Raw genomic sequence first — 57,671 nt, 5'->3', positions numbered from 1 at the left:
GGTCAATTTGATCACTATGTTGATGATAGTGATTTTTCAAAAAGTCGCGGAACATTTCGCCACCGTCAATGTTTGGATCTTTTGATTTAAAGCCTGTCATTAAAAATACAGAAGGAATGCCCTCTTTTACAAAGCTGTAGTGGTCACTGCGTGTAAACAGTGCTTGTTCTGGCATAGGATCAGGGCTTAAGCTGATATCGATTTTCTTAGCAGCTGATTCTACAATTGGGCCTAAACTAGAATGCGTTGAACCAAAGGCAATTACATCAGCAAACGGGTACAAAATTAATGGCATATCTAAGTTAACATTCGCCACCATCTGCATTGCAGGTACCGTTGGGTTTTGTGCGTAGTAAGACGAGCCTAACAAGCCTTTTTCTTCACCTGTTACCACAACAAAAAGTACTGAACGTTTTGGCGCAGGTTGTGACGTTAACAAACGTGCTGTTTCTAATAAAATTGATACACCCGATGCGTTATCAAGCGCGCCGTTATTGATGTTATCAACTTCTTCACCTTCTTCATGGTCACCATGATGTGAATTAACACCAATATGGTCTAAATGCGCGCTGAAAACAACATACTCATTTTTAAGCTCAGGGTCACTACCTTCTAACGTTGCCACAACGTTTGGACTTGTGATCTCTTCATGACGAGATTTCTTTGCAATTTCAACCGTTGTTTTTAAAGGGAAACCTTTAATTTTTTCTTTATTAGTGTCTTTAGCAAACACTTGCTCTAATGATAACTCAGCACCTTCAAACAATGGTGCAGCCGCTTTATCACTGATGTAGGCACTTCCCTTAATTTGTGGATATGTACCATTAGGCTTGCCATCTTTACCTAACCAACTCATACGAGGTGAACTTGCATATTTAGCAGTAACACTAAAAGGACGTACTTCGTCACGTTTTGGTGTATGCAGGGTAATAAGACCAACAGCGCCATTATCTACGGCATGACGCATCTTCTCGCTGCCAGAACCAATATGTGCACCTTCTTCTGATGGTAAATCATCTGGACGCCCTGTTAAAACAACCACGATTTTGCCATCAACATCAATGTCAGCATAGTCGTTATAACCAAAGTCTGGCGCTACCACTCCATAACCAACAAATACTAACTCTGCTTTAACAAAAGATTCGTTTTCAAGTGCAGAGCCAGATGTAATAAATTCGTCCTGAAATTTAAGTTCAACTGGGCCATTTGCTGTTTCAACTTTTAACGTTGCCGAGCCTTCTTCTAAAAAGGTACGACGAAAAGTAACTTGTTGTTGATAACTACCGTGATCACCTTGAGGTGATAAACCTAACTGCTTGAAATTAGAAATCACATAGTTTGCTGCAATTTGATAGCCTTCACTGCCAGTATCACGACCCATCAGTGTGTCATCAGCTAAAAACTCAACATGCGCTTTAATGCGCTCAGCATTAACTTGTTCTGGTTGGTAAACAGCAGTTTCTGCTGTTTTTGTTTCTTGCTGACCACAACCAGCAAGCACGGCAAGCGACAAAAGACTTGCTGAGGTTAAACGTAAAAATTTCATAAGATTCTCTTAGGACTATTTATCATTATAATAAGTGATAGCACCAACCTTCGTTGATGAAGCGTTTACTATATCGACTGGCGCTTAAAAACGCCAGTGTAGAAGAGCGTAGATTTTTGTCACTTGGTCTACAAATGCGCCAATTTATTTGGCTTTGACATCAATAGGCACACCAAGGTCACGTTTTACATGTTCCATCACTACATAGGTATGTGTTTGTGATACACCAGGCAGTTCAACAATTACCCCAAGCAAATCTCGATAAGCCTCCATGTTTTGGTAACGTAACTTCAACAAATAATCAAAACCACCGGCCACCATATGACATTCTGCTACTTCTTTGATTTTTACCACTTCTCTTTTGAAGTTCTCAAACACTTCCGCTTTAGTGCGATCAAGGGTTACTTGTAAAAAAGCATTAAGCCCGTAGTTAAGCTTATTACCGTTTAAAAATGCACCATAGCGCTCTATGTAACCGTCAGCTTCGAGTTTCCTTACTCGTTCTAAACAAGGGCTAGCACTTAAATTAACTTTTTTTGCCAATTCACTGTTCGAAATTCGACCATCTTTTTGCAAAGTGTCTAAAATAGTTAAATCAATACGATCTAGGGTGCGTGTTTTAACATTACTCATATCAACAGTATCTTTTATGTCATTTTTAAATTTATGCCATAGATTATTCTGTAATTACTGAAAATACGCAAACACATTCTGTTGTCTGTTGGCTAAAATGCGCCCCTAAAAATTATTAATGTTAATGTAGGTGTTCCTATGCTTTTTAATGGTTCGTTAAAAACTGACAGTAGCATTCGTCAAACGATTCGCGACAACTATCGTGCAAATGAAAATGACGTATTAGCTAACTTATTGCCTATTGCAGAAATTAGCGTTGATGCTAAATCTCGCGCGTGGGAATATGCTCGCCAACTTGTGGTTAATATCCGTAAAGACCAAGTGGGTAAAGGCGGTGTAGATGCCCTATTAAATGAGTTTTCACTTTCAACAGAAGAAGGTGTGGTATTGATGTGTTTGGCTGAAGCCTTATTGCGTGTACCAGACAAATCAACTGCTGATAGCCTAATCCGCGATAAATTAGCGGATGGTGATTGGAGTTCACACATTGGTAACTCTGACTCTTTATTTGTTAATGCTTCTTCTTGGGGTCTATTGCTTACTGGTAAGTTAGTCAATTACTCAGACGAAAAGAAAAAAGCACAATTTGGTTTATTGAAAAAAACCGTAGGTCGCTTAGGTGAACCAGTAATTCGCAAAGCTGTGCGTTATGCCATGAAAATCATGGGCACACAGTTTGTTATGGGCCACACCATCGAAGGCGCTATCAAGCGTGCTATAGATACCGAAGCTAAAGGCTATACCTATTCATACGATATGTTAGGTGAAGGTGCACGCACCATGAAAGATGCTGACCGTTATTTTGACGCCTACATGAAAGCGATTGATGCTATCGGTTATGCCGCCAAAGGCAAAGGTCCACAAAAAAGCCCTGGTATTTCAATTAAATTATCAGCGATTCACCCTCGTTATGAATTTTCGCATCGCGACCGCGTAATCGAAGAATTAATTCCTCGCCTTAAAAAGCTAGCACTTGCTGCCAAGGCTTACGACATTGGTTTTACGGTTGACGCAGAAGAAGCCGACCGCTTAGATATCTCATTAGATATCATAGAAGCGGTATTTGCTGACAAAGATTTAGACGGTTGGAACGGTTTTGGTATCGCAGTACAGGCTTACCAAAAGCGTGGTATTCACGTCATTGAATGGGTACGTCAGTTAACACAAAAAGTGGGCCGTCAAATGATGGTGCGCTTAGTAAAAGGCGCCTACTGGGATAGCGAAATTAAAGAAGCACAGGCAGAAGGTTACAATGACTTCCCAGTGTTTTCTCGCAAGCCTTCTACTGATGTATCGTACCAAGCGTGTGCGAAGAAGTTATTAGAGTATCGCGACACTATTTATCCACAATTTGCGACACATAATGCTTATACTGTTGCCACTATCCTTGAGATGGCCGAAGGTGACGCAGGTTATGAATTCCAGCGCCTTCACGGCATGGGTGAGTCTTTATACGATCAAGTGGTAAATGGCAAGAAAGTACCTTGTCGCGTTTATGCACCAGTAGGTGAACACTCAGATCTATTAGCCTATTTAGTACGTCGTTTATTAGAAAACGGTGCTAACTCATCATTTGTAAATAATATTGTTGATGACAATATTCCTGTTGAGTCGCTATTAGCAGATCCGGTTGAAACCGTTCGTAGCTGGCAAGACAAGTACAACCCACAAATTCCTCAGTCTCTTGATATCTATCAAGAAGAGCATGGTGTTGGCCGTTTAAACTCTAAAGGTATCGATTTAACTGACGTTGATGACGTTAGCGAAATGCGTGATAACCTTAACGCTTGGGTTGAAAAAGCCAAACAAGCAACACCAATTGAAGGTGGCGAAGCGGTAACTAACCCTGCTAACAACAAAGAAGTTATTGGTTACATCAAACATGCTGATGAACAAGAGATGCAAGCTATTGTTGAGCGCGCTCACAAAGCATTTGACTCTTGGTCAACAACATCTGTTGAAGCTCGCGCTGAGATCTTATTAAAAACTGCTGACGCTCTAGAAGCACATCGCGATGAATTAATTGCTATGTGTACTAAAGAAGCGGGTAAAACTGTACCTGATGGTGTAGCAGAAGTCCGTGAAGCAGTAGATTTTTGTCGTTACTACGCAGCAAGAGCAAAAGAGTTATTAGCTGACGATAACTTAACATCACGTGGTGTTGTGTTATGTATCAGCCCGTGGAACTTCCCATTAGCTATTTTCTTAGGCCAAGTATCTGCTGCTATTGTTGTAGGTAATACTGTTGTTGCAAAACCTGCTGAGCAAACCAGCTTAGTTGCTCTTCGCACTATTGAATTAATGATTGAATCAGGTTTACCTGAAGATGTTGTTATTCCAGTCATTGCGCGTGGTAGCAAAGTAGGTCAAACCATAGTACCTGATGAGCGTGTACAAGCGATCATGTTTACTGGTTCAACTGAAACAGGTAGCTGGATCTCACAAAAACTAGCAGAGCGTTCTGGCGACCCAGTGCCACTTATTGCTGAAACTGGTGGCCAAAACTGTATGGTAGTTGACTCAACTGCCTTACCAGAGCAAGTGGTTGATGACGTTGTATCTTCAGGCTTCCAAAGTGCTGGTCAACGCTGTTCTGCACTACGTGTTTTATTCTTGCAAGAAGAAGTAGCTGACAAGATCATCAACATGATCAAAGGTGCTATGCAGGAACTACATATTGGTGACCCAGCATTTTTAACAACAGACGTTGGTCCAGTAATCGATAAAAAAGCGTTAAATGCACTTAACGAACACGTTGATTACTTAAAATCTCGCGGTACATTACACTATGCTTGTAAAGCACCTGAATTAGCTGAAGGCATTGGTGAAGATGAACACAACTTCTTTGTTCCTCGTTTATACGAAATCAAAGATTTATCAGTACTTGAGAAAGAAGTATTTGGTCCATGTGTTCACGTTATTCGCTACAAGGCGTCTCAACTTGAAAATGTAATTGATCAAATCAATGGCACAGGTTTTGGTCTAACCATGGGTATTCACACACGTATTGAAGAAAAAGCTCAATACTTAGCGGCACGCTCACGCGCGGGTAACGTTTATGTTAACCGTAATATGATCGGCGCTGTTGTTGGTGTACAACCATTTGGTGGTCGCGGTTTATCTGGTACAGGCCCTAAAGCCGGTGGCCCAATGTACTTAACTCGCTTAGTGAAAGAAAAAACCACGACAGCAAATGTTGAGATGACTGCAGAGACTAAAGCTGCTTTTGAAGCTGAAGTAACTCAATGTGCAACGGCTGTTAGTGCAGTAAACACGCAATTAACTGCTGCTAAGCAAATCGAAGTTGAATGGGGCTTTGTTCCTGTTAACAATAAGATTTCAATCTTACGTCAGTTATTGGCAAAAATTGCTTCAAACAAAGTAGTTTTAACTCAGGAAACCAATGTTTCTGAAACATTAACTGCAGCTCGTGAGCAATTGTTATTCATTGAAAAAGTGTTAAGTAAGGCGAAAGTATTACCTGGCCCTACAGGTGAATCAAATACCTTGTATTTAGAATCACGTGGCACATTAGCGGCATTACGCTGTAAAGATACACCATTTAATTTCTGGTTAATCTCAGTAATTTCGGCATTAGCAGCTGGTAACAGTGTTATCGCAATTGTTGATAATGAATACTACGCTGAAGCACAAGCAATTGCAGGATTGTTAGCAGAAGCTGGTTTACCACACGGTGTATTCCAAGCGGTTAAACTTGGTCACTTACCAAGCGTTCTTGAACATGCTTCATTGGCAGGTGCTATTGTTGATAATTCAAGTCCGTTTAAGCAATTAGTGGGTGAAACTATCGCTGCACGCAAGGGTGCCATTTTACCGCTAATCACTGCGTACTCGAATAAAGGTTTGTTCCATCGCATGGTCACTGAAAAAACAGTAACTATTGATACAACAGCCGCAGGTGGTAACGCATCGTTAATGACCATGGAATCTAACGTCGGTTAATTAACGAACACATCTCGCATTCAAAAAGCCAGTCCATTGTGACTGGCTTTTTCATTTTGTTACAACTTTCAACGATCAACAAGCCTTTAAAACCTTGAGTTCATGGATTTACTACACCACAGTATGTTTGCACTCACACACCATATAACATCCTAAATATAATATATTTTACTAGTAAATATTTTGACTAGCGTAAAATCGCCATCATTACAGACAAGCCGCCTCTTTATCTATGTAAGTCCCTCGATAAAAAGCATGCGCAATTTATTGATAATTGTTATTATTCGCCTTTCCATTATCTACCTATATGATTGATATCAAGAAGTTAAAATTAGCTATTGCGCTATCGAAGGTAATTTTTGATGCAATCACTTAGCAATTACAAACAAATTTACAAAAGGACTAACTGTTTTGATGTTTCAAATAATTGCGCTGATAACCTCAATTTGTGGTGTGCTAACCTTTTATCTATGTCATAAAAATCAACGTATATTTGCCCGCCCTCTACCCCAAAAAATGAAGGTTCTTGCATATACCAACGTGATTTTGGCCTTAATTGCATGGCAACAAATACAATCCCCTATTTCAGCAGTTTTTATCTGGCTTATGACTTTAATGCTAATTTTTATCGCTATTCCTTTCTTTACCCTATTTAAAAATGCTGGAGCAAAATCATGAGCCGATTAACCGCTGAACAGAAAATTCAACCCCATTGGTGGCGTAAAACTTTGATTGGTGTTGTTCTGGGTTTGTCATTCGCCTATTCAATTATCGCCATCTTTGCTTGGTATGGCCCTGGGGGAATCGATGCTCCAGTAAAAGTACAATTAAACATGTGGTTAGTGGGTTTAATTTGGTTACTCTGCCTGCCTTTTGTTTACCTGTTCAAAACCGCTGGGCAAGCTTTTAAATATTTATTGATCGCCAACATGGTTGGCTATGCAGTTTTCTTTGCTTTAAGGACATGGGCATGAAAGTAAGAAGTGATATTTTAAGAACCTATCAAACACTACACACGTGGACAGGTATTTGTGCGGGTTTGGTGTTATTTATTGGTTTTTATGCAGGCTCGTTAACCATGTTTAAACCTGCTATTGAGGCATGGGCTACACCACCAACACATCAACTAACGCAAATTGAGCCGCAACGTTATGATGCATTAATTCAACAAGCGTATGCATATTCCGATAAAGCCAAACGAAGCTTGACGGTCAATTTCGAGCAAGACCAATCTCCTATCACTTGGTATGAACAAGGTGGCAGTCGTGGTATCAATCTGGGTAATACATTAACTCATGCCACGCTTGATAAAAATGACCAACTGCAGTTACAAACAACTCCGCGTAGTGAATTAGGCACTTTGATTGATCAGCTGCATAGAACGGCGGGCATAGCAGGCAAACTTGGTGACGAAGACCTTGGTGTGCAAATTCTAGGGATTGCCGCAGCGCTATATTTTATTGCTATTGTCTCTGGCGTGATCTTTTTACTGCCCACTTTAGTAAAAACCTTATTTGCTTTGCGAACAAACAAAGGTGCAAGTCGTTTTTGGCTCGACTCACATAACTTAGTAGGGGTATTAAGTTTACCGTTTCATTTTATCATCGCATGGAGCGTGGTCATTTTTGCATTCCACCACCCACTGTATGATGGCTTGCAAGCTATTTACGGTGATAAGCCTTTATTTGCCGAAGATCCTGCAGAAAGCAATAAGCAAATTTATAACATTGAACAACTGCCTTCGATTGACACCTATCGTGAAAAAGTCGCGGAACTTGCACCAGGTTATCAACTTAAATCGATCGAATTTTCAAGATTAACCTCTGACGCCCCTACTGCTGCTTTAGAAGTTGTTACTGACAACCAACTGATGCGCGGTGGCTTTAGTGATTTTATTTATATTCACGCATTTACCATGGACATTGCATACACTTCTATCATGCCGCCAGGGGAAAATAGCTACAACACCATAGTGAAATCATTTTTTGCCTTACATTTTGGCAATTATGCTGGAAACACAGGCCGTTGGATTTATTTTCTACTCGGTTTAATGGGAGCATTTTTGTTTTATACGGGTAACTTACTGTGGCTTGAAAAACGTCGACAAAAATCTCCCCAACAAACACGCTCTAGCAAATTTATGGCGGCATTAACGGTAGCTGTTTGTTTAGGTTCAATTGCCGGGGTAGCAATTACCTTGTTTGCCAATAAGTGGCTATACATCATGGGAACCTCGATAAACCATGGTTACCTATGGTGTTACTATTTAGTGTTTTTTGCTACGATTATTTATAGCTTTAGCCGAGGTGCTGCAATTGCGGCAATTCACTTGCAACAGTTAATAAGCTTTGCATGTGCAGGCATTGTCATGACCACGGTTGTAACCGCATTAGTGCCACAGTGGCATATTTGGTCAACTTTTGACACTTCAACACTTATTGTAGATTTTGTTGCTGTTGTTTTTGCCATTATTTTTTATGTCGCCGCACAAAAAACAAAACACAGGGCATTAAATGGTGAAGAAAACAGTGTTTGGTATATTGGAAAAACACCAGTTGCTCAACCAGCATTAAATTTAGCAGAATCTAAATAACCATAACTTGCTGCTCTTAGTCATATTTACTTATGAGCAGCAAGTTCAAAACTATCGTACAATCGCCATGGTTTTGATCATCGCCCATACTTCTTTGCCCTGAGTTAACGAGAGCATTTGAACAGATTTTTTTGTCACTTGCGCAATAATAGTACTTTCACCAATCGCTAATTTAACCAGTATAGTTGTTGGCTCTTGGGCGGTTTGAATATCAACAATCCGGGCAGAAATTTTATTCTGAACACTGGTATCTATAGGGCAAGATAATGACAGCGCGACATCTTTAGCTAAGATCTGCACTCTAACATCTTCAGGGTTGATGATACTTTGTTTTGGCAACCAAAAATATCCGCCCACAAAAGTCAATTTTGCCAGTTGCCACTTATCATCGTACTCAGTGATTTTTCCTGAAATAATTGTTCCTTTGGCAATATGCTCAGGCAAATTTAATTGAGAAAAAACCTGGGTTAGCTCCCCTTCAACAACCACTTTCCCATCTTGCAATACAACGGCATGATCAGCCAAACGAGCGACTTCTTGCATTGAGTGACTAACATACAATATAGGCATATTAAGTTCGCTGTGAAGTCGCTCAAGGTAAGGCAAAATTTCAGCCTTTTTAGCATCATCCAACGAGGCCAGAGGTTCATCCATTAATAATAATTTAGGTTTAATCAACAAAGCTCTAGCGATAGCAACACGTTGTGCCTCTCCACCAGATAATTGTGCTGGATACTGAGATAAAATACTCGATATACCTAATAAATCAATGATCTGAGTTATGTACTGCGCATCAACCTTTTCATCAGCACGCTTGATTGCATAATCTAAATTTTGCTGCGCCGTTAAATGAGAAAAAAGATTGGCTTCTTGAAATACATAACCCAATTGCCGCTTATAAGTTGGTACAAAGCTGTCACCACTTTGCCAGCATACATGCCCGAGATGAACTTCACTGCCTGCAACTTGCTCCAACCCAGCAATAATTCGTAACAAGGTGGTTTTACCTGAACCAGATTGGCCAAAAATAGCCGTTATACCTTTTGCTGGCAGTTCAAGATCAAGGTTCAAAGCAAAACCCGCCCTGTTAAGCTGACATGTCACCTTTATCGCTGGTGTATTATGATTATTTTTGTTTGTCATGATGGAACACTAGGTTAGAAAAACGACCTTGAAAGCTGTATAGCGACAATAAAACAACAAAAGAAAAGGCTATCATTAAAAAAGATAACTTATGTGCTTGAGCATAATCTAGTGCTTCCACATGTTCGTAGATTTGCACACTAACCACCTGAGTTTCCCCTGGAATGTTACCACCTATCATCAGTACAACACCAAATTCGCCAACAGTATGAGCAAAACCAAGAATCATCGCAGAAATAAACCCAGGTTTGGCTAACGGCAAGACAACCGTAAAAAATTGATCCAGCGGGCTTGCCCTGAGAGTTGCGGCTGCTTCAAGTGGCCTACGGCCAATCGCTTCCATTGCATTTTGAATAGGTTGCACAACAAAGGGCAAAGAATAAAACATAGAAGCAATAACCAGTCCCCAGAAACTAAAGGCTAAGGTGCCTATGCCCAACCAATTGGTCAATTGTCCAATAAAGCCCGAAGGCCCCATGGCAATTAACACGTAAAATCCAATCACTGTAGGTGGTAATACTAACGGCAGCGCTACAACAGCACCTATCACTCCTTTAAACCTTGATTGTGTATTGGCCAACCACCAAGCAATGGGAGTACCAATTAACATCAAGAGTACAGTTACTGTGGTTGCTAATTTAATAGTAAGTCCAATAGCTCCCCAATCATGGGCACTTAACGCCAACAAACTCAATCCTCCGCCGGCAGTTTATAACCAAAACTCGCTACAATATTTTGGCTGTTTGGTGTTTTAAAATAATCAAATAATTGTTTGGCGACATGGTAGTGAGAAGACGATTGAATCAGTAACATATCTTGCTGAATAGCAGGGTAAAGCGTATCAGGAACCAACCAACCACTTTCTCCATCGGGTAATTGTGACTTGGCGATTAGACCTAAATCGGCATTGCCTGTAGCAACAAATTGAAATGCTTGATTGATATTTTCACCAATCACCATTTGGCTTGGTTTAAATTGATAATTTTTTAAAAAATGCTGCGCCGCTAAGCCATATGGCGCAAGTTTAGGGTTGGCTACTGCTATTTTATTAAACTGAGCATTAGCTAAACGCTGTTGCTCTTTTCCCTTAAACGCAGGATTAGCAGACCACAAGACCAACTGCCCCACAGCATAAGTTGCTACATCATCTTGTGATGCATAGCCTTCTTTTATCAGCTTTTTTGGTTTGTCTTGATCAGCAGATAAAAACAAAGAAAACGGCGCGCCATGTTTAATTTGTGCATAAAGTTTACCTGATGAACCAAAAGAGGCTTTCACTTGGTGCCCAGTTTCTTGCTCAAACTGATGAATAATCTTATTGGCAGGTTTAATAAAATTCGAGGCGATAGCAACATAAATCGTTTCAGCGGTTACGGTATTTGAAACAAAAGCCAGTAAAAAGCAAATAAGTGCAGTAAAGTTATTCAAACCTAATAAAGTTTTAATATGAACATGTGCACTACATATTGCCTAGCGTTGCTGTGATACTCAAGCAAAAATAGCATTAAACAAGGTGAGTTTGCTCTCACCTTGTTTAAGTTTGATCATGGGCAACTAATACTCTTGGCATCTTCTGGTGCTTTAGCAAGTTTGATATCACTTATACTCAGCGACCAATCACCAACAGCCGTTAATTGAAATGGTACAACAATTTGATCAAATTTAACGAGTTGATTGGCAAAACACGATAATGGAACAGCTACATTTTGCCATGTATTAACCTCCATTTTTTGCAAGGCTGGTAGTAAATCGACACTGCCACGACATGAGCCTGCTGTATCGCCAATACTTTCACAACTCATATTAACTGCCAGTTTTTGTGGACGTTTGTCAGAGAGTTTTACGGCAAATGTTAAAGAAAAGTCAGACTCTAGATAGGAGCTTAAATCTTCCCTAAAGCCATTACCTGTCATAAGCTGCACACCAGAAGTTTTCATCTCGTTAGCGCTAAGTTTAACGGCATCTTCTTGGACAAAACGATCAATCGTCCTGAAGTTAAGATTTGCTAATTGCTCTGTACTTGAGTTAATTGTTTGAACTTGGTTGTTTAACAGCAGCTGCATTTGCCAAGGTGCAGGTACTTGGCCATTAAACAAAACAAGTGCCTGTGCATCACTATGATGAGTTGTAGCCACCTCATTTAAATGGTCAGACAATATATTTGTATCACCATACCTTAGGCCAAAACCATACGGCAGCAGTGGTGAATAGTCTTTATCAAAACGGTTTACCATTTGGTCAGCAGTTTTTGGCCATGAAAATGATAACTTGCCAACAAAGTCATGTTGCACCATTCCATTGGCATCGGTTAACAACACATCAGCTATTGCTTTGCCCTCAGAGCCTGGCAACCAAGCGGCAACAAAGGCGTCACTGGCGTTGAGTTCAGGGTTTACCCACATAGGGCGGCCGCTGATAAAAACAGATACCACGGGAATGCCGTCAGCTTTAAGTTTTGTTAATAACGCTAAATCAGTTTTTTTACTGCGTTGATATGCTAAGTTTGCTCTATCGCCATGCCCTTCAGCATATGGCTCCTCGCCAAAAACGACAATGGCTACATCAGGTTTTGTAGAATATTTTCCTTGTTCATTAAATTCCACTTGTCCACCAGCAGCAGTAATTTGACTTTTCAATCCGTCCAGAATTGAGCTCCCACCCGGAAAATCAGTGTTGGCGTTATTGGTTCCTTGCCAAGTGATTGTCCAGCCGCCGGATTGTTTGCCTATGTTATGTGCTGCATCACCAGCCACCAGAATGTGTTTTTTTGGTGACAAAGGGAGAATATTGTTTTTATTTTTCAATAAAACCAAAGACTCTCTAACTGCTTGCCGAGCAATTTTTCTGTGTGCTTCGGCACCAATGAGTTCCGTTTTTCCCGAAAATAAACGTTTTGCAGGGCTAGGTTTATCAAAAAGTCCTGCACGAAACTTCACTCTTAAAATACGTCGAACTGCATCATCGATCCGTGCCTGTGAAATGATGCCTTGATTAACCTGCTTAATGGTATTTTGCATTAAACCTTTCCATGCATCTGTAGGCACCATATACATATCTAATCCGGCATTTACTGCCTGGGGACAGTTATCGTTAGTACAGCCAGCAATTTGACCGTGGCCATTCCAGTCGCCAACAACAAAACCATCGAAGCCCATACGATTTTTCAATACGTCAGTGAGCAAATACTTACTGCCATGAATCTTCTCACCGTGCCAGCTGTTAAAAGATGCCATAACCGATTGGGCACCAGCACTTAGCCCGCCAACGTAACCCTGAGCATGAACATCAAACAGTGTTTGTTCACTGTCGATGTTATCTCCTTGATCATCACCAGCGACGGTACCACCATCACCAATAAAATGCTTCACTGTGCTAATGACACGATTATCAGCTAAGAAGTCTTTGCCGGCATGCCCTTGCAACCCTTTAACTATGGCATTGGCATATTTTTTTACGATTTCAGGATCTTCTGAATACCCTTCGTAGGTGCGCCCCCATCTATCATCTCTTACCGTCGCCACTGTTGGAGCAAATACCCAATCTATACCAGTAACCATCACTTCTGTTGCAGTCACCTGAGCAATTTGTTCGATTAACGTCGGGTTGTTTGCAGCACCAAGGCCAATATTGTGTGGAAAAAGAGTTGCTCCGATCACATTGTTATGGCCATGAACTGCGTCTGTGCCCCACATAGTCGGGATAGAAATTCCATCTAAACTATCGTCGATAGACGCTTGATACATGTCCTCAGCTAGCTTTATCCAATCGGCCGGCGTCGAATGTTTATTGTTGTTTGGAAAAGAACCACCACCATTTAAATACGAGCCAAAACCATAACGTCGCATGTCTTCAACAGTAATGTCTCTAATTTCTGGTTGCATCATTTGAGCAACCTTTTGTTCAAGGGTCATTGACGCTATTAATTTATCTATACGCCTTTCAATATCAGTATTTTTTGGTACTTCCGATTTTATAACTGGCCAAATTTGAGCGGTATTATTGAGTTTTTCATTGCCATTGGTTACCAGTGTTTTACACGCAGCTAAACAAGACAAAGGAACAGCCAACAACAGTAATTTGTTTGCTAGTTTCATAAGGCCTCCTTAGTAGAATGCTCAACACAAGGAGTGGAACCGCGCAATCCATAAAAGGCAATGTAGGCGTAACAAACAAGCGGTAAAATAAACGCCAACTGAAGGCCTAAAACATCAGCCAGCATGCCCTGAATCAGCGGCACAATCGCCCCACCGACGATCGCTAAACACAAAATTCCAGAGCCTCGGCTTGCATCATGCCCAAGCCCAGTAATGGCTAAACTAAAAATGGTTGGAAACATAATGGAGTTAAACAAACCAACAGCCAAAATAGCCCACATTGCTATTTGTCCACTGCTTGAAATAGTAATAACGATTAATAACATGGCAACAATGGCATTAAAAAACAGCACCTTACCTGCTGAAATGTGCTGCATGACAATAGCGCCTACAAAACGCCCTAACATGGCACCGCCCCAGTAATAGGCAATATACTGAGACGCTTGCGCTTCAGACAAACCGGCAATATTTGGATCATTTAAATAGTTCACTAGGAAGCTACCAATAGCAACTTCTGCACCGACATACACAAAAATCGCGATAGCGCCAAGCTTTAAATGTTTATGCTGTAATGCTTTGGCAAAGCTAGATTGAGCATGTGAACTCTGACCAAGCTTGGGTAGTGATAAACGAGAAAAAACTAGTGCTAACAACAATAACGCTGCCGTTAAAATAAAATACGGTAGCTGTACCGCTGAGGCATCTTCAACAGGGCTATGTTCTGCTCCTGAGAAAATCAACATTGCTCCAAAAAATGGCGCAATTGTGGTTCCCAAAGAATTAAATGCCTGTGTCATAGTTAATCGTGAAGACGCTGTTTCTGCAGGTCCTAAAGCACTGACATACGGATTAGCAGACACCTGTAAAATGGTGATCCCTGACGCGAGTACAAATAAAGCAATGAGAAAAAACGCGTATATTTGAAGCTCAGAAGCAGGGTAAAACAACAAACAGCCCAAAGCGGCAATTGTAAGTCCAGTGACAATTCCACGTTGATAGCCAATTTTAGACACTAAGCTACCGGCAGGAATTGAGACGATAAAATATGCGCCAAAAAAACAAAACTGAATTAGCATGGCTTGTGTATACGACAGCTCAAAAGCACCTTTCAAATAAGGAATTAAGATATCGTTTAAACAAGTGATAAACCCCCACATAAAAAATAATGTCGTTAATGAGGTCAAAGCAAAACCATATTGATTTGAACGTTCCGGCGATGGATGTTCAAAAGATGGTTCTATTGGTGTAGAAGCGCCAGCCATAATAAGCTCCTAAAAAACACGGTTAAAGTTTGATAAAAATGCAGTAGGAATTGCCAAGTAGCCTCAACTACTTGGCTTGTTTGTTAAAAGCTATAACGAGCACCCAAGGTGTAGCGTGGTCCATATTGTCGAGCAAACAAAAATTGCTCTTTATATCGGCCAAACCCTTGTTCAGTCTCGTTATTAATGTTGATGCCTTCGAAAAATACGGTGAACTGTTCATTCACATCATAATTTACGCTGACGTCCCATTGACCAAACGCTTTAGCAAACTGAGGTGGATTATCAGCAGAGCCTTGTCCCTGACCAACACCAATGAGATATTCGTCACGCCAAGCATAAGTCGCTTTAACCGATAGGCCATCTTTTTCATAGAACACTTGGAAGTTAGCCGAATCACTCAACCCCGTTAATGGTGTTTGTAATTCAAGACTGTCAACATCAAACTCTACGTCACCATCAACAAATGTCGCATTAACGCCAACACCAAATCCTGTTTCACCAAATAAATGCTGAACAGCCATTTCAATACCATCGACAGTTTTGGTTTCATTTGCATTGAAAGGGCGAGTAATGTTCCATTCCATTAATGGGTCGTCACTTGCTGGCTCAATAAAGCCACCACTGTTTAGCGTTGCACCGTTGGCTTGCATCTGTAAGAAGATTGCATCAGTGGTTACTTGATCTCCCCGAGCCTCAACATCAGCTGCTGCTTGTTGCCATCTTGGGCCTAAATAGATATCTCGAATACCTTCAATCGTAGTTTGAACAATTTCACTACCGATAAAGTTCTCAACATCTTTTTTGAAGTAACCTATAGCTGCGTAACTGCCTTCGGCATAATAGTATTCGAGGCTTAAATCAAAATTAGTTGACTCAAAAGGTTGAAGATTAGTATTACCTTCATTACCGCTACGCGAATCAAGTTTGACACTGCCAGACAAACTTCGGCCGCCGGCCAAAGCGCCTAAAGGTGCTCGTGTAATGGATTTTCCCCAAGAAACGCGCCCCACTAGATCGTCAGTAATATCAACCTTCAAATCAATCATAGGTAAGAAAAGATCATGCTCACCTGTCTCAGAGAAAAAGCTATTTTCTCCATCTAGGTATTGAGTCAAAAACTCACTGCCTCCTTTCCACCAAACCGCATATGCGATAGGCTGAAATACACTACTTGTGACATCCGTTTGTTCATATCGAAAGCCAATATTAAGTTGTGTTGGTAAATCGGCAACCTCAAACTCCCACTGAGATTGTAAATAAACGCTTTTGGTTTCTTCTCGAACAGAGCCCTCAGCATAAGTTCCCATATCGTGATAAGCCGTAGTAGCAAAATAGTCTTTGCCACCTAACACTTCATTGGTTAAGAAGGCTTCAGAACGTGCAACAACCTCATCAAAATCAAAGGTGTAGTAATATTCAGGAGTTAAACTACTACCTCCACCACTCAAAGCATCAAGGAAATCGCTGGTATCATGACGAATAAACATGCTGTCAGGAAAAATTTCTGGCCAAGACGGGTTAAATAAGAAGCCACCAATTAAGCCACTCCACGCGTTTGAACCACCAATTTTTTGATCGGTATAAGCAATCCCAGCTTTTACTTGCACCAATGGAATATCAAACACATCGTTTTCCCATGTGGCATGTAACTGAGCTTGTTCGATTTCAGATTTACCCGGTGAGTGAATAAATTGGCTAAAGTGAGAGTCCATTTCAGACTTTGCTAGCTCCGTCGAGCCATTTTTCCAAAATATTTGAGCATGAGGCACTTCTCCTTGGCGGTAATCATAAGTTTTAGTGATCAATTGATCTGATCCCAGCACCAACGAGCCAGACGCGCCCATTCCCTTATCACCACCATTATCAATTTCATTGCTTGAATCATGGTAGTCAAACTCGAGCGCTAAGGTATCAACCACTTGCCACGTAATATTGAGCCCGATTGATTCCTCTTGCACATCGACCGTTTCTCTCGATGCTGTAAACGAGCCGTCATTACCACTAATGTCGGTAAATACTGCAGTACCATTTTTATCTAGCTCGTAGGCATTAATATTGCCGCCGTAATCGTTCCACATCCCCCAGCCAATAGAGTTATTACCTGTAGTTGCCTCTGTACGGGTGTAATCGAGTGATACGACAATGTCATCAGTTGGTGCGTATTGAATAACCGCATGGCCATTGGTGCGTTCCCTTTCTAAGTTTTCAATGCCGTAATTCATATCACGAGGGAAAAAATGATTGCCAATACGTTTGCCTTCACTATCTAACGGTCGAGGATCAATCACTTTGTCTTCATCTAGATTGCTTGGTAAATCGACGTTAGCTTGCCAACCTTGAATATTCGCCAATTGCTTTTGAAAATCGCGCTCTTGATGCGATATCGAAAATGCAAAACCTAAGGTATTGTCCAAATAGGTGTTGGAATAAAGCGCTGCAAATTCCGGCGTAATATCACTACCTTCCTCGTTTGAAGTATCATGAATGCCCTTGCCTGATACAGTAAACTTCTCCCCAGGGCTATTTAAAGGTTTACGCGTAACAATGTTAACGGTCGCCCCCAAACCACCACTTGGATTTTCGGCTCTTGCCGTTTTATACACTTCAAGTGCCGAAACGCCTTCCGAGGCAAGGTTTTCGAGTTTGTATGATCGTGAGTTACCAGTGCCTGGCATTTGACGCCCGTTCAAGGTAATTAAGTTAAAATCTGGGCCCCATCCACGAACCGTAATTTCACTACCCTCACCATTACTGCGGCTAACAGCCACACCAGTGATACGCTGTAGCGATTCGGCTAAGTTTGTATCGGGAAATTTACCCATTTCTTCTGCAGAAATGGCATCAACAACACCTGACTTTTCTCTTTTAACATTCATTGAGCGGATTAAACTTCCCTTAATACCACGTACTTCAATGACTTCAATGTTGTTATCGTTACTTGAGTTTGCTTCTTGTGCAGCAAATACCAGCGTGCTGCTCGACGCACAAATCGCTGCGATAGATAAAGCGATTGGCGTTTTAAAAAATTGAGAATGTTTCATAGTTACCCTACTTATTTCAAAATTAAAATGAGTTCTCATGACTTTACAATCATGTAACTTGTTAATTTCCAGGTTATGGCACGGTGATCGCAGCATTATCAATGCGGTACACTGCGCCATTACCTGTTCCCCAAGCAGGGAAGACCATTACGACATCAATTGCGCTGACATCTAATCCAGCGTCGAATAAATCAAGTAATGGAAAGGTGTAGCTTTGCCACTCACCTGTAGTAGGTGCAAGCCCTTCTAAGCTATCAGTAAGGTCTAATTCAACAGCACTGGCTGTATAACCAGATTCAATTTTAAATTTCCAAATAGCGCTACTATCACTCGGTGGTGAAACCACTTTCATGTCAAAACGCACAACACCATTTTGCAATAGCGATGATGCATCAAAATAAACATCATCATTGGCTTGAAAACCCATTACAGTTGCCTGACTACCAATAACAAACTCAGCAACCATACCATGTTCGCTATCGTCACTTACTTCAGTAGGTGTTGATCCACCGCAACAATCCCAAATAGGCCATTCGTCATTTTGCTGATTATCATATAGTGTTAAACCAAGAGCTTTGGGCACACTATTGGGATCAAAGATCATGACGTTATCTAAGCGGTACATCGCGCCTTCACCGGTTCCCCAAGCAGGAAAGACCATCAAAACATCTATGCTACTAATATCCAAACCAGCATCAAATAAGCTTTGTAGCGAATATGTGTAAGTTTGCCATTCACCCAACTTTGGTGTTTGGCCTTCCTGGCTAGCGCTGAGATCTAACTCAACAGCCGTGGTTGCATCACCCGATTCAATTTTAAATTTCCAGACTGCGCTCGGATCGTTGGGCGCGCTGATCACTTTCATTTCAAATTGCACAACACCTTGAGATAGCAATGAAGAGGCATCTAGGTAAACATCATCATCGGCTAACAGCCCCATTACTGTGGGTGAGCTACCTATGACAAACTCTGCCGTCATGCCATGTGCAGTATCATCATTTTCAACACTTGGTGTACTGCCGCCACAGCAGTCCCAAATAGTCCATTGTTCTTTAACAGAGTCAGCAAATAAGATGTGACCATTGAAGCCAGAAGCTGCAGTAGGGTCGTAAATTTTTACGTTATCGACACGGTAAACCGCGCCTTCACCGCTGCCCCAAGCAGGGAAAATCATTAACACATCAATAGCACTGACATCTAGCCCTGCATTAGCTAAGTCAGCCAAATTAAACGTATAGGTTTGCCACTCTCCGGTGCTCGGTGTAAGGCCTTCAACACTGGTATTAAGGTCAACTTCTACAGCACTACTTGCATTATCGCTTTCTACCTTAAATTTCCAAACTGCATCACTGGAATTGGGAGCAGAGGTCACTTTCATTTCAAATTGGATCACACCATTAGCTAAAATTGCAGAAGCATCAAATGGCATAGGTGATGCGTTAGGTGACGTAATAAACTCAGCTCTCGAGATAAACCCCATAACAGTTGGCGTTGCGCCGATAGAAAACTGCGCCACATTGCCGTGTGTTTCGTCATCAACTTCAACTATAGGAACTGAACCGCCACAGCAATCCCACATAGGCCAACTAGGATTTTCATTGTCAGTAAAAATAGTTAACTGAGGTGCCGTATTATCAGCGCCTATCATTACATCATCCATGCGATATACTGCGCCTTCACCACTTCCCCAGGCTGGAAATACCATGATAACGTCAATTGCACTTATATCGAGGCCCGCATCCGCTAGCGTTTGTAGCGAAAACGTATAAGTTTGCCACTGTCCTTGCACTGGTGCTGCGCCTTCAAGGCTATCAGATAAAGCCAACTCAGCTGCTGAACTAGCCCCAGCACTTTCCACTTTGAACAACCAAGAAGCACTGGCATCATTTGGCATTGAAACGACGTTTAATTTGAACCTAACGTATCCACTACTGATTAGAGCACTAGCATCAAATGGTGTCGCCTTACCAGCGGGATCAGTGATAAATTCATCACGAGATATAAAGCCATTTACCGTAGGTGAAGCACCCACACTAAATTCAAAAACATTGCCTTGCTGCTCATCTTGAACAATCAGAGGCGTAGAGCCTCCGCAACAGTCCCATGCAGGCCAATTTGGATTAGCAGCATCACTGAAGATGATTAAATTAGAAGGAATGCCCGTCGAAGGGGGGGATGGAATTGGCGCTTTGCCTTCAACCAAGGCGTCATCAAAACTATCGTAGCCACCCCGCACGGTTTCACAACCTCTGCCAGTTTCAACATTACTTTGGCATTCAAAAACACGTACATAATCAATTTCGAAATGTTGACCGTTGGCAAACGCACTGGCGTCAACACCTAAGTTGTTAACGTTTTCTGGCCAATTACCTCCTACCGCTAAATTAAGCAGTAAATGAAATTTTTGATCAAAGGGTGCTGTCCCCCAATCAGTTGTTAACTCGCCTGAGCCTTGATCAAAATATTCTGCAAACCAACCGCGGTGAGAAAGACCTACAGCTTCGTCTTTACTGTTATAACGAACTTTAGATTGGCGCTGAGTTTGGTATAGATAATTATCAACATACCAACGAATTTCACCTTCTTGCCATTCAATTGCATAGGTATGAAAGTCATCAGCTGGATTAACACCATCTGGCAGACTGTAGGCCTTGCCGCTCGATTCATTGTCTGGCCACTCTCTACCGTAATGTAAAGTGCCATGAACATTACTTTCAACGCTACCATCTTGTGCCGCCACTTTTAAATTGACCGCTTCCATAATGTCAATTTCACCTGACTTAGGCCAGCCTCCATAGACTTCATCTGTTGGCAACATCCAAAAAGCTGGCCAACTGCCTTGTCCGCTAGGCAACTTGGCTCGCATTTCAATTCGGCCATATTTAAAGTCGGCTTTGTATTTGGTATTTAATCGCGCCGAAGTATAGGGCTTGTCTGCCCCGTCCTCAGCTGGTAGTGCCACTATGTGCAGTACACCATCTGCGATATAAGAGTTTTCTGCTGCGTCGGTGTAACATTGTTGTTCATTGTTACCACCACCGTTACAGTTTATTTCGTGTGTCCATTTTTGAGAATCGATCGCACTGCCATCAAATTCATCGTTCCAAACCATTTGCCAATCTGGCACTGGTTCTGCTGGATTAATTGCAGAAGCATCAGTTTTGGTTGTGGCTCCCCCACCACAACCGACTAACACTGCTGCAGCGGTAAACGCAATTAAATGCGATATAGTTGTTGCTGCTTTTTTCATTGTTTGATTTCCAATTTTGGCAAAGCAGGTATCTTCGTCTCGAGAAACAGCTTGCTACCGCTAAGTAGCCTCTCTAAGACATATCTCCCCTTACCTAATAATATACCCTTGTCGTTTTTTTATTCGGATATACAACTTTGCTATTTAAAAAATTGCACAAACGAGGTGCGTGATCGGAATTAGATCAGGGTTATCTTGGTATAGCTTTGTTAAGCAAACAATTTTTATGCGATGTGGCGAAATAGATTTACGTTTTGTGAGTTAAATACGAAAAAATAGCGATGAAACGAAACATTTTTACGACAAGGTGTTTTCTCCTCCTCTATTACTGACAATCGCCGTGACAGCGTCACTATAGTTGCGACTGACTTTTAATTTAATGTTGTCACCAAGGTCTAGCATACTTTCATTGTTTTTAAGGCCTTGAATACTTTTGACACAATGAATATTTACTAAAGTGGATTTATGAATACGCTGAAAAATGCTGTCATCAAGCATAGTTTCCAGTTTTTTCATGGTAATACGAACAATGAAATTTTCGCCCGCGGTATGAATGCACATATAATCACCTGCGGCGTCGATCCAACGAATTGATTTTACTGGCACAAACACTTTTTCATTATCTGAATTTTTAATCACTAATTCTTTATCAAAAGCTGACGGTAAAGGCTCTTGAGAATGCTCTAACCAGTTTTCTATATCACTTATAGCAAGACCTGATGTTTCACCTAAGGCTTTTAATAACCTAAACTTTTCTAAATCGCGATGTTGAGGGGTTAACCTTTCTCTTATACGCTCAATGGTTTTTTGTAAACGACCTAAATTGGCAGGTTTCATGATGTAATCAATGGCATTAAGTTCAAATGCTTCTATTGCATATTCACTATAAGCGCTGACAAATACCACCAACGGCATTGAATCAGACTGCAGAATTTGCACCACTTCTAAACCATTAATGCCAGGTAACCTCAAATCGAGAAAAAGCACATCAGGTTGCAACTCATGACATAACTTAATTGCAGCATCACCGTCACTAGCCTCACCTACTACACTAACGCCTTCAAGACTATTTAACCTAAGCTTTAGCCCTTCAATAGCTAGTGGTTCATCGTCAACAATAACGGCTTTAATCTTAGTATTAGATGGCATGTGCTTCCTCCAAAGCATATGGCAATTTTAAGGTAACGGTTGTGCTAGTTGAACTTGGTGTTACTGTAATTATCGCATTACCACTGTACATTGTATCAATACGCTCTTTAGTGTTGTTTAGCCCTATGCCAAAGCCAGTTCGCTGATTTTGCTGAGGAACGGCACCTTCATTTGTTACAGCAATTTGGCAGTATCCATCTTTTTGTTTTGCTGAAATAACAATAAGGCCGCGCTCTTTACTCATTTCTACGCCATATTTAATGGCATTTTCTACGATCGGTTGTAATAACAACGACGGAACTTTCATTTGTAATAAGCTGTTATCTATATCAGTTTTTACTTGCAATCGCTCGCCAAATCGCACTTTTTCAATCGACAAGTACAACTCAAGCAAGTTAATTTCTTGCGCCAATGTAGTTACCTTCGAGGTATTTTCATCCAATGTGAAACGAAAAAAAGCGCATAGTTTATCGAGCATTTCCCCCGCTTTATCGTTATCTTTTTTATAGATCAGTGTCGAGATGGCATTCATAGTATTAAACATAAAATGAGGGTTGAGCTGATACCTTAACATCTGAAGCTGCGCATCTTTTGCAGCCGTTTGCGCTCGAAGCAGCATTTCATGTTCTTTTTGAAGTCGGGTGTTGTATAACATGATGAAAAATATGGCCGTCCACACCAACATGGTGGATAAAGAAAACAACAGCCAGCCACCAAACTCAAGCATATTCCATTGCTGGTACCAGACTTGGTGATAAACCACCGTTTTATACGAGGCTAGCTTAATAATATTGTAAATCAGCCCCAATAAACCTGCGGTAGCAAAGCTGATGGTTAACGTTAAACGTAATGGCAAATGTACAGTCTTTTGAATAACTAACCACAATACATAGGACAAAATGAAGCCACTTAATACCTCGATGCCGAGATTAATGATTTGACCAGACAAATTAAATTGAGGATCGTCAAATTGTGGGCGAATTATCGCGATAAAAACCACCAGGGTATAACCTATCCACCCTGAAATTTGCAGAGTCCAAAATTGATGGCTTTGCTTGGAAAACAATTGTGGTTCTACCCGTAACGTTGCATCTTGTTCTACTATCACTTTAGATCCTGATGAGCTAACAGTCTTTTATTAGTGTCGTCCTAAACGACAAAAATAATCAAGAACATCAGCAAATTTTCTCAAAATCCAATTGATTTGTGTGAATTTATAAAAGGTAGGAGTTGTTGAAATAGTGCACGTACAACTGATAATTAGCTGTACGTGCTTTGACTTAAAGCTTAATCGACCGTTAGACGCTTCATATATTTATTTACCCAAAAGATAGCTGGGCATAAGAGCAATAAAACGATAAACAGCGTAACAAAACTAAATTGATTTACCTGCTGTGGTGTCTCGAATTTAGGAAAATCATCAACTGCATCAGGGGTAAATGCTTTATCTGTAAAGAGGTAAGGATAGAAAAACTCTCTAATGTGTTGATGATATGCTTCAATTGACGCTAGATATGCTAAATAACTGCCACTGTCAGTATTAGCTACCTGATTAAACTTATGCTGAAAGAACAAGCTAGGTGACAACACACTCAGCGTATCTAACAATGCAGTTCTTTGTTGCTGATTTGTTTTGTATTCATTCCACTCATTTGCAACAGCCAAATCACTCATGTGTTGCTGAGCGTAATACCACTTCCAATCAAAAGCTTCACCCAACTTAGAGGTGTTTTGATACTGGGGATAATCTGCTAAAAACTGGTCAAGTGTGGCCTGTTTATCTTGATCCCAGCCATTATTCATCACTAAACGCTGCTCTAGTGCTGCTTCAACCGCACTGTTATTTGCGTAAGCATGATTTAAATAAAGGTGGATACTTCCCGGTACTAAGATCGTAACGACTAACCAAGTGCTAACAAAAGCTAAGCTAGAAAATACACTAGACTTTCCCGCGCCGATAATAATGCCTGCAATTACAAACCAGATCATGGCATAGATAATCGAGGCAATAATAAACCAGAAAAACACACCATCAAGGGGTAAAGATAACAAGAGTGCGCTTGTGATAAAAAATAGCAAAATAAGACCAACAGTAAAAACTAATCTTAATACTAGTCTGCGCCACAGCAGCGAAATGCCTCCTTGAGACAGCGACAATAACATACGCCATCTACCTTCATGGCGTTCATCGGCCAGCAAGGTTACACACAAAGTGCCTATCAATATTGGCAACAAGTAAATTAATACAAAACCTAGATCTAAACGCCCTGCTTTTTGTTGATTCGGGTTGTTAATTTCACGGTTATAAATTTGCCCCTGAAGCGCTAATGCTCGCACTTTCATCGCCACATAGTTATCTTGGCTTTGTCCAACAAACAAGGCAGACCAAGGAGATAACTGCCACTGCGTAGGTGAGAAAGCATAATAAGCTAATGAGCCCGCTTCTGGAAAAGCCTCTCGCTTTTTAACATACTCTACTTCCTTGGCAAACATCGCTTCTGATTTAAGTTGATCAACTTTAATTGCTTGATAACCTTGTGCGCCAAAATATATTGCTAGGCCGCCTGATATCAGGAAAATCGCGATAGCCAGTTTATTTGCTAAACCTTGGAATAATAACTTAAGTTCAAATTTAAGCATGGGCGTATACCCTCCGAGAAACAAATGAAGAGAGTAAAAGAGAGGTCAGCACAACTACGAGTAAAGCCAGCACCGGCCATATTTGACTAAATGGCGCTAATGATTGCGCTAGGTTTGGCGCCTGATACTCAAACTTATCGAAATCTTGCCAAAACTCACTACTCGCTTTTTGGTCGCGATCATGCGCTAACTCAATATGGTTTGTGTGAATTTCATTTAATTTTTGTGTACGGGCGTAGCGATGTGCTTCCGATTGCAGTTCAAAATCATAAAAATGCCATGCATCGCTGCGCGCCAACGCCATTGAAAGATCACGCGCTAACATATATGGGTTAATCCAATAAAAGGCACTAATACGCGCTTGTTGACGCTTTAATTTGTCTTGCTCTTGTTGATAAAAATTAGCAAAAATTTCCGCGCTTATACGTTCACCTTCGGCCATAACAAGACCACGGTAATTAATCGGTAACTCTTCAACCGTGTTAACACCATATTCTTTTAATACACCTTCTTTAAAGCTATTAAAATGTGGATCGTTAGGGTTATGGCTGTCACCCACTTTTTTCGTTTCAAGTTTAACCGCTAGCTCTAAGTCATTACGTTTTAATATCGGATCAGCCGTTGCCGCGTAATCGGCCACCATGCGTGGCATTAAAATAGTTAAAACAAACCAACAAGAAATTAAACTGGCTAATACGTGTTTAGGCTCTTTAACAATACTGGAAATAAGCAATACCACGACAATCCAAAAAACACAGTACAGTAAATACAGTATGGCCAACAAACCGACACGTAAAAGCACATCAGCGGTTAACTCAATGCTTGATACCCCTATTAGTATCAAGGTCGCAATAAAAATGGGACTTAAAAAGGCTAAGGTCAATGCAAGGTAGCCTAGGCCTTTGCCAATTATAACGTGGCGAAGCGACACACCAATCGCTAATAATTGTCGTAAAGTCCCGAACTGGCGCTCTGCGCTTACGGTATTAAACGCAAAAGCAATTAAAAGTAGTGGCCAAATAACCAATAAAATATTGGCCACAGATAATTCTGAAAATCGTAATAAGGTGGCAGCATCATAATCGTTGGCAAAATTTGCACTGTTTTGACGATGCGCTTCAATGAAAATACTGTTGCCTAAAAAGTTACTAACACCCACATCAAAAAAGCTCAACGCTCCTGGTGGCCTAAAGGTGAAGTGTCCAAAATGGGCAACACGGTGTGGATGGCGATCAGGTTGTTCAGCCCATTGCTGCTCAACCAAAGCCTGAGTTTGTTGCTGCATAACACTGGTACGTTCATACTGACTCCATCCGGTCAGTAACGACACCAACAGCAACACTTGCATAATGACAAACAGGGTTTTTAATCCTGCACTACGCTTTTTAGTGTTTATCTCGTGAGAGAAGACATGCATGATGTTACTCATACTTAATCCTCGTAAAATTAATCCATTAAACGTTAGCCCTTTATAGGGCTAACGACTTGTTTTATTAAAACTGATAAGACCATGAAACATTGATCGCTCTACCATCACCTGGAGAGTAAATAGCTTCCTCGCCTAGCAGATAAACGTATTCATAATAACGATCAAATAGGTTGCTTATTCTCAGGCCAATATTGCCCCAGTCAGCTTGATAATCGAGCGCTAAATCAATCAATGAATATTGCCCAAATTTGCCATAAGTATTGGTATCACTGATATGAGAATTACCTTGGTAGCTGCCATACACTGAACCTTTGAGGTTGGAAGTTAGATAGTGATCGATACCAAACGATGCGGTGTAATCCGGTACGCTGCGTAGCCAACTGCCTTTTTGCAGCTGTTGATTACCACCTGGCTCAGTTAACTTTGCCTGCTGGTCAGTATACGAACCCCACACATAGGTATTTTTTGTCGCCGACCATTGAAACGCAAAATCCCAGCCTTTACGCTCAGTTTCACCAATGTTGCCAAAATCACCACTGCCATCTGTTTTCATCACTAACTCATCGCTGGCATCTTGTTGCCATGACGATAATCGTAAAGTAAGTTCACTAGTTGGTTGCCATTTTGTGCCAAACTCCCACCCTGTGTTTTTAGACACGTCAAAGTTAGTACCTGGCGCAGCATAAGCACCTTTACCAATACCTGTTTGGAAGCTTTCGCCCCAGTTAGCAAAAAATGTAACTTGTTCATTAGGCTCAGCAATTACACTGAATTTAGGCTGCACAATGACATCATAATCGTGAATATCACGTTTACTGGTACTGATAACATCAACAAAGTCGCCGTCAAATTTATCGGCGCGAACACCTGCGATCCAGGTTAACTTGTCAGAAAACTTATGTTCAATTTGAGTAAAAGCACCGTAGTTGATGAATTCAAAATCATGGTCACGGGTGGCGGCGGTGCGCTTTTTATTTACGGTTTTAAAACGTTGATGACGATTATCTTGTGCGTGGTAATCAAATCCACTTTGCATCAACCATTCATCATTAATTTGATAACCATGTTGTACAATCACGCCCCATTGCTTTTCATCTTCTTGGCGCTCTTGCTGAGAAGCTGAAGCGGTGAAACGCACAAATCGTTCACGCTCAAATTGTTGGCGGTATATCTTTAGTGACAACGCGTTGTCATCACTAAAGTTATGATCAACATGTAAACTTAAGTGTTTTGTCGTTTTAGTGCCTTCGTCATCACTGGCATATTCAGCTGATTGCTCTGGATTTTTACGTGCTTCTTCACGCGTCAAATAACCTGGTGCTTGAGCGTCATAATTAAAATAACGAGCAATAACTCCGATCTCTGTGTTTTCACTGGCCTGATAAAACCATTTACCTGAAAACGTATGTTTGTCTAATTCCGCTTGATCGCGATAACCATCAGTTTGGCGAACCCCAGCAAAATAATGTTGAGAAAAATCTCCAGATTCTCTCGAAACATAGGCTTGAGCTTCTTTGGTATTAAAACTTCCCAATAGCAGTTCAACTTGGTTAACATCAACATCTCGACGAGATGTCATATGATAATTTCCCGCTAAGTTGTGTAAGCCATAACGCGGGTCATTGGTACCTTTCACCACTTCCACTTGGCTGATTTCCAGTGGAAACAGTGCATCCATCTCACTTAAGCCATTGTGTAAGTTTGAAGGAACACCATCAATTAGCAGTTTAGTATGTGGCAAAGAGCCTTCACCGTTAAAGCCTCGAATAGCGATATCTGCTGACACTACGCCTTGATTAAAGCGGGAAAAATATACACCTGGTACTTTTTTAAATAAGTCCATAGTGATGTTGACATGTTCATTTTCAAGTTGATCACGACCAATAACATCAACTGAACCAACAACTTCTGGGGATAACTGCTTTTTGCTGTGCCCCGTTACTTCAATTATTTCACCAATACGAATTTTAGTGTCTGCTCCCGTTTCTGCTGAAGCATGAGAAGACGTTACTCCAGAGATAATGGCGAGAAATAATAGGTTAAATTTCATTACTACATCCAACAACTTATTAGGCAACTTTACTGCTTGAAACAGGGTTAACTGATTGGTGATAAATTTGCTCTAATGACGAGAGAGACAATTGATTATTATCTAAAAACTCCACCATATTGCCTTGATTCATAATGCCAATTTTATTGGCTAAAGAATGGGCGCAGTAAAAGTCGTGCGTTACCATAAAGATTGCTGCACCTTTTTCTGCTAGTTTTTTAATAATATTAATAAATTCGATGGTCGCACTTGGATCTAATCCAGAGGTTGGCTCATCAAGTAGCAACACTTTTGCTTTTCTAACAATGGCAAAGGCAATACCTACTTTTTGGCGCATACCTTTAGAATAATTTTTTAATGGCTTATTCCACGCTGCCGACTCAAGGCCTGTTGCCGTTAGCGCCTCTTGAATTTCATTTACGTTTGGCGAAATATCGCTTAACTTTGCCAAATATTGAATGTTTTCGATGGCATTAAAATCTTGATAAAGATTCATTTGCTCAGGTATGTACACCAGTTTTTGGCGACTATTCGCCAAAGATTCTTTTTTATCAAAATCTACAAGTTCACCATCTATTGAAATGGTGCCTGAATCTGGCTTAATAAAACCAAGACATAAGTTTACTGTAGTACTTTTACCTGCACCATTTGCCCCTAACAGGCACATAATTTCGCCAGACTTTACTGAACATGACACGCCATTGAGCGCTCGTTTGTCACCAAACTGTTTTGACAGATTGTTTATTTCCAACATAACTCAACCTACGTTATAACATAACAAATAAAAAATGGGTGCATGCAATAATACATACACCCGCGATACCTAAAATTCGGTACTGTTTTGTGTGATTAAAACTAAAGCGCAAAATATTAATTAACGAAAAACAATAAGTTATTTACATAGCGAACAACAGATTGTTATATTATCACACACAGGTATTGTTATAACATAACAGCGCCAACATTTACAATAAGTTAACACAAAGAAAATATCACCTTTGAGACCACTTCACCATTTAACGCGATAAAGCTTCATTAAAGCAGGAATTAATCGATCAAAATAAAGGTGTGTTACTTCAAACTAACGAGTGTAACGTTGCTATCATTGACAGAAAAATAAATGACACAATTTTTAACATTTATTTCTCTATACCCTTTGCAAGCAATTACATTGTTAGCGACACTCGTAAATGGCAACGGTAATTTGTGTGTTATACCAGACCAAATACCAACAATAATAAAGGAATAACTGATGAAAAAAGCCTCTATTGCATTAGCTTTGAGCATTGCTTTGCTGCCGCTTGAATATGCGCAAGCAAGTGATCAAGGGTACCAAGTTCCCTCTCAAAGTTTGGCTAATTTGGTTGATGCCAAGTTAGCCCCAACGACTCGAATTTCTCCTGACAATCAATGGATGACATTTCTAGAGCGTCAGCGTATCGCCAAATTAAGTGATTTAGCCAAGTCGGAGTTAAAACTAGCGGGAATTAAGCTTAACCCAGCAAACTTCTCACAAGCCCGCCCTGGCTCAAAGTATTTATCTATCTCATTTAAAAATATTGAAAACCAAGCAACATTTGAAATAACAGATTTGCCAGCTGGGACAATTTTATCGCCTTCTTGGTCACCTGACAGTAAACACTTTGCTTTTATTATTGAGCAACAAGATCAAGCCAATTTGTACCTATACTCAATCGCAGATAATAAGCTACAAAAAGTTGACGGATTAGCCCTTAACTCAGTTATCACCTCAAGACCATACAGGTGGCTACCAGACAGTTCAGGTTTATTAGCTAATAAGGCCGTTAACAAGGGGAAAACAGCGCCGGTTGAATCTTTGAGTACGGCGACCCCGGTAATTTCCCAAACTTCAGGTGATAAAGCGCCGGTACGTACCTATCAAAACTTACTTGCTACGCCACATGATAAAGCCTTGTTTAAATATTATGGCTTGGGGCAATTAGTTAAAGTTTCTCTTGATGGTTCAGTAGAGAGCTTAGGTAAACCTTCACTGTTAAGAGGGTTTAGAACATCGCCCGATGCCAAACATATTTTAATTGGCCAAATTCAAGAGCCGTTTTCTTACATCGTACCTTACTCTCGCTTTGCAACAACCTGGAGTGTTATCGATAACAAAGGCAACTTGGTAAAAGAAATTGAGCGTCAACCACTCGCTGAAAACATTCCGCAAGGGTTTGACAGTGTTAGAACCGGTAAGCGTGATATTGAGTGGCGTAGTGATAAACCTTCAACGCTTATCTGGGCTGAAGCACAAGACGGCGGTTCAATGAAAACCGACGTTGCCCATCACGACTATGTTTACAGCTTAGCTGCACCATTTAACAAAAAGCCAAATCTTTTTGCTAAAACAGAGCGACGTTACTCAGGTATTGAGTGGGGTAATGATAATATTGCCCTATTGACAGAATGGCGCTTTAGCGACCGTAAACTTCGCACCTTTATCATCAACCCACAAGACGCTGACAACAACAGACGCCTGTTTGTTGAGCGTTCATATAATGATGTTTACAAAGATCCGGGGAATTTTGTCTACGAGCAAAATAAATTTGGTCGCTATACCTTAAAAATTGTTGGCGATAGATACATGATGCTAACAGGCAATGGTGCCTCACCAAAAGGTAATGTGCCATTTCTTGACCGTTATGATGTGAAAACTAATCAAAAAACGCGTATTTGGCACAGCCAAGCTCCTTATTATGAGCGTGTAGTCACTGTATTAGATGATGCAGGTGATAACTTTATGACTATTCGTGAATCTAAAACTGAACAGCCAAACTTTTTTGTCCATAACTTAAAAGATAAATCAGTTAAACAGTTTACCGACTTCGCTCACCCTTACCCTGAATTTAAAAACTTGAATAAAGAGTTAGTTAAATACACGCGCGACGATGGCGTTGAACTCAGTGGCACTCTATATCTACCGCCAGGTTATGATAAATCTAAAGGGCCAATCCCAGTATTAATGTGGGCTTATCCTCTGGAGTACAAAGACAAAGCCGTTGCCTCTCAAGTACGTGATTCACCCTATGAATTCACTTATATCGGTTACTGGGGCCCAATGCCTTATTTAGCGAAAGGCATCGCGGTGTTTGACGATCCAAAAATGCCAATTGTGGGTGCAGAAGGCAAAGAGCCAAACGATACATTTCGCTCTCAGCTTGTTGCAAGTGCCAAGGCCGCTGTTGACGTATTAGTGGAAAAAGGCGTTGCTGATAAAGACAAAATTGCTATTGCAGGGCATTCTTACGGTGCCTTCATGGTAGCTAACTTGCTGGCACACAGTGATCTGTTTAAAGCGGGTATTGCTCGCAGTGGCGCTTACAACAGAACATTAACACCGTTTGGATTCCAAGGTGAAGAACGTAACTTTTGGGATGGCCAACAAGTCTATGCCACTATGTCGCCGTTTTTCCATGCGGAAAAAATCGATGAACCTATGTTGATGATCCACGGTAAAGACGATCCAAACTCGGGCACCTTCCCAATGCAGTCAGAACGTATGTACAATGCATTAAAAGGCCTAGGAAAAGATGCTCGCCTTGTGATGTTACCATATGAAGGTCATGGCTACCGTGCAAGAGAAAGCATTTTGCACGTGCTCTGGGAACAAGAGCAGTGGTTAGATAAATATCTGCTATCAGATAAATAATTGCAAAATCATCGAGGTGCTACGGCACCTCTTATTTATTAACTTTACAATCTTTATTACTCCGTTTGCCCTAAATTAATTTCAAGCGGCTTTTGGGTAAACTCAGCTATTTTTTCACATTCACTCGCTGCTATTGCCCGCCCCGGTAAATTAGCAATGACCACATGAGTATTGTTATTAAGTACCATATACACGCAGTAATCCCGTTGCATTCCAGTGCGCGCTAATGCTCTAAAGCCTTTAACCTGAGCTAAATTGTAACGACGTTCAAAAATAGGGAAAAGACTACTAGCTTTTGCCCTCACCTCACCTTTTGCTAGATCAAATTGACAATGATAACGGGTAAACAACCCAACCCAACCTAACCAGCAAAAAAAGCCCGTTGCCCAAATGGGTAAGTCTTTGTTGCCATCAGCAAAATACACATTCATCAAGCCTATGATAAAAATGAAAGCACTGACAAGCATCACCAATAACTTTACTCTGGTTAGCGGTCGATAAATCCCTTTACTATCAGAAAGCACTTTAAACATTACCATTGCCTCCAAATTTGCATAAAGCCAGCTAACGCAGTGAAAACCCAAAACGGAATGGATAGCGTTAACAAACTCCTTAGCGACCAAATTTTAATAATCTCGAATGATGTTTGCCCTAAATTACTTAAATCATTGTTCTCGACTGATTGCTGGCTTTGTTGTTCTTTTTCATACTCATGTTCATGCTCAACAGGCGTTTGAAATATTGCTTTTTTATTTGGCCAATCTGAAATCGTTTCTGCACACTTAATCGAGTAGTTCGTTGCAATAAACTCCACCATAGCAAAAGCTTCTTCTCGCCGCTTAAGGTGATATTGCTCGCCAGCAAACTTTACTAAATAGTCACCTGAGTTTTCTAATCGGCTAATAACACATTCAAATTCTGTCAACTTGCCAACAACTTGCTGCTTATGTCCCCATTGCCAAATTGACATCACTAAGTTCAACTGCAGGGATTGCTTATCAAAAACAAAGCGCTTTCGCTTGCCCAGCAATAAGAAGCTCGCCAAAGAAAAAACCAATGCACCTAAAATAAAGAATAAGCTACTGCTATTTCCGGCAACTACAAGCATCAATACACTGATAATGCTTGGTATCAAACAGAGAATTCCGGCAACTTTACAGGTTATTTCTGTGTTAAGTGGCAAAGCTACGTCGCCATTTTGTGTGGTTTTGAGGACTTTTTTAATCCTTGGTGGTAACCTTTCATACTCCATGATTGTGCGTGAACTCCATAACTCTATTGATACAAATCAATGACTTGGCTACAGCATACTAAAAAAAGATGAATAAATACTGAATTGTTAAAAAATCTTTTATTTTAGAGAACAAAGTACTTTGAACGAAACTTTTGCCAATAGGTGTAATTTACATTATTTATTAATTGTTCTTTGCACCACGAGCCTGATCCGTTTTAGTATAAGCCCCCGCTTCGTACTTGAGATATATCATGACAACACCGCAAGACAACTGTGTATATAGTATTGCCTACGCAGATCAAGTCGACACCATCTTAGCGCAATCTCATTATCAAGCCCCCAGCATTGTCACAGAAGGCTTTATGCACCTGTGTCGATATCATCAAGTGCAAGTGGTAGTTGATAGCTTTTATGCAGAGCAGACCGATTTAAAATTGCTTATTATAGATACCAGCTTACTCGATGCTGAGTTGCGCTATGAAGCGCCAGCAGGAAAATTAGTTACCAATGCCTTTGACCACGACGTATTTCCACACCTTTATGGTGCATTAAATACTAACGCCATAATTGATGTGATTGATCTCGAACGATTTAACGCTAAACCCATTCACCCTGATACCGCGGCGATAATACGCCATTATCAATTTCAGCGACTGCCGGTAGAAGGAACGTTATTTACAAGTACTTATCGTTCTGAGCAAGTAACCGCTGATAATGGGCCTCTGGGCACAGCAATGATCGGTCTTTACGCCAATTCGCCTGAGAGTGTTTCCTGTTTTCACAAATTAACACACGATGAAATTTGGCATGTATACGGCGGCGATCCCTTTACGCTTTATTTACTGTACCCTGACGGAACAAGTGAAGAAATTGTCATGGGCATGGATCCCACTCAGGGGCATTTAGTTCAATACGTTATACCTGCGGGAGTTTGGCAAGCGGGCTGCTTAAATGAAGGCGGACGTTTTGCACTCTTTGGTTGTACTATGGCGCCAGGCTTTACTGGAGACTGTTTTGAAGCAGCAACGGTGAATGAGCTTTGCCAAGCTTATCCAAATAAAGCTGAAATAATTAAGCAGCTTTCTGTTAATGGCCACGAAAAATCAATGCCTGCAGGTTTTGCTAGTTAAACATTTTAACAAATCAGTTACGCGCTATTGTTGTCACAAGCGATAGCGTGTAGTATTTTCCATCAATCAACCCGTGTTTTCCAATAAGTATAATTTTTTAAGGAGTATTTAATGATTGTAAGTTCAACCCACCCGGCAGTGAGTCAGCGCTAGTTTTAGCATAAAAAACGACAAGCTCATATCTCAACTCTGCCCGGTGTTTCTCTAACACGGGGTTAATGTATCTCATTATCCCTACTACTTCTTATTGTGCATTTTTTCGCATAAACGAAGGGATATTCCAATGAATACTATTTATTCATTAAGCCAATTAGGTTGGCAACCATTTTATCAACAACAATTAACACTAGAAGAATATGAACACAGTATTTGTGCTCGTGTCATAAACCATCATCGCAGCGAATACATAGTTCAAACTAACAGTGAACAAGTGCGTTTACCTATTCATGCAAATTTACCGATGATGACTGTCGGTGACTGGCTTTTACTAGATCAAAATCAGCAATTTAAACGCTTATTAGAGCGTAAAACGCTGTTGTCGAGAAAAGGTGCTGGAGCCGAAATGAAGCTTCAGCACATTACCTCAAACATAGATACACTGTTTGTCGTGATGTCACTTAATCAAGATTTTAACTTAAACCGTTTAGAGCGCTATTTAACCTTAGCGCACGACGCTCAAGTAGAACCGGTAGTGATCTTAAGTAAGTCAGATCTATGCCAAGATGTCGCAGAAAAAGTCATTCAAGTTCAAGCACTTGATCCTTTACTTGAAATCGTTGCGATAAATGGCTTAGAAAGTTGCGCAATTGAACAGCTTCAACCCTGGTGTAAATCAGGTAAAACGGTGTCATTTGTTGGTTCATCAGGAGTCGGAAAATCGACATTAATCAACCAATTAGTGCAAGACGAGGTTGCGTTAACTAATGATATTCGCCAAGGTGATGATAAAGGCAAACATACCACAACCTCGCGCTCAGTTTATATTAGCGCAGAGCACGGTGTAATTATTGACACACCCGGCATGCGAGAACTGCAACTTGTTGGTAGTGAAGAAAGTTTGCACACCACCTTTGCAGACATTGAACAACTCGCTTCACATTGTCGTTTTAGTGACTGTCAGCACCAAGACGAACCTAATTGTGCTGTCCAGCGTGCGATTGATGGTGGAGAATTAGATACTAGACGTTTTAAAAACTACCAAAAGCTGCTGCGAGAGCAGGCATTTAATCACGCAAGCTTAAGAGAAAAGCGTGAGAAAGAACGCCAGTTTGGTAAGTTAATTCGCCAAGTGACACGGGGGAAAAAACAATTGAAGAAAATGTCGTAAGTTAATAAAAACGATTGAATAAATGATTAAAAAGGCTAAAGTGACTGCCACTTTGGCCTTTTATTTTGCTCAAAAGTACCCAAATGATATGGTCAACATTGGCTTTAGTGCATTAGCGGAGGTCTTTTGCTCAATCGCCCGATAAAACTAAAGCCATAAATGCTGCTACCTTTGCACAGCAAGTTTTTTAATATCACACTAGCAGCTAACTCCAATTGAAATAGCTACAAGAAAAAACAACATATAAAGTGTGGTGATTTGAATCAACAGCTATCAGTTCATCAAAGAAAGATGTTTTATTTTGATTAAGGCATCACCACCTTGTTCATCTTTTAAATCCGGTACAAAGTAAAGAGCAGAAACACTGTCTTTGATAATACCTTTATCTTTTGACCAAGCCGGCGTCCAATCAGGTCGGCTAAAGCTTTCTAAGCTAACGGTTTGTGTGCGCCAGTTGTCAGCCTTAGGCAATATCGTTTGATAATGCGCATAACTGCCATCCCCCTCACCACCATATTGCTTTTGTGACAACTTTATCACTAGCGGTTTATCACTCTGGTATGTGAGTTCAATTTGCATTGCATCCTTAAGTGATTGATTTGGTAGGTCGTAAATCAGCTCTACCCAAGAGTTATTTTCTTTATCAACTCTGGGTACACGTACAAAAGAAATTGCCACAAATTCATCGTTAACTAATGGCTTGTCGTAAATCGCTTTACTACCGTGTGGATCGGTCGCATAACGCCAGTTTTTAGGATTGAGATCAGCACTGGCGGTACTGGTAAAACTTGCACAAATTACGGCAAATAAAACGGATTTAACTGTCAAGGCAAGGTCCTTATTTTGCTCTAAAAACAAACATCAGTATAAGTATTTAAGGGTTTTAATCAACGCAAAACCCTAGTTAACGCTTTGTTTTATTGTTGAAAATACATTGGTCGCTTTCTTTTAGCATTTGGTCGTACAAAAATTGCCCAATAAAAATTCACGTTATATTGTAACAATTAGATAAAAACAATAAGGAAATTTACATGCGTATTCGCTATCGAAACAAGTTACTCATCTTAGCCATAGCCAGCAGCTTAACCATAAGCACTCAAGTCTTCGCCAACAGCAAGCTTAGTCCTACCGAGCTCGAAGGGTTGCATTATCAAAAGGCACTAATCAGTGGCCAACTCAATTTAACTATTCCCTCTCCAGAAAGTATTTTAGGTTTTCCCGTTGGACAAAGAGCCGCGACGCCAGAGCAAATTACAGAGGCAGTTAAACAGTGGCAACAAGCTAGCGATCGAATGCAAATTGTCGAATATGCGCGCTCTCATGAAGGAAGACCGCTGCATTATGTCATCATTTCTTCACCGGAAAACTTAGCCAATGTTGAGCAAATAAAGTCAGACCTTAGCAAATTAGCTAATCCAAAAGATCTGAGTAAATCTCAAGAAAAGGCGATTATTGACCGTTTACCTGCTGTTGCTTGGATGGGTTATTCAATTCACGGTAATGAAGGTTCAGGCGCTGATGCTGCGCTTGCCGCGATTTATCAACTAATTGCGTCAGAAGAACAAGAGATTAAAACGCTGTTAAATAAAAGTGTGGTGATCATTGACCCACTAATGAACCCTGATGGCCGAGCACGTTTTACCAAACAGCTTCAACAAAGACGAGGGGTTGCACCTAACGTTGATAGTCAGTCAGCATTACACACTGACGCATGGGCAACTGGCAGAAGTAACCATTACTTTTTTGATTTAAATCGTGACTTTATCTTAGGCGTACAACCGGAAACACGCGGCATAGTAAAAGCCGTTAACGAATGGAACCCACAGTTGATGATTGACGCCCATGAGATGGGACCAACGGCCTCTTATCTATTTGGCTTAGCACGCGACCCCATCAACAGTAACTGGTCGGAAAAGTCTAGGCAATGGGCTGAAGAATTTGAAACCGATCAAGCTAATGCCTTTGATCAACAAAATTGGCCTTATTTTACCGGAGAATGGTTAGAAAACCTCTACCCAGGTTATTCAAGTTACACGGCATTTAGAGGTTCGATTCACATTATTTATGAGCAAGCACGGATCAAAGAAGACGGTATCATGCAGCCCAATGGCAGAATAAAAAGTTATGCCGAATCGGTAGATCAGCAACTGGTCAGTAGCATTGCCAATTTAAAAACCTTAGCTAAACACTCTAAAGCAATTTATCGAGATTTTGTTAAAGACAAACGTCTGTTAATTTCAAAAGACAGCCCTTATGCCAATCGCACTTTTGCTGTATTACCATCAAAAAACCATCAACGCATGGCAAAGTTTGTTGATCTGATGCAACTGCAAGGCTTTGAAATGTATCAAACAACAAAGCCAACCAAAGTAAAAAATGCAAAAAATCAATTAGGAGAAACGGTAGAACAAGAATTACCAGTTGGCACCTTAATTCTTCGTAATCGCCAGTCTCAAGGTCGTTTACTCGCTACCATGTTGGAGTTTGATACTAAAATTTCCAACGACGTTTTAGTGAAGGAGCGTCAACGTGTATTGCGTGACGGTTCAAGCATGATGTATGACGCCACAGCATGGAATATTACTATGCTTCACGGCTTAGAAACACTGACCATTGCCAGCGACATTGACACAAATATTCGCCCTTATCAAACACCAGCACAACGCCCCGCCATCATTAAAAAGGCTAACTCTATAGCGTATGTGATTGACGGCGAAGATGATGCTTCCGTCGGATTTGCCGCACGTTTGATGGAACGTGGTGTGATGACACGCATTATTGATAAAGACACTGTATTAGATGGGGTAAATATTAGCCGTGGCTCTGTTATCGTTTCGCGCTATGACAATGAATACCTAAAAGCCGATCTTGATGCTGTAATAGAGAAAACAGCAAAAGAAATGCAAGTCAGCGCGCAAGCGATAAGTGCTGGTTTAGGTAACCGAGATCTACCAGACATTGGTGGTGCTCACTTTAAAATGTTGCAACAACCCAAAATAGCAATATTAACCGGCGCTGGCGTTAATTCACTAGACTATGGTTCAATTTGGCACAGCATTGATACACACCTTGGAATTCGTCATTCTCATATCGACAGCAACCAATTAAATTATGCAGACCTTAGACGTTATAACACACTGGTATTGCCATCATCTTGGGGAAGTACCTTAGGTAAAAGCCAAATTTCAGCGATAGAAACTTGGACAGAAGCAGGTGGAACAATAATCGCCGTTGAAGGTTCAGCAGCAAGCTTAACAAATAAAGATGCTAAATTTAGCCGAGTGAGACAGCTACAAGACACCTTTGACAATATCGAACAATATGACATTTCGCTGCAACGGGAATGGCTTGCGCAACAGGAAAGTTACCCTGAAATCGCTAATGTTTGGCAACATCACGCCTCAGACGACATTAACTATCCATGGGATGAGAAGGCAAAAAACCCCAGTGTTAAGCAGCTTAAAAAGCAAGATCAATGGTTAGCTAAGTTTAGACCTGCTGGGTCGATTGTTGCGGCAAGAACAGATCAAAAACATTGGCTTACTTTTGGCGCTCCCAAAGTTATCCCTGTGATGACAGCTCGTGGTCCAGTATTAATGGCTAAAGATGGGGTAGATTCACCAGTTAGGCATGGTGTTTATCAACCAGCTAAAACCACTAATGAAAAAGATAAATCAAATAGCCATAAAATTGGTTGGGCTAGCATGCCAGAAAATCACGCATTAACCTTGCGTATGAGTGGTTTATTATGGCCAGAAGCAAGCCAACGTATCGCCAATTCTGCTTATTTAACCAGAGAACGTAAAGGCCGAGGTCAAATTATCTTATTTTCTGGCCAGCCAGTGTTTAGAGGATCAACTTTAGCCACCAATCGACTGCTATTAAATGCCATTGTATATGGTGCAGGTTTAGGTGCCAGCCAAGCGATACCTAAGCTATAACCTGAAAACATTTAAAACATTTAAAACATTTAAAGCCTTAAAAGCCAGCAAACTTTATATATGCGTTTGTTGGCTTTTTTTGGTCTTTCGCTAACTTTATACTAACTCTGCTAACATTTCTTCGCTGTAGTCGGTAAGTGCCTCACCTGATTTGACTTTGCTGATATAGTCAGGGTTGGCGATAAATGGGCGTCCAATGGCCAATAAGTCAAATTTATTGTTTTTAATCGCTTCATTACCCGACTCTGCAGTATAACCGCCGTTGCCGATAAAAGTTTTACCATAATTGGCTCGAATAAATTCACTTGCCGTGCCACCTAGATAATCGAACGTCATTGAATCTTCAAAAATACCAACGTGTAAATAAGCTAAGTCGCGCTTTTCCAGCTCTGGTAATAAGTATTCAAATACCGCTTTATCACGAGCGTCACCTTCCATATTAAAATATGCACCAGGCGATACGCGCAGCGCGGTTTTTTCTTTACCGATGCGATCAATAATGGCGTCAACCACTGCTAAGGCAAAACGCGACATGTTTTCAGGCGTTTCGCCAAATTCATCATTACGTTTATTTGATGAGTGATGTAAAAATTGGTCAATTAAATAGCCGTTTGCGCCGTGTATTTCCACACCATCAAAACCCGCATCAATAGCATTTTTGGCAGCGATAGCATAGTCTTCAACCAATTGAGCAATTTCTTCTTTAGTTGCTGCTTTGGGTGTTGTGTAGATTAAATCACGCATTCTCGGCACAGTGCCATCAACGCGTTGTGCTGAAGGGGCAAGCACATAGTCGCCATCAAAGAAATACGGATGTGCAACACGCCCGGTATGCCAAAGCTGGGCAAATATTTTGCCGCCTTTATCATGAACCGCCGCCGTGACTTTTCGCCAGCCGCCTATTTGCGCCTGTGAAAACAAGCCAGGCGTATTTGGATAACCTTGTCCATCAGGGCGAATTATGGTTGCTTCTGAAATAATTAAACCACTGTCTGCGCGTTTAGCATAATAATCAACCATTTGTTGGGTTGGCACTAAATCGTCGTCTGCCATACAACGGGTTAGTGGCGCCATCACAATTCGGTTTTGTAATTCAATTTCACTGTTTAGGGCAAAAGGTTGGAATAAGTTGTCTGTCATTATCTGATCCTAATCTATCTCTTTTCTTGAATGCTCATTCAAATTAATTTTTTTTACCTTAACTATTTTTGAATGATCATTCAAGAACTATTTTGAACACGTATTCAAATTAGGCTACAATGCGGCAATTATTCATTTTGAGAATCATGATGCGCAGTGCAGAGTTCAACCGTGAACAAGTGTTAAGGGCAGCTATCAAAGCTTTTATGGTGAAGGGCTACACCAAAACAAGTATGCAAGACTTAAAACAAGCGACAGGCTTACACCCTGGCTCTATTTACTGTGCATTTGAAAATAAGCAAGGCTTGTTGCTTGCAGCGATTGAGCAATACAACAAAGATAAAGCCGATGAATTTAAGCAATATTTTGATAACCAAAGTAGTGTATTAACCGGGTTAAAACATTATCTTGAAGATACGGTAACTGCTTGCACGCAAGGTGGTACAGAGAAAGTCTGTTTATCACAAAAGGCACTGAATGAATTGGCACAGCAAGAACCTTTGGTTGAGCAGTATATTTCAAATAACATGCTAGATTGGCAGCAGGGTTTTGTTGATATGTTTGCAAAAGCACAACAATTAGGTGAGCTTAACAATGCGAGATCGCCGCTGCAAAGAGCACAAAGCTTAGTGATGGGGATTTATGGCTTAAGAAGCTATGCCCACACTCATCCAGAATCTGAGACCATGTGTTATCTAGCAAACCAGCTATTTGAAGATGTTTGTCGTTAATCGGTTAAATAAGCGTTATTTATGATTATATTTCGACCACTTGATTTAAACGACCAACAACATTTAGTCACGGCGTTAAATAATAACCTTGTCACACAATATCTTTCTAGCCAAATCCCACGCCCATATTCTAATGAAGATGCGAAATGGTTTATTGAGACAGGTAGTCAGGAAAATGCCATGGTACAAGCCATTACTTATCATGGCCATTTTTGTGGAGTCATTGGTATTTACCTTAAGCAAAATGAATATGCCCATGCAGCGGAACTGGGTTATTGGTTAGCCCCTGAATTTTGGCAAAAGGGCATTGCGACAAAGGCCGTAACTAAGTTTTGTGATTTAGTCTTTAGTGAAACCTCCGTATTCCGAATTTACAATCCAGTCTCTTCGCCCAATCACGCCTCGATAAGGGTAATGCAAAAGGCAGGATTTAACTTAGAAGGTATTCACAAAATGGCCGTTTACCAAAACGAGCAATATTGTGACGAACACGTTTACGCTCTAATAAAAAATAGCAAACGATAAGTTTACCAATTAAATAAGCATAACTTGATCTAGACGACTATCACACGCTATTTTTAAACGCTAGTATGGCAACGCGTTAACAGGATGTGTGCATATGGAATCAAAACTAGGACAATCTAGCGAGCTCATTAGCCAAGGGCAACAAATTCGTCATCAAGTATTTGTAGTAGAACAAGGCATTTCAGCTGAGGATGATCTCGATGGCTTAGATCAAACTTCAATCCACGTTGTACTTTATGATTGCGCAAAGCCTATTGCGACCGCACGCTTAACCCCTAAAACCGAAAATATAGCGGTCATATCGCGTATTGCTGTGTTACCAAGTTATCGAGGGTTAAAACTGGCAACTCCTCTTATCCAAATGTTAGTAGATTATGCTCAAACACATAATTTTCATGTCATTAAAATTAATGCGCATTATTACCTGCAGCCCTACTATGAAAAATTTGGTTTTGTTTATCATGGTGAGGCCGGCAAGGTTGCACAACATCGTTTGGTAGAGATGCATCTACACTGCCAAATTAAAGCAGGTATTTAATCCAGCAGTTACTTTACAAGGTAATCCTCACTAGCCTATATTTTTTTAACATAAGTCGTCAAAAAGGAATGATATGACTGTAGCAAACTCTTTAGCTTCTCTAGGTAACAACCTAACTCAGCGCTTGCACTCATTACATCAGCGTGCACTTTCAGTAGCGCCAGCATTATCAAGGGTTGCCTTTGCACTTTACGACAATAAAACTGACTTGTTAAAAACTTACATTCACAGCACGCATCAAGGCCATGCCTTAACGCATTATCAATTTAAATTAAGTGACAGCCCTTCGTTGAGCAAAATCGCAGAATCAGCAGAACCTAGGCTGATTGAAAATATTCAAGAAACGTTAAGCAACAAAGCAACCCATAGCCAATGGTTGTTGGAGCAAGGCTATAGATCGTCATATACGGTGCCACTATATAATCGTGGCGAATTTATTGGTGTACTGTTTTTTGATGCCGACCAATGTGATGTGTTTGATCTTCAACTACAAAAAGAGCTACTGCTGATCAGCAATCTTATTGCGATGGCGTTAGCTTTAGAATTTGATGCGATTCGCTCAATTACCGCATCTACAGAAGTAGCTAACGAATTTATACATTTGCGCGATTTTGAAACGGGCGCACATTTAGAGCGAATGGCACTTTATACTCAACTCATTGCCAACCAGTTAGCTGAAAAATATCAATTAACCGATGAATACATTGAACGAGTATATCGCGCCGCACCATTGCACGATATTGGAAAAATAGGCATTCCAGACAGTATATTACTGAAGCCAGGTAAGCTTGATCAGCAAGAATGGCAAAATATGCAATCTCATGTGGAAAAAGGTGAACACATTGCAGAACGAATTTTACATAGCCTTTGCTTAAATGATTGTATCAACAGTAAATTAATCATTAATGTTATTGGCCAACACCACGAATTTTTAGACGGCTCTGGTTACCCGAGACAGCTTTCAGGTGATGAAATAAGTTTGGAAGCTCGCATGGTAACTGTCGCTGATATTTTTGATGCCTTAACTTCGTCCCGCCCATACAAACATGCTTGGTCGCTGCAAGATGCCTTTGACGAGTTATATCGCATGGTCGAGCTGGGTAAAATAGATATTAACTGTGTTGATGCACTTGCCGCGCAGCAGCAGCAAATACTGTCGATTATTAAACAGCATCAAGATTAATGGCCTAGCTGAATAATACCAACTCGATTAAATATGGAATCGAATTGGTATAAGCCATTATCTGTTTGTTATGAGTTAAAAGCTGGTATTAAATGTCAAACTGGCCAGCGTTTGTTCTACCTTTTTAATATGAGTATAAGCGTGTGCCTCACCTGTGCGATCAGGGAGATAAAACGCTCTATTTTCATCGCTATGATAATCACCCAAGCGCTCAAATGAGAGTTTCAAATTACCATAACGCCAACCACGATATTCAACGAACCCCAACCAATTGATATCTGTGTTTTGTGTGGACACTTCATCAACATAATAATACCGAGTTTTATCTTCTAACAACGCAGTAACGCCCCATGCGATGTTGTTAGATGCTAAATCTTGCCGAAAAGAAATCTCTGCTTCTGGGTAAGTTTCACCGGTTAAGCGTCGTGATTTTCCGGTTAACAAGTCATCATGGGAGGAGGTTTGTGTTTGCCAAGTAGCTGACAATAAACCACCGGGTAAATAAGCATCGGTAGAATAAGTTAGCACGATTTTACCGCCTATTGCACTTGCATCACCACTGTTAACTAACGAAGAGGCGCCACTAGCGCTTAGTTGATGCTCTAACACATCTTGGTACCAACGATAATAAGCGGTTAATCTAAGGGCACTTTGTTCCGTAAACTGATAGTCGTTAGCTATTGCCAGTTGATAAAAACTGTCCGGATTTAGTTGGGTATTGCCTCCATGATCTCTATTAGTATCAGCGTTTGACTGGGCCGCATACAATTTAAAATCCAACTGATTAACGGTGCGATCTATGGTCAGTTGTGATTGCCAATGTTTATGCCACTGTTTACTCAAGTTAAATGAAGGTTTTATAAATTGATAGTCTTCGTCACTTTCGCTATCACCTTCTGCGGTAATTTTTGAATATTCAGCCGCTAAGCCCAAAGACATGGATAAACCACCTTGCCACTGCCACTGCGTGCTATAAAAAGCATCTCCTCTTAATTCACTAACTTCAACATTAGCTGCCGGTAATATCACACGAGAGGTTTGACCTTGAGCGTCAGTTTTCACGTAGTTAGTATTAACATTGATATGGTTGTAAGCAACTTCAAAACCAAACTCTATTGCTCGCTCTTTTTCTGTTTTTAACCAGCTATTACGAATAATAGATTCCCATTTATTGCGCTGAAAATCATATTGCTCACTGCTTTTTGCAATACCATTAAACTCACTAGATGATCTATCAATAGTCCAATGAGTAAAGGCGGCAAGACCAATAGTGCGCCACTGCCAATTAGTAAAAGGTCGACGCCAATCTGCGCCAACTTCTGCGGTATGATAAATACTATTTCTATCGTTCTTAAATTGGCTGTCTTCGCCAACATGTTGTCGCGTTAATGCTGGGCGATATTGGCTTTTACCTGCACGCATGGTCAGCTGAAGACTCTCATCACCTTGTTGTTTCGATAAATCAGCAGAGGCAAATATTTCGTTAAGTGCTGTGCTTTTATCTTCTTTTTCAGAGGATGTTTCATCAAAGTTCATATCAAGCTGCGTATAACGACTTTTTTGCACATTATCTTGCAATAACACATCAAACTTAGCGTTGCTTTGCCAATCGCCAATTTGGCTTGCATATGAAACCTCAGCTTGAGGGTAGGTTTTACCACCAGCATCATGATGAACACTTAAAGAAAGTTGCCCTGTGGTTTCAACTTTTTTACGAATGATATTAGCAATAATACTTTGACTACTGGCATCCCCAACCCCTTGGTTACCTCGCACTACAACTACTTTTTCAATTTGTGCAAAGGGAATTCTTTTTAGTACTTCTTCTAAACCGCCAGATTTGGCTGAAACTCGTATACCATCAACCAACACATTCCCAGCACCACCAGCTAAACCTCGCACATCTTTGCCAAGATCAACACGAAACCCTGGGATGTTTTGCACTACATCCAATGCATGTTGAGGCGCAAAATCAACAAAAAAAACGGCTGGAAAATCTTGCTCTTGCGCTGCGACAGAAAAGCTAGGCACCAATAATGAACTTAATAAAAGATAACTGACAACATTTAACTTTCGAGACATGAAATAACTCACCACCGAAAAAATCAAAATGTTATAACATAACACTAGCTATAGGTAAAACGGATTGAGATAAGTCAGCTGAATTTTATGTGTTTTTCCGTAAATTGAAGATAAATATCAATATCAACTGATGACAAAGGAAGGCATGACGCTTGGTTGGAAAAATTAGATTGTGCGATCAAAATTTGGTGTTGAACATGCTCAAGACAGTGAGTATTGCGCTAGCAGCGCGCAATGTTATGGCTTAAGAGCTGCTTATCAACCGATAAAGCAATGAAGTGAAATATCAAAAACCTAAGGGTTCACTTATGCAAAGGAATAATTAAGTATAATACCGCTGAACTTTTGAAGGCAGCATAAGTACAGCTTTAGCCTCTATTAACAAAGCATTGTAAATCTCAGTACTGAACTTCTAGTCAAATAAACCCTAATTACCACCATATTCACAAAAACCTTACAATATAGTTACATTTTGTTACACCTAAATAAGAATGATTCTTTATTGCATTTTTATCTTTATGTATGATCGCGGAAAATTTTATCTAACCTCTCGTTTTTACTAATAAATAAGCATATGAAACACTCTCTATTTAAAATTAAACCTGTATTCACAGCAGTAGTTGGTGCATTGATCACCGCTACAACTCAAGCTAATGTCGTCACTCCAGACGCAGAACGCCAGTCTATGGAAACCATTACAGTGTTAGGTGAAAAAGCCAATCGCTCGTTAAAAGACACCACTTCCTCTGTTGCTGTGATCACAGAAGAAGAGCTTAACGGTGGACAATTTTTAACCTTTACTGATGCAATTGCCGACATTCCTAATTTAGTTTCTGTGCAAGGTGATGCACCAAATATTCGTGGTGTTGTTGGTAACGGTTCAGCCTCTGGCTTTGATACGTTTGGTAGCGGTGCTAAACCACGTGTTTCGACAATTATTGACGGTGTGGTTGAACCCTTTGTTGCCGAGCTAAGTGGTGATAGTGCTATTTGGGATATCGAACAAATTGAAGTATTTAGAGGTCCACAATCGACAACTAATGGTCGTAATAGTATTGGCGGCCTGATCTTTGTTAAAACTAAAGATCCAAGCTTTGACTGGGAAGGCGCAGCTCGTTTAGGTTATAGAAACCAAGACAGTTTAATTGAAACTTCAGGGGTTATTTCTGGCCCTATCGTAGAGGAAGAATTGGCGTTTCGATTAACCGCACAGCAGGTAAAAGGTGATGTTTTTGGTGACTATATAGAAAAAGAGTATCCGTTTGATCCTAATGAATTAGAATCTCGCCGTATTCGCGCCAAGTTGCTTTGGGAGCCTAAAAACCTAGACGGCTTTTCTGCACTACTTAGCTATAGTCACAACAGGGAACAAGGAAACAATGGTAGAGCCACATTTGATGGTCCAGACCCATTCAAGCTAGAGCGTTCACTTACTCGCCATGTTGATACCGAGTCTGACGTGCTCAGCTTAACATTGAACTATGATATTAGTGACACTTTATCACTTAGCTCGACGGTAGCTGACATGAGTTTTTCGTGGAATATGCTTCAATATCCAATGAGTTGGCATGTCGTGATGGACGAAGATAGCCTGACCACCGACACTAAGCTGAACTATACCCCAAAAGACAGCAATTTCTCAGGTTTTATTGGTGTATATTACTTTGAACGTGAACAAGAGTTTTCTAACAAACCAATATACTCAGGTACTGAAGATAGTAGCTCAAGAGCTATTTATGGTGAAGCAAGTTTTGATGTTAACGACAAGCTGAACATCGTTGTTGGCGGTCGTTATGAAAACGAGCGTCAAGACCGTCCATTTTCTATGCCAGCTTACAACATTGAGTATGAATTAAATACCGATAAAAATATATTTTTACCAAAGATAGCAGTAACTTACGACATTACTAAACATACAACCTTAGGTTTAAGTGCTCGAAAGGGTTATAACGCTGGTGGTGGCTCATTTAATTTTGGTTTAGGCGAACACTACTATTTTGATCAGGAAAAAGTAACGACCTATGAGCTAAGCAGCCGCAGTGAGTTTTTTGGTGGTGACACTCAATTTAGTGCCAACATCTTTTTTAATGATTACGATGGTTATCAAGATGGTGGCTTTGGTGACTCAGGCAAAATAGACGACTACCGTATAATCAACGTAAAACAAGCACAAACTTACGGTGCTGAAATGTCTATTTCAACCATGTTAACAGAAGATTTTGAGCTTAACTGGGGTCTCGGTTTACTCAAAACTGAAATTACTGACACTGACAAGTTCAACCCAGGATTCTTAGACAAAGAATTATCAAATGCTCCATCGGTTACATCAAGTATCAGTGCTAAATACTGGTTACTTGAACAAGCTTATGTCAACATTTCAGCATCTTATGTTGGTGAATATTTCACTGACGTTAAAAACACGACTAAATCAGGCGACTATGTATTAACACGCTTAGCGTTTGGTTATGAAGCCGATACTTGGCAGATCAATGCCTTTGTTAATAACCTGTTTGATACCGAAGAATACACACGTTTATTTATGGATAGAACAGACCCAACGGTTATTAGAAATGCAACCATATTACAACCACAAACTATAGGTGCATCAATTACCTATCACTTCTAATTGTGTACTAGCGCCAAGTAAAACTACTTTATTTGGCGCTTTAAAAGCCGAGAATATCCCGTTCAATTCTCTGTTTGTAAAGGAATGTAAAACGCTTCTATCACTATCTTACACTCGTTAACTTTTTTGCCACTGAATCCTTTTCAATCTCTCTTTACACTGCTCTACATCAACCACCAGTGGGACATAGCAATGAATTTAGAGACCCAAGTTAAATCCTGTATCCATAACGCATTAAATATCGATAGTAGTCACTTAACCTTAGAGAGCCCACTACTTGGCAATTACCCAGAATTTGATTCAATGGGCATTATGATGTTGCTTATGGAGTTTGAGCAAACGTTTGCCATCGACAGTAACTTGTTGGAATTATCTGCTGAGACTTTTGCCACTTTAGGGGCTTTGGTATTGGCACTACAAGATGTATGTATCCCAGTAAAACAAAGTGCCTAATGAATGAAAAACTACCTACTCGATAAAATCATCCGTCTTTTTGTTTGGTGCTTGCTGCGTTTTTCCCGCCAAACACGCAGAGCATTTGCCCATTGGCTAGCAACACAAATATTTAATCGTTCTAACAAAACGCGGCTGCGCGCCTGCGACAATATTGCTAAAGCGTTACCTGAGATGGATGAAGAACAGATTAAAGAGTTAGCACTTACTTCATACAAAAACATTGTTTTTGGATTGTTTGAATGCTTCTGGTTACCCGAGTTAGATAAAAAAACAAAAATTGTATGTGATGAACAAACACTTGAGTTATTACATCATAACAACGGTGTCAGCATTGCTACCATGCACATGAGTTGTTATGAACTCGCTCCTTTTGCCGTGCAAAAGTTACTGGGTGCCGTCACCACCTTATCTAAAATTCCACCTTTTGTGCGTTCAGCTAAACATTGTTATCAACAGGCTAATATTACCGTTATCGATAAAAATCAGCCTCACGCCTTATTATCTTTAATGACGGCGGCACGAAAAAAACAAGCTATTTGTTTACATGCCGACCATTACGCTAATGAGCTGCCAATTAGCTTTTTCTCCAGAAAAACTTCTGCGCCTTCTGGTGCCGCTATGCTCTCTGCCTACGCAAAAACACCTTTGTTGATCTGTTATTGTACTTTAAAGGAAAACGGTCACTACCAAGTAGTGATAGAAACACTTCGAAGTACACCTGTTGATTACAATAAAGCAGCGATAGCACAGGCAACTCAAGCCTTGTACAGCCGTTTTGAGCAAATCATTCGTCAACACCCAGAACAGTGGTATTGGTCATACAACAGGTGGCGAAAATAACATGAGCAGTGAAAATCAAACAGCCACCTTAGATGGTGTTAAGCGACTACTTCCTTATTTCAAACCGCAAAAGTTATTCATTGCCGTGGGTATTGTCAGCCTATGCATATTTAGTTTGGTTGACGCTGGTATGATTTATTTCATTAAGCCACTTATCGACGACGGTTTAAATCAAGCCAACAGTGATGTGCTGCGCTGGGCAGCACTGTTTATTATTTTGGTGTTTTTAATTCGGGGGATTGCGAGCTTTTGTGCCAGTTATTGCATGGCTTACGCAGGAACACGCATCACTTATGAGTTGAGACAACAGCTATTTGTTAAATACCAATATTTACCCCAACACTTTTTTGACCAACAACAATCAGGGCATTTAATTGCCAAGGTGACTTATGATACCGAGCAAGTTAGCCAAGCCTTGCTCGACGCGTTTGTTGTTTTGATCAGAGAATCCGTCATCGTTTGTGTATTACTTGCTATGATGTTTTATGCCAGTTGGCAACTTAGCTTGATTTTTTTGATTATCGGCCCAGCTATCGCAATGTTGATCAAATATGTTAGCAAACGATTTAGGAAGATAAGTAAAGCCCTGCAAAACGCGATGGGCGATATCACCAAGGCAACAGAACAAGCTATTTCGGGTCATCAAGAAATTGTCCTTAATCAAAGTGAACAACGATTAATTGAGCAATTTGCGCACACTAATAACAAAAACAGACACCAAGCGATGAAGCTAGCCGCAACCTCAGCGCAAAGTAACCCTGTTGTGCAATGGTTGGCATCACTCGCTATTGCGGCTGTGTTGCTATTAGCCAGTGTTGACTCTATTTTATCAACGTTAACAACCGGCACATTTACTTTAGTGCTAATAGCTATTGGCTCTTTACTAAAACCATTAAAAAAACTCACCACCATTAACCCAAAAATTCAGCGCGGTTTAGTAGCGGCCAATAGTATTTTTGAATTGCTTGACCACCCTATTCAAGCCAATACCGGCAAACTGCCATTTCCAGCGCAATTTGAAAGTCTTAATATCCAAAATCTCAATTTTAGCTATGGTATAAATAGCTCGACTGTACTTCATCAGCTAAATGTTCGCTTTGAAGCTGGTAAAACTTACGCTTTGGTTGGTGCATCAGGTAGTGGAAAATCCACCTTAGCGAAATTATTAACAAGGCTTTACGATGCACCAGATCAGCAAATGTATATCAACAATCAGGCAATCGCTGAGTATCAATTGTATAGTTTACGACAGGCCTTTAGCTACGTGTCACAAAACATTGTTTTAATAGACGATACCATCGCCAATAACATCACCTTTGGTTGTCATCAGCCCATCAGTGAGCAAATGTTAAAACAAGTGATTGATGACGCTAACTTAACGTCACTGATAGCGCAACTGCCACAGGGTTTAAACAGCCAAATTGGTGAAAATGGTAAGCAGCTCTCGGGCGGGCAACGCCAACGCATTGCGATTGCACGTGCTATGTTGCGTAATACCCCCATCATTATTTTTGATGAAGCCACCTCCGCGCTCGACAATCACAGTGAAGCGCAAATTCAGCAGGCAATAAAACGTTTGGCCAAAGATAAAACGGTGATCATTATCGCTCATCGACTGAGCACCATTGTTGATGCAGATGAAATTTTAGTGATGGAACAAGGACAAGTTGTTGAACAAGGTGATCATCAAACACTGTTAAAAAATCAAGGCAGTTATCATCAGTTGTTTTATCAGCAGGCAAGTTAGCTCATTGAACTAAAATCACCTGAAGTTAAATTAAGAGAATATCTTTGTTAAACGTTCTTTCAATATTTTAATTTGCTCAGTGTTTGGAATACCAAATCGCAAGGCATCTTGCTCATCAGTTAAGCGCACATAGATACCGTGCTGACAAAGCGTTTGATAGCGTTCTGCAGCATGGTCGCAATAACAGGTAATAAACAAACTGCAGCCTACCTGCTGCTCAAAACCACATGAGGATAACAGCTCACTTAATTGTTGTTGCTGTTGCACAAGTTTGGCTCTTTGCTGTTGTTGCCATTGAGTATCTAATAATGCTTTTTCGGCGATAAAAAGTGCCGGCCCATTCACTTGCCACGGGCCACATTGGGCTTTAATTTGCTGATACCAAGCTTGCTGACAACAAACAAAACCTATACGAATACCCGCTAAACCAAAAAACTTACCAAAAGACCGTAATACAAGCGTGTTCTCAGCTAGGTTGGCAATGATAGACTGGCTAGGTGCAATAACATCAATAAAAGCTTCATCAACAACCAACAAGGCTCCTTGTAACTGACAACGCTGTTGTAGTTCAATTAAAGCGTTTAACTCATATAGCTTGCCTGACGGGTTATTGGGATTAATCACCACAACAACTGAGTTGGCCTTAATGTGCTGCGGTAAGGCATCTTGATAAAAACTAAGCTCAAAGCCAGCTAGTTGCCACGCTTTTTGGTGCTCTTTGTAACCCACTTGCGGTAAATACACGGTTATTTGACTTGCGGGTAAGGTGTTTTTTTCTAACCAAAGTGCAGGTAACAATTCAATCACCGGTTGGCTGCCATTAGACACTAAACAATAATCGCTTTGATAATAGTGTTTTGCCGCGTTAATTAACGCTTGTTGATCGCTTGGTAAATTTTGCCAAATAGAGAGTGGGATCTCAGGAATAGGATAACTAAAGGGCGCAATGCCGGTTGATAAATCAAGCCATTCACTCAAAGGAAAGTCATATTGACTTGCCACCTTAGTTAGCTGACCACCGTGAACCAGAGGTTGGGCGTTTTTTGCTTTTAACATAACATTCTCAATAGTCTTAACTTACTTGAATCAACACCTCAGCGAATAACACTAAGATCAGTAGCAAGGAAACCATATAATTAACGTTACGCAGGCTAGTGGCAATATCTTGTGCATTGACCAACCGACCATCTCCTAAGGTTGGTGATGTGTAGGTTTTGTTACCATACATCGCTTGTCCACCACCGAGCGATATCTTCATCAGTGATGCCCCAGCAGACATCACCCAGCCACCATTGTGACTTTTATAGTGCTTTGCTTGTTGGTAGGCATTAACCAGTATGTTTTTAATCCGACCGCCAGACATTAATGCGTACAAGACCGCGGTCAGCTTTGCAGGGATAAAACCCAATACATCATCAGCACGCGCGGCAAATTTACCAAAATAGCAAAAACGCTGATTTTTATAGCCCCACATTGCATCCAGTGTATTAGCGAGTCGATGCAATACAACTAATGGTGCGCCACCAATCAAATAACATATTAAGGTTGCGGTCACCGCATCATGGCTGTTTTCTAACATCGATTCTACCGTCGCTCGACTGATATCTTGCTCTGATAAACTAGAAGTATCACGACTCACAATATAACCACAATATTGCCTCGCTAAAGGTAAATCATTTGCTTTAAGTGCATGATAAATTTGCATACCGTGTTGCGATAAACTGTTAAGACCAATAGCAAAATAAATGACAGCTACATCTAGAGCTAGCACTAGCCATATGGAATAATTTGCCAGTAGCTGACCCATAACATAAAGCGCTATTGGCACGGGCAACACTATTGCCAGCCAAGCGATGCTACCGAAGATAAATTGCTGCTTGTTACCGCCACAATTAAGCGTTCGCTCAAAGGCATTGGCGATATGGCCAAATCCCTCCAAGGGGTGAAAACGCTTTACTTCGCCTAACCACGCATCAATTAGCACCGCCAAAGTTAACGTAACAAACAACATAGGCATCAACATAAGGAAAATTCCTGTGTTTGCCGATTAAAGTTAAGCGCAGTAACACCGCCATTAACAAAAAGCTCGCTGGCATTTTTATTTGCTTGTTGCCAACGGCTGTCAATACTGGCTAAAAAACAGCGTAACACTTCTCCGTGACTGACCACACCTATAGGTGGCAACACGGCTTTTGATATATTTAAATCGCTACGTAAAGACATTATGTGCTGCGCTAGTGCTTGACGAAAGCGCCTTGCTGCTACCAGAGCACTCTCTCCCTCTGGCGGGGCTGTAGAGCTAAATTGATAAAACACTTCATGGTAACTTTTTTGCTGCTTTAAACTCGCCATCGTCTGCCCTTGCCACACGCCAAAATGACGCTCCATCAAACGAGGATCGGTAATTAAGGGAATAACACGGTTATTGGCATAGACCTTGGCTGTATTTAATGCTCGGGGTAGTGTTGAACTAAGTACGGTTTTAACACCATAGTTTGCAAAGGTTTGCGCTAATTTTTTTGCTTGATTTTGACCTTTGACGGTTAACTGGCTATCAAGATGTCCTTGTAAACGTTGGGTGGTATTCCAATAGGTTTCGCCATGTCTGGCAAGCAGGATAGAAATAGAATCTGACAAAATAGAGCCATTATTTAAGCGCTGGTTTAACTTAACCAGCGCTTGGGTTGCAGTAATTATTATTTGATTTTTATTGCATCAATTTGTTGTTTAATGCGAATGGTTGAAAACGTCCAATGAATCAGTAGTGCAGGTACAACGTAATACAACGGACGCAAGATATAGCTTGGATAATATTTGGCAAAACGTTCCGTGTATTCTTGCCAGTTTGGCTCAACATAATTACCTGAGAACCAGTAATAACTGCCGTTTGAAATAACAAAAGCCACTGAAGTACCGATAAATAAAACCAATAGGGTTTTTAACGCCAATGTTGTGCTCAGCCCAGTAGCAACGCTAACGCTTAATAATCGGCCCGCATAAAACACAGCGCCGTAGCTAAAGGCTAATAAAGGGTATGTATTGGTAATACAGCTACCAAAATCCCCTTTGCTGTAACTAACTGACAAATCAATAACAATACTGGTGATATAAAAGAACCAAAAAGCACTGATCCTAGATAAATAAAGACCAGCGAGGAAAAATACCGCAATGGATGCACTGGGTAAATTGACACTCGACATAAAGTGATTGCCGCGTGTCATTAACATCAACACCAGCAGCAAACTACCAATAGCTAACATAGCTATTTTATTAGAATTATTAGAAAAAATAGGTTTGGTCATAACTGTTCCGCTAATCAAGATTAACGGTAAACAAGCTACACAGTTAAGGCGAGGGTTTACCCAATTGTGATCTGTTGCCTTACTCTGAATAAGCCGCCCACCGCAGTTTAGAGTTCTCATAGGCCGGTCTCCGGGCTTCTGTTCATCGCATTACAACACCTTCCCATATGACAACATACAGTGGTTAATTTGTTGATGCTCGCAGTTACCGTTGCGGGGGCAGCACAGGTATTTCACCTGTTTCACGTTTCACCTCATTGGCTCTTTTTTTAAAGTCAATTAAGGCACCTATGTAGCTGGGCACTTTACCCGAGTATTTAGTATTTTTCAATAGATATGACAACGGCTTACCACCGGCTTGCTTGGTAGTTTAATCTGCGATTTTCTTGACATGAAACTGTTTTAGCGATTAAATCCGTGCCGATTTTGTGTGTTTTAAATAACCACATGGAATCCGGTCGTCGTTGAATAATACCAATTGAAATAAATATTTAATTCAATTGGTATAACGTTAATCCGGAGCTGTACTCGCAACTGTAGCTATTGTTTTATTGCAAACAATAGAAGCCAGATACATGTCACAAAGTCTTATACCAATTCAATTAAATATTTGACCAAATATTTAGTCGAGTCGGTATTACTCATCGAGCGAGAATACTCGACAAGTCAAATAAGCACCACCACTCTTGTGGGGGTGTGCTTCGCCTATTTGTCATAAATTCTCGTCACATTTTAATAATAAAATCGGTTATACCGAATAAGAGATTTTATGCGCATTTTGATTTTATTGGCCATGTTGTTTTGCCAACATGTTATGGCCAATGTAAACGAAAATTACTTATTAGTGCTTAGCTCGCAGCGCAATGCAGAAACTATTGCAGAGGCGGCGCGTTTATTTCAATTAGCACACCCAAGCCAGCAACATTTTACTATTAAAGCAAGAACAGACAGCCAAATTAGTGCCATGTCTGATCAAGCGTTAGCGCAATTGGTTAATAACAGCCAAGGCATTATTGGAATTGGCTTATTTGGTGGTACAGTTGCTCACCTCACGCCCCTATTTCAGCAAAGTAAACAAGATAAAATTATCTTAAACAGTGATCATCGTCTGGTTGCATTAAGCCAAATTAATGGCGTTAAAGTTTTTCGCGATCAACAACATGCTCGTGATATCTCCGCTAATCGCCTAGGGGATAATTTTTTGCAAGCGTTAAGCCGTCTGCAAGAAATTCATCCGCAACAAAGTAAATGGCTAGAAGCAAGATCTTATTGGCAGGCTAAAGGCGCTGAAAATACCGCGCAACTTTTTGCTTGGTCTTTTCACCAACTGAATGAAAACATCAGCTACGACAAAGCTCAACCTACACCGCAGCTTCGCTGGTACACAGCAGATCAACGTCAGCATCAAGTTAGCTTATCTAAGCTACCTGATTTGGATAAAAGCAAACCGATTGTCGCCATCCTTGATCATGCAGGTGGCGATCGCCCTGCCGATGCAAAACTTATCAGAGACATGTGTCAGCAAGTGCAAACATCACATGATATTCAATGTATTTCAGCGTTGGCATTTTGGGGAGAAGCTGGTGTTCTAGCAGCGCAAGAGTTAAAACAGATAAAGCAACAGTTAACGGCAATTGTCATGTTGCAAGACTTTGTTATTGGAGGTGGAGAGGGTCGAGAAAAAGTGACCGAAGCCTTAGACACCCTCAATGTCCCAGTGATTAAAGCGATAAAATTAAGAGACCGTTCAGCCATTGAACGCCAATTATCGTCTGACGGATTAGCACACGATAAAGTTTATTACCAAGTAGCCATGCCTGAACTACAAGGCGCCAGCCAGCCTTTAGTTATCGCCACCGCAGGAGATTCTCACCAAGATCCATTAACCGGTATACAAGTACAAGGCGTTGTTGCAGAGCCGAGCGGCATTACTTCCGTGTTAACCCGAGTTTCTCGCTGGCACAACTTACAACGTAAGGCCAATCGAGATAAAAAAATCGCCATTATTTATTACAATCATCCGCCGGGGCGACATAACATAGGTGCCGATAATTTAGACGTTCCTGCATCACTTTGGCAAATTCTCAATCAGCTACAAAAAGCGGGCTACCACACAGGTCAATTACCCGCCTCACAAGAAGCACTATTGGACTTAATGCAGCAGCAAGGCATTAATTTGCCCAGAGACTCAGCAGCACTCGCAAACATGAGCCAACATATTAAAACCATGACTGGCTCTGAATACCAAACTTGGTTTAACACCCTGCCAGAAACCATTAAACACGAAATGATACATGGCCCTTTTGGCTTATTGCATCAACAAATTATTCAAGCTAATCAAGCTGGTAAACCACATTTAGCAGAAGACGCCCTGCATCATACACTCGAGGAAATGCATCATTT

At 40.7% G+C, this 57,671-nt stretch carries 41 protein-coding genes and 1 riboswitch (2 of these 42 cut by a window edge); of the genes, 17 read left to right on the top strand and 24 right to left on the bottom strand.

Translation table 11 applies throughout. From position 1 onward, the window contains the following. Positions 1-1,546: the 5' portion of a M28 family metallopeptidase gene (locus IE199_RS00700; protein ID WP_189766799.1), read on the bottom strand. 131 nt of this gene lie to the left of the window's left edge; the window shows 1,546 of its 1,677 coding nt (coding positions 1-1,546); the start codon lies at positions 1,544-1,546; its stop codon lies off the left edge, out of view. A 144-nt stretch (positions 1,547-1,690) separates the two neighbouring features. Further along, positions 1,691-2,179 (bottom strand): Lrp/AsnC ligand binding domain-containing protein, encoded by a 489-nt coding sequence (locus IE199_RS00695; protein ID WP_189766798.1) that lies wholly within the window; start codon positions 2,177-2,179, stop codon positions 1,691-1,693. Positions 2,180-2,317: 138 nt separating this feature from the next. Here IE199_RS00695 and putA point away from each other — a divergent pair, with 138 nt between their 5' ends. The 4 genes from putA (at position 2,318) to IE199_RS00675 (ending at position 8,735) form a co-directional block, all read left to right on the top strand. Beyond that, positions 2,318-6,142, top strand: a complete 3,825-nt coding sequence (gene putA / locus IE199_RS00690) for a bifunctional proline dehydrogenase/L-glutamate gamma-semialdehyde dehydrogenase PutA (protein ID WP_189766797.1) — start codon at positions 2,318-2,320, stop codon at positions 6,140-6,142. Positions 6,143-6,556: 414 nt separating this feature from the next. After that, complete coding sequence (locus IE199_RS00685; RefSeq protein WP_189766796.1) at positions 6,557-6,820, top strand: hypothetical protein; 264 nt, start codon at positions 6,557-6,559, stop codon at positions 6,818-6,820. Continuing rightward, positions 6,817-7,116 carry a hypothetical protein gene (locus IE199_RS00680; protein WP_189766795.1) on the top strand — a complete coding sequence of 100 codons (300 nt, stop codon included), beginning with the start codon at positions 6,817-6,819 and terminating at the stop codon, positions 7,114-7,116. Before IE199_RS00685 ends, IE199_RS00680 begins: the two co-directional genes overlap by 4 nt. Next, the gene (locus tag IE199_RS00675) at positions 7,113-8,735 is read left to right on the top strand and encodes a PepSY-associated TM helix domain-containing protein (protein WP_189766794.1); all 1,623 of its coding nucleotides are present in this window, start codon (positions 7,113-7,115) and stop codon (positions 8,733-8,735) included. Before IE199_RS00680 ends, IE199_RS00675 begins: the two co-directional genes overlap by 4 nt. Positions 8,736-8,786: 51 nt before the next feature. Here IE199_RS00675 and modC read toward each other — a convergent pair whose 3' ends face one another. From modC to IE199_RS00610, 13 genes are all read right to left on the bottom strand, one after another. After that, the gene (modC, locus tag IE199_RS00670) at positions 8,787-9,878 is read right to left on the bottom strand and encodes a molybdenum ABC transporter ATP-binding protein (protein WP_189766793.1); all 1,092 of its coding nucleotides are present in this window, start codon (positions 9,876-9,878) and stop codon (positions 8,787-8,789) included. Beyond that, positions 9,862-10,566: a molybdate ABC transporter permease subunit gene (gene modB / locus IE199_RS00665; protein ID WP_444545945.1), complete on the bottom strand. Its 705-nt coding sequence runs from the start codon at positions 10,564-10,566 to the stop codon at positions 9,862-9,864. The genes modC and modB overlap by 17 nt, the downstream gene beginning before the upstream one ends. Before the next feature lie 2 nt (positions 10,567-10,568). Further along, positions 10,569-11,306, bottom strand: a complete 738-nt coding sequence (modA, locus tag IE199_RS00660) for a molybdate ABC transporter substrate-binding protein (protein ID WP_189766791.1) — start codon at positions 11,304-11,306, stop codon at positions 10,569-10,571. Positions 11,307-11,422: 116 nt separating this feature from the next. Continuing rightward, positions 11,423-13,972, bottom strand: a complete 2,550-nt coding sequence (locus tag IE199_RS00655) for a glycoside hydrolase family 3 protein (RefSeq protein WP_189766790.1) — start codon at positions 13,970-13,972, stop codon at positions 11,423-11,425. After that, complete coding sequence (locus IE199_RS00650) at positions 13,969-15,234, bottom strand: sugar MFS transporter (RefSeq protein WP_189766789.1); 1,266 nt, start codon at positions 15,232-15,234, stop codon at positions 13,969-13,971. Before IE199_RS00650 ends, IE199_RS00655 begins: the two co-directional genes overlap by 4 nt. 83 nt (positions 15,235-15,317) lie before the next feature. Continuing rightward, positions 15,318-18,278 (bottom strand): TonB-dependent receptor, encoded by a 2,961-nt coding sequence (locus tag IE199_RS00645; RefSeq protein ID WP_189766788.1) that lies wholly within the window; start codon positions 18,276-18,278, stop codon positions 15,318-15,320. Positions 18,279-18,351: 73 nt separating this feature from the next. Next, complete coding sequence (locus IE199_RS00640; protein WP_308436231.1) at positions 18,352-21,528, bottom strand: glycoside hydrolase family 16 protein; 3,177 nt, start codon at positions 21,526-21,528, stop codon at positions 18,352-18,354. A gap of 297 nt (positions 21,529-21,825) precedes the next feature. Continuing rightward, positions 21,826-22,677 carry a LytR/AlgR family response regulator transcription factor gene (locus IE199_RS00635; protein WP_229854446.1) on the bottom strand — a complete coding sequence of 284 codons (852 nt, stop codon included), beginning with the start codon at positions 22,675-22,677 and terminating at the stop codon, positions 21,826-21,828. Then, a complete protein-coding gene (locus IE199_RS00630) occupies positions 22,667-23,785 on the bottom strand; it encodes a sensor histidine kinase (RefSeq protein WP_189766786.1) in 1,119 nt (372 codons plus the stop codon). The genes IE199_RS00635 and IE199_RS00630 overlap by 11 nt, the downstream gene beginning before the upstream one ends. 179 nt (positions 23,786-23,964) lie before the next feature. After that, the gene (locus IE199_RS00625) at positions 23,965-25,317 is read right to left on the bottom strand and encodes a DUF3526 domain-containing protein (protein WP_189766785.1); all 1,353 of its coding nucleotides are present in this window, start codon (positions 25,315-25,317) and stop codon (positions 23,965-23,967) included. Beyond that, positions 25,310-26,746: an ABC transporter permease gene (locus IE199_RS00620; protein WP_189766784.1), complete on the bottom strand. Its 1,437-nt coding sequence runs from the start codon at positions 26,744-26,746 to the stop codon at positions 25,310-25,312. The genes IE199_RS00625 and IE199_RS00620 overlap by 8 nt, the downstream gene beginning before the upstream one ends. A gap of 64 nt (positions 26,747-26,810) precedes the next feature. After that, a complete protein-coding gene (locus tag IE199_RS00615) occupies positions 26,811-28,796 on the bottom strand; it encodes a TonB-dependent receptor (protein WP_189766783.1) in 1,986 nt (661 codons plus the stop codon). 19 nt (positions 28,797-28,815) lie between these two features. Next, a complete protein-coding gene (locus IE199_RS00610; RefSeq protein WP_189766782.1) occupies positions 28,816-29,550 on the bottom strand; it encodes an ABC transporter ATP-binding protein in 735 nt (244 codons plus the stop codon). A gap of 498 nt (positions 29,551-30,048) precedes the next feature. Between IE199_RS00610 and IE199_RS00605 the strand changes: the two genes are divergently transcribed. Beyond that, complete coding sequence (locus IE199_RS00605) at positions 30,049-32,466, top strand: alpha/beta hydrolase family protein (RefSeq protein WP_189766781.1); 2,418 nt, start codon at positions 30,049-30,051, stop codon at positions 32,464-32,466. Positions 32,467-32,522: 56 nt separating this feature from the next. Here the strand turns inward: IE199_RS00605 and IE199_RS00600 are convergent, their stop codons facing one another. Both IE199_RS00600 and IE199_RS00595 read right to left on the bottom strand, forming a co-directional pair. Beyond that, the gene (locus tag IE199_RS00600) at positions 32,523-32,999 is read right to left on the bottom strand and encodes a hypothetical protein (protein WP_189766780.1); all 477 of its coding nucleotides are present in this window, start codon (positions 32,997-32,999) and stop codon (positions 32,523-32,525) included. Next, a complete protein-coding gene (locus IE199_RS00595; protein ID WP_189766779.1) occupies positions 32,999-33,718 on the bottom strand; it encodes a hypothetical protein in 720 nt (239 codons plus the stop codon). The genes IE199_RS00600 and IE199_RS00595 overlap by 1 nt, the downstream gene beginning before the upstream one ends. 233 nt (positions 33,719-33,951) lie before the next feature. On the opposite strand from IE199_RS00595, the gene IE199_RS00590 reads away from it, so the two are divergent. Next, positions 33,952-34,830 (top strand): cupin domain-containing protein, encoded by an 879-nt coding sequence (locus IE199_RS00590; protein ID WP_189766778.1) that lies wholly within the window; start codon positions 33,952-33,954, stop codon positions 34,828-34,830. A gap of 283 nt (positions 34,831-35,113) precedes the next feature. Beyond that, positions 35,114-36,157, top strand: coding sequence for a ribosome small subunit-dependent GTPase A (rsgA, locus tag IE199_RS00585; RefSeq protein WP_189766777.1), 1,044 nt, complete (start codon positions 35,114-35,116; stop codon positions 36,155-36,157). A gap of 273 nt (positions 36,158-36,430) precedes the next feature. Here rsgA and IE199_RS00580 read toward each other — a convergent pair whose 3' ends face one another. Continuing rightward, entirely contained in the window at positions 36,431-36,985 is a 555-nt protein-coding gene (locus IE199_RS00580; protein ID WP_229854444.1) for a hypothetical protein, read from the bottom strand. Positions 36,986-37,188: 203 nt separating this feature from the next. Here IE199_RS00580 and IE199_RS00575 point away from each other — a divergent pair, with 203 nt between their 5' ends. Further along, positions 37,189-40,098 (top strand): M14 family zinc carboxypeptidase, encoded by a 2,910-nt coding sequence (locus IE199_RS00575; protein WP_189766776.1) that lies wholly within the window; start codon positions 37,189-37,191, stop codon positions 40,096-40,098. Positions 40,099-40,194: 96 nt separating this feature from the next. Here the strand turns inward: IE199_RS00575 and IE199_RS00570 are convergent, their stop codons facing one another. After that, on the bottom strand, positions 40,195-41,238 hold the full coding sequence (locus IE199_RS00570) for an alkene reductase (RefSeq protein WP_189766775.1): 1,044 nt from the start codon (positions 41,236-41,238) through the stop codon (positions 40,195-40,197). Between the two features lie 149 nt (positions 41,239-41,387). Between IE199_RS00570 and IE199_RS00565 the strand changes: the two genes are divergently transcribed. The 4 genes from IE199_RS00565 to IE199_RS00550 all read left to right on the top strand — a co-directional run bounded on the left by IE199_RS00565 (position 41,388) and on the right by IE199_RS00550 (position 44,215). Continuing rightward, a complete protein-coding gene (locus IE199_RS00565) occupies positions 41,388-41,969 on the top strand; it encodes a TetR/AcrR family transcriptional regulator (protein WP_189767284.1) in 582 nt (193 codons plus the stop codon). 21 nt (positions 41,970-41,990) lie between these two features. Then, positions 41,991-42,494 carry a GNAT family N-acetyltransferase gene (locus IE199_RS00560; RefSeq protein ID WP_189766774.1) on the top strand — a complete coding sequence of 168 codons (504 nt, stop codon included), beginning with the start codon at positions 41,991-41,993 and terminating at the stop codon, positions 42,492-42,494. Between the two features lie 94 nt (positions 42,495-42,588). Beyond that, positions 42,589-43,032 carry a GNAT family N-acetyltransferase gene (locus IE199_RS00555; RefSeq protein ID WP_189766773.1) on the top strand — a complete coding sequence of 148 codons (444 nt, stop codon included), beginning with the start codon at positions 42,589-42,591 and terminating at the stop codon, positions 43,030-43,032. Positions 43,033-43,105: 73 nt separating this feature from the next. After that, positions 43,106-44,215, top strand: a complete 1,110-nt coding sequence (locus tag IE199_RS00550; protein WP_189766772.1) for an HD domain-containing phosphohydrolase — start codon at positions 43,106-43,108, stop codon at positions 44,213-44,215. Between the two features lie 75 nt (positions 44,216-44,290). Here the strand turns inward: IE199_RS00550 and IE199_RS00545 are convergent, their stop codons facing one another. Next, complete coding sequence (locus tag IE199_RS00545) at positions 44,291-46,297, bottom strand: TonB-dependent receptor plug domain-containing protein (protein ID WP_189766771.1); 2,007 nt, start codon at positions 46,295-46,297, stop codon at positions 44,291-44,293. A 574-nt stretch (positions 46,298-46,871) separates the two neighbouring features. Between IE199_RS00545 and IE199_RS00540 the strand changes: the two genes are divergently transcribed. From IE199_RS00540 to msbA, 4 genes are all read left to right on the top strand, one after another. Next, positions 46,872-48,923, top strand: coding sequence for a TonB-dependent receptor (locus tag IE199_RS00540; RefSeq protein WP_189766770.1), 2,052 nt, complete (start codon positions 46,872-46,874; stop codon positions 48,921-48,923). Positions 48,924-49,115: 192 nt separating this feature from the next. Beyond that, positions 49,116-49,376 (top strand): acyl carrier protein, encoded by a 261-nt coding sequence (locus tag IE199_RS00535; protein ID WP_189766769.1) that lies wholly within the window; start codon positions 49,116-49,118, stop codon positions 49,374-49,376. Positions 49,377-49,379: 3 nt separating this feature from the next. Continuing rightward, entirely contained in the window at positions 49,380-50,219 is an 840-nt protein-coding gene (locus tag IE199_RS00530; protein ID WP_189766768.1) for a lysophospholipid acyltransferase family protein, read from the top strand. Between the two features lies 1 nt (position 50,220). Continuing rightward, the gene (gene msbA, locus IE199_RS00525; RefSeq protein WP_189766767.1) at positions 50,221-51,966 is read left to right on the top strand and encodes a lipid A export permease/ATP-binding protein MsbA; all 1,746 of its coding nucleotides are present in this window, start codon (positions 50,221-50,223) and stop codon (positions 51,964-51,966) included. 30 nt (positions 51,967-51,996) lie between these two features. On the opposite strand, the gene cobD is transcribed toward msbA, so the two are convergent. Genes cobD through IE199_RS00505 form a run of 4 tightly spaced genes read right to left on the bottom strand, consistent with a single transcriptional unit; the run spans position 51,997 to position 55,268 of the window. After that, the gene (gene cobD / locus IE199_RS00520; protein WP_189766766.1) at positions 51,997-53,022 is read right to left on the bottom strand and encodes a threonine-phosphate decarboxylase CobD; all 1,026 of its coding nucleotides are present in this window, start codon (positions 53,020-53,022) and stop codon (positions 51,997-51,999) included. A gap of 16 nt (positions 53,023-53,038) precedes the next feature. After that, positions 53,039-53,989 (bottom strand): adenosylcobinamide-phosphate synthase CbiB, encoded by a 951-nt coding sequence (cbiB, locus tag IE199_RS00515; protein ID WP_189766765.1) that lies wholly within the window; start codon positions 53,987-53,989, stop codon positions 53,039-53,041. Beyond that, the gene (locus tag IE199_RS00510; protein ID WP_189766764.1) at positions 53,983-54,603 is read right to left on the bottom strand and encodes a histidine phosphatase family protein; all 621 of its coding nucleotides are present in this window, start codon (positions 54,601-54,603) and stop codon (positions 53,983-53,985) included. The genes cbiB and IE199_RS00510 overlap by 7 nt, the downstream gene beginning before the upstream one ends. Positions 54,604-54,662: 59 nt before the next feature. Next, on the bottom strand, positions 54,663-55,268 hold the full coding sequence (locus IE199_RS00505) for a hypothetical protein (RefSeq protein ID WP_189766763.1): 606 nt from the start codon (positions 55,266-55,268) through the stop codon (positions 54,663-54,665). Between the two features lie 104 nt (positions 55,269-55,372). Then, positions 55,373-55,574: riboswitch (cobalamin riboswitch) on the bottom strand. A gap of 463 nt (positions 55,575-56,037) precedes the next feature. Here IE199_RS00505 and IE199_RS00500 point away from each other — a divergent pair. Next, on the top strand, positions 56,038-57,671 hold the 5' end (the start) of the coding sequence (locus tag IE199_RS00500) for a cobaltochelatase subunit CobN (RefSeq protein ID WP_189766762.1). 2,782 nt of this gene lie beyond the right edge of the window; the window shows 1,634 of its 4,416 coding nt (coding positions 1-1,634); the start codon lies at positions 56,038-56,040; its stop codon lies beyond the right edge, outside the window.

The sequence above is a fragment of the Thalassotalea marina genome, assembly GCF_014656435.1.
Taxonomy (GTDB): Bacteria; Pseudomonadota; Gammaproteobacteria; order Enterobacterales; family Alteromonadaceae; genus Thalassotalea_C; species Thalassotalea_C marina.
This window is presented reverse-complemented; position numbering and strand designations above follow the sequence as displayed.

Excerpts from the sequence above, each read along its gene's own strand:
- IE199_RS00695 (WP_189766798.1), bottom strand. The coding sequence starts at position 2,179 with ATGAGTAATGTTAAAACACGCACCCTAGATCGTATTGATTTAACTATT.
- putA (WP_189766797.1), top strand. The coding sequence starts at position 2,318 with ATGCTTTTTAATGGTTCGTTAAAAACTGACAGTAGCATTCGTCAAACG.
- IE199_RS00685 (WP_189766796.1), top strand. The coding sequence starts at position 6,557 with ATGTTTCAAATAATTGCGCTGATAACCTCAATTTGTGGTGTGCTAACC.
- IE199_RS00680 (WP_189766795.1), top strand. The coding sequence starts at position 6,817 with ATGAGCCGATTAACCGCTGAACAGAAAATTCAACCCCATTGGTGGCGT.
- IE199_RS00675 (WP_189766794.1), top strand. The coding sequence starts at position 7,113 with ATGAAAGTAAGAAGTGATATTTTAAGAACCTATCAAACACTACACACG.
- modC (WP_189766793.1), bottom strand. The coding sequence starts at position 9,878 with ATGACAAACAAAAATAATCATAATACACCAGCGATAAAGGTGACATGT.
- IE199_RS00655 (WP_189766790.1), bottom strand. The coding sequence starts at position 13,972 with ATGAAACTAGCAAACAAATTACTGTTGTTGGCTGTTCCTTTGTCTTGT.
- IE199_RS00650 (WP_189766789.1), bottom strand. The coding sequence starts at position 15,234 with ATGGCTGGCGCTTCTACACCAATAGAACCATCTTTTGAACATCCATCG.
- IE199_RS00645 (WP_189766788.1), bottom strand. The coding sequence starts at position 18,278 with ATGAAACATTCTCAATTTTTTAAAACGCCAATCGCTTTATCTATCGCA.
- IE199_RS00640 (WP_308436231.1), bottom strand. The coding sequence starts at position 21,528 with ATGAAAAAAGCAGCAACAACTATATCGCATTTAATTGCGTTTACCGCT.
- IE199_RS00635 (WP_229854446.1), bottom strand. The coding sequence starts at position 22,677 with ATGCCATCTAATACTAAGATTAAAGCCGTTATTGTTGACGATGAACCA.
- IE199_RS00625 (WP_189766785.1), bottom strand. The coding sequence starts at position 25,317 with ATGCTTAAATTTGAACTTAAGTTATTATTCCAAGGTTTAGCAAATAAA.
- IE199_RS00620 (WP_189766784.1), bottom strand. The coding sequence starts at position 26,746 with ATGAGTAACATCATGCATGTCTTCTCTCACGAGATAAACACTAAAAAG.
- IE199_RS00615 (WP_189766783.1), bottom strand. The coding sequence starts at position 28,796 with ATGAAATTTAACCTATTATTTCTCGCCATTATCTCTGGAGTAACGTCT.
- IE199_RS00610 (WP_189766782.1), bottom strand. The coding sequence starts at position 29,550 with ATGTTGGAAATAAACAATCTGTCAAAACAGTTTGGTGACAAACGAGCG.
- IE199_RS00605 (WP_189766781.1), top strand. The coding sequence starts at position 30,049 with ATGAAAAAAGCCTCTATTGCATTAGCTTTGAGCATTGCTTTGCTGCCG.
- IE199_RS00600 (WP_189766780.1), bottom strand. The coding sequence starts at position 32,999 with ATGTTTAAAGTGCTTTCTGATAGTAAAGGGATTTATCGACCGCTAACC.
- IE199_RS00595 (WP_189766779.1), bottom strand. The coding sequence starts at position 33,718 with ATGGAGTATGAAAGGTTACCACCAAGGATTAAAAAAGTCCTCAAAACC.
- IE199_RS00590 (WP_189766778.1), top strand. The coding sequence starts at position 33,952 with ATGACAACACCGCAAGACAACTGTGTATATAGTATTGCCTACGCAGAT.
- rsgA (WP_189766777.1), top strand. The coding sequence starts at position 35,114 with ATGAATACTATTTATTCATTAAGCCAATTAGGTTGGCAACCATTTTAT.
- IE199_RS00575 (WP_189766776.1), top strand. The coding sequence starts at position 37,189 with ATGCGTATTCGCTATCGAAACAAGTTACTCATCTTAGCCATAGCCAGC.
- IE199_RS00570 (WP_189766775.1), bottom strand. The coding sequence starts at position 41,238 with ATGACAGACAACTTATTCCAACCTTTTGCCCTAAACAGTGAAATTGAA.
- IE199_RS00565 (WP_189767284.1), top strand. The coding sequence starts at position 41,388 with ATGCGCAGTGCAGAGTTCAACCGTGAACAAGTGTTAAGGGCAGCTATC.
- IE199_RS00560 (WP_189766774.1), top strand. The coding sequence starts at position 41,991 with ATGATTATATTTCGACCACTTGATTTAAACGACCAACAACATTTAGTC.
- IE199_RS00555 (WP_189766773.1), top strand. The coding sequence starts at position 42,589 with ATGGAATCAAAACTAGGACAATCTAGCGAGCTCATTAGCCAAGGGCAA.
- IE199_RS00550 (WP_189766772.1), top strand. The coding sequence starts at position 43,106 with ATGACTGTAGCAAACTCTTTAGCTTCTCTAGGTAACAACCTAACTCAG.
- IE199_RS00545 (WP_189766771.1), bottom strand. The coding sequence starts at position 46,297 with ATGTCTCGAAAGTTAAATGTTGTCAGTTATCTTTTATTAAGTTCATTA.
- IE199_RS00540 (WP_189766770.1), top strand. The coding sequence starts at position 46,872 with ATGAAACACTCTCTATTTAAAATTAAACCTGTATTCACAGCAGTAGTT.
- IE199_RS00535 (WP_189766769.1), top strand. The coding sequence starts at position 49,116 with ATGAATTTAGAGACCCAAGTTAAATCCTGTATCCATAACGCATTAAAT.
- IE199_RS00530 (WP_189766768.1), top strand. The coding sequence starts at position 49,380 with ATGAAAAACTACCTACTCGATAAAATCATCCGTCTTTTTGTTTGGTGC.
- msbA (WP_189766767.1), top strand. The coding sequence starts at position 50,221 with ATGAGCAGTGAAAATCAAACAGCCACCTTAGATGGTGTTAAGCGACTA.
- cobD (WP_189766766.1), bottom strand. The coding sequence starts at position 53,022 with ATGTTAAAAGCAAAAAACGCCCAACCTCTGGTTCACGGTGGTCAGCTA.
- cbiB (WP_189766765.1), bottom strand. The coding sequence starts at position 53,989 with ATGTTGATGCCTATGTTGTTTGTTACGTTAACTTTGGCGGTGCTAATT.
- IE199_RS00505 (WP_189766763.1), bottom strand. The coding sequence starts at position 55,268 with ATGACCAAACCTATTTTTTCTAATAATTCTAATAAAATAGCTATGTTA.